General features: G+C 71.0%; 30 protein-coding genes and 1 pseudogene. 14 read left to right on the forward strand and 17 right to left on the reverse strand.

The window, feature by feature from the left end; all coding sequences use genetic code 11:
- Positions 1-310 precede the first annotated feature (310 nt).
- Positions 311-886 (forward strand): dCTP deaminase, encoded by a 576-nt coding sequence (dcd, locus tag G5C51_RS12005; RefSeq protein ID WP_165236288.1) that lies wholly within the window; start codon positions 311-313, stop codon positions 884-886.
- Positions 887-978: 92 nt separating this feature from the next.
- Here dcd and G5C51_RS12010 read toward each other — a convergent pair whose 3' ends face one another.
- The 12 genes and pseudogenes from G5C51_RS12010 to G5C51_RS12065 form a co-directional block, all read right to left on the reverse strand.
- A complete protein-coding gene (locus G5C51_RS12010) occupies positions 979-1,932 on the reverse strand; it encodes a Yip1 family protein (RefSeq protein ID WP_165236289.1) in 954 nt (317 codons plus the stop codon).
- A gap of 138 nt (positions 1,933-2,070) precedes the next feature.
- Positions 2,071-3,477, reverse strand: coding sequence for an FG-GAP-like repeat-containing protein (locus tag G5C51_RS12015; RefSeq protein WP_165236290.1), 1,407 nt, complete (start codon positions 3,475-3,477; stop codon positions 2,071-2,073).
- A 186-nt stretch (positions 3,478-3,663) separates the two neighbouring features.
- Entirely contained in the window at positions 3,664-6,459 is a 2,796-nt protein-coding gene (locus G5C51_RS42515) for a S8 family peptidase (RefSeq protein WP_240929580.1), read from the reverse strand.
- Positions 6,460-6,572: 113 nt separating this feature from the next.
- Positions 6,573-8,210, reverse strand: coding sequence for a phospholipase A2 (locus G5C51_RS12025; RefSeq protein WP_338118105.1), 1,638 nt, complete (start codon positions 8,208-8,210; stop codon positions 6,573-6,575).
- Between the two features lie 349 nt (positions 8,211-8,559).
- A complete protein-coding gene (locus G5C51_RS12030; protein ID WP_165236293.1) occupies positions 8,560-10,050 on the reverse strand; it encodes an FG-GAP and VCBS repeat-containing protein in 1,491 nt (496 codons plus the stop codon).
- Between the two features lie 240 nt (positions 10,051-10,290).
- Positions 10,291-11,718 (reverse strand): FG-GAP-like repeat-containing protein, encoded by a 1,428-nt coding sequence (locus G5C51_RS12035; protein ID WP_165236295.1) that lies wholly within the window; start codon positions 11,716-11,718, stop codon positions 10,291-10,293.
- A gap of 75 nt (positions 11,719-11,793) precedes the next feature.
- Positions 11,794-12,195 (reverse strand): hypothetical protein, encoded by a 402-nt coding sequence (locus tag G5C51_RS12040; protein ID WP_240929581.1) that lies wholly within the window; start codon positions 12,193-12,195, stop codon positions 11,794-11,796.
- 236 nt (positions 12,196-12,431) lie between these two features.
- Positions 12,432-12,818 (reverse strand): annotated as a pseudogene (locus tag G5C51_RS44265) (FG-GAP repeat domain-containing protein); the annotation flags it as partial.
- A gap of 4 nt (positions 12,819-12,822) precedes the next feature.
- Positions 12,823-14,277, reverse strand: coding sequence for an FG-GAP and VCBS repeat-containing protein (locus G5C51_RS12050; RefSeq protein ID WP_165236301.1), 1,455 nt, complete (start codon positions 14,275-14,277; stop codon positions 12,823-12,825).
- A gap of 58 nt (positions 14,278-14,335) precedes the next feature.
- Positions 14,336-15,781, reverse strand: coding sequence for an FG-GAP and VCBS repeat-containing protein (locus tag G5C51_RS12055; protein WP_165236303.1), 1,446 nt, complete (start codon positions 15,779-15,781; stop codon positions 14,336-14,338).
- Positions 15,782-15,974: 193 nt separating this feature from the next.
- Positions 15,975-17,408, reverse strand: coding sequence for an FG-GAP-like repeat-containing protein (locus G5C51_RS12060; protein ID WP_165236305.1), 1,434 nt, complete (start codon positions 17,406-17,408; stop codon positions 15,975-15,977).
- A gap of 159 nt (positions 17,409-17,567) precedes the next feature.
- Positions 17,568-19,856, reverse strand: a complete 2,289-nt coding sequence (locus tag G5C51_RS12065; protein ID WP_165236307.1) for a (Fe-S)-binding protein — start codon at positions 19,854-19,856, stop codon at positions 17,568-17,570.
- Between the two features lie 236 nt (positions 19,857-20,092).
- Between G5C51_RS12065 and G5C51_RS12070 the strand changes: the two genes are divergently transcribed.
- The 6 genes from G5C51_RS12070 (at position 20,093) to G5C51_RS12095 (ending at position 27,514) form a co-directional block, all read left to right on the forward strand.
- Positions 20,093-20,866 carry an ABC transporter ATP-binding protein gene (locus G5C51_RS12070; protein WP_165236309.1) on the forward strand — a complete coding sequence of 258 codons (774 nt, stop codon included), beginning with the start codon at positions 20,093-20,095 and terminating at the stop codon, positions 20,864-20,866.
- The gene (locus G5C51_RS12075; RefSeq protein ID WP_165236311.1) at positions 20,863-23,100 is read left to right on the forward strand and encodes an FtsX-like permease family protein; all 2,238 of its coding nucleotides are present in this window, start codon (positions 20,863-20,865) and stop codon (positions 23,098-23,100) included. The genes G5C51_RS12070 and G5C51_RS12075 overlap by 4 nt, the downstream gene beginning before the upstream one ends.
- Positions 23,101-23,193: 93 nt before the next feature.
- On the forward strand, positions 23,194-25,062 hold the full coding sequence (dnaK, locus tag G5C51_RS12080) for a molecular chaperone DnaK (protein WP_165236313.1): 1,869 nt from the start codon (positions 23,194-23,196) through the stop codon (positions 25,060-25,062).
- Positions 25,059-25,838, forward strand: coding sequence for a nucleotide exchange factor GrpE (gene grpE, locus G5C51_RS12085; protein WP_165236315.1), 780 nt, complete (start codon positions 25,059-25,061; stop codon positions 25,836-25,838). The genes dnaK and grpE overlap by 4 nt, the downstream gene beginning before the upstream one ends.
- Positions 25,839-25,865: 27 nt before the next feature.
- Positions 25,866-27,047: a molecular chaperone DnaJ gene (dnaJ, locus tag G5C51_RS12090; protein WP_165236317.1), complete on the forward strand. Its 1,182-nt coding sequence runs from the start codon at positions 25,866-25,868 to the stop codon at positions 27,045-27,047.
- A gap of 2 nt (positions 27,048-27,049) precedes the next feature.
- The gene (locus tag G5C51_RS12095) at positions 27,050-27,514 is read left to right on the forward strand and encodes a heat shock protein transcriptional repressor HspR (RefSeq protein WP_165236319.1); all 465 of its coding nucleotides are present in this window, start codon (positions 27,050-27,052) and stop codon (positions 27,512-27,514) included.
- Here G5C51_RS12095 and G5C51_RS12100 read toward each other — a convergent pair whose 3' ends face one another.
- The 3 genes from G5C51_RS12100 to G5C51_RS12110 form a co-directional block, all read right to left on the reverse strand.
- A complete protein-coding gene (locus tag G5C51_RS12100; RefSeq protein WP_165236321.1) occupies positions 27,515-30,661 on the reverse strand; it encodes an NACHT domain-containing protein in 3,147 nt (1,048 codons plus the stop codon). It abuts the gene before it with no gap.
- Between the two features lie 29 nt (positions 30,662-30,690).
- Positions 30,691-31,770 carry a PDDEXK nuclease domain-containing protein gene (locus G5C51_RS12105; protein ID WP_165236323.1) on the reverse strand — a complete coding sequence of 360 codons (1,080 nt, stop codon included), beginning with the start codon at positions 31,768-31,770 and terminating at the stop codon, positions 30,691-30,693.
- Positions 31,771-31,872: 102 nt separating this feature from the next.
- On the reverse strand, positions 31,873-32,274 hold the full coding sequence (locus tag G5C51_RS12110) for a pyridoxamine 5'-phosphate oxidase family protein (protein ID WP_165236325.1): 402 nt from the start codon (positions 32,272-32,274) through the stop codon (positions 31,873-31,875).
- Between the two features lie 197 nt (positions 32,275-32,471).
- Between G5C51_RS12110 and clpB the strand changes: the two genes are divergently transcribed.
- Together clpB and G5C51_RS12120 are read left to right on the forward strand one after the other, a co-directional pair.
- Complete coding sequence (gene clpB, locus G5C51_RS12115; RefSeq protein ID WP_165236327.1) at positions 32,472-35,078, forward strand: ATP-dependent chaperone ClpB; 2,607 nt, start codon at positions 32,472-32,474, stop codon at positions 35,076-35,078.
- Between the two features lie 90 nt (positions 35,079-35,168).
- Positions 35,169-35,708, forward strand: coding sequence for a YbjN domain-containing protein (locus G5C51_RS12120; protein WP_165236329.1), 540 nt, complete (start codon positions 35,169-35,171; stop codon positions 35,706-35,708).
- 67 nt (positions 35,709-35,775) lie between these two features.
- On the opposite strand, the gene G5C51_RS12125 is transcribed toward G5C51_RS12120, so the two are convergent.
- Positions 35,776-38,106, reverse strand: a complete 2,331-nt coding sequence (locus G5C51_RS12125) for a GH92 family glycosyl hydrolase (RefSeq protein WP_420824799.1) — start codon at positions 38,104-38,106, stop codon at positions 35,776-35,778.
- A gap of 226 nt (positions 38,107-38,332) precedes the next feature.
- On the opposite strand from G5C51_RS12125, the gene G5C51_RS12130 reads away from it, so the two are divergent.
- The 3 genes from G5C51_RS12130 to G5C51_RS12140 all read left to right on the forward strand — a co-directional run bounded on the left by G5C51_RS12130 (position 38,333) and on the right by G5C51_RS12140 (position 41,188).
- A complete protein-coding gene (locus G5C51_RS12130) occupies positions 38,333-39,256 on the forward strand; it encodes an NADP-dependent oxidoreductase (RefSeq protein WP_165236331.1) in 924 nt (307 codons plus the stop codon).
- An 86-nt stretch (positions 39,257-39,342) separates the two neighbouring features.
- Entirely contained in the window at positions 39,343-40,314 is a 972-nt protein-coding gene (locus tag G5C51_RS12135) for an AraC family transcriptional regulator (RefSeq protein ID WP_165236333.1), read from the forward strand.
- A gap of 85 nt (positions 40,315-40,399) precedes the next feature.
- Positions 40,400-41,188, forward strand: a complete 789-nt coding sequence (locus G5C51_RS12140) for an RICIN domain-containing protein (protein WP_165236335.1) — start codon at positions 40,400-40,402, stop codon at positions 41,186-41,188.
- A 7-nt stretch (positions 41,189-41,195) separates the two neighbouring features.
- On the opposite strand, the gene G5C51_RS12145 is transcribed toward G5C51_RS12140, so the two are convergent.
- Positions 41,196-42,377, reverse strand: a complete 1,182-nt coding sequence (locus G5C51_RS12145) for a pyridoxal phosphate-dependent aminotransferase (protein ID WP_165236337.1) — start codon at positions 42,375-42,377, stop codon at positions 41,196-41,198.
- A gap of 682 nt (positions 42,378-43,059) precedes the next feature.
- Here G5C51_RS12145 and G5C51_RS12150 point away from each other — a divergent pair.
- Together G5C51_RS12150 and G5C51_RS12155 are read left to right on the forward strand one after the other, a co-directional pair.
- Positions 43,060-43,578 (forward strand): DUF2617 family protein, encoded by a 519-nt coding sequence (locus G5C51_RS12150; protein ID WP_165236339.1) that lies wholly within the window; start codon positions 43,060-43,062, stop codon positions 43,576-43,578.
- A gap of 96 nt (positions 43,579-43,674) precedes the next feature.
- On the forward strand, positions 43,675-45,204 hold a 1,530-nt coding region (locus G5C51_RS12155), incomplete at its 3' end, for a spermine/spermidine synthase domain-containing protein (protein WP_420824800.1).

A 45,204-nucleotide genomic window follows, 5' to 3' on the forward strand; every position in this document is an offset into this window, starting at 1 on the left:
CGCCAATGTGTAAAAGAGACAGGTTGGGGCGTAGCGTACGTAGCGGAGTGCCGGTGGCATGTGTGTCGCGATCATCCCGTAATGTGGCTTTCGTCGCCTAGCTGCAACCACGGGGAAGGGACGCGATACGCGATGGAATCCACCGTCGTCCGCTGTGCCGAAGGGCATGTTTTTCGCACCAGCTCGCTGCCGATGCAGAGCGCCGCGAGGCTCGGGCCGTCGCGGCTGGTGAGATGTCCCAAGTGCGGGCGGTTGCGGCAGGCGGTTCCCGTGGCGCGGCCGGAGCGCTAGCTGCCGTATCCTCTTCGGCGTGCTGCTCTCTGACAAGGACATCCGTGCCGAGATCCACGCCGGGCGGGTGCGGATCGATCCGTATGACGACGCGATGGTTCAGCCGTCGAGCATCGACGTGCGGCTCGACCGGTATTTCCGGGTCTTCGAGAATCATCGGTATCCGCACATCGATCCCGCTGTCGAGCAGCCTGATCTGACGCGGCTGGTCGAGCCGGAGGGGGATGAGTGCTTCATCCTCCATCCCGGGGAGTTCGTGCTTGCGTCGACGTACGAGGTCGTGACGCTTGCCGATGATGTCGCGTCGCGGCTCGAAGGGAAGTCCAGCCTTGGGCGGCTTGGGCTGCTCACGCACTCCACCGCCGGGTTCATCGATCCCGGGTTCAGTGGGCATGTGACGCTTGAGCTGTCCAATGTCGCCACCCTGCCGATCAAGTTGTGGCCGGGGATGAAGATCGGGCAGTTGTGCATGTTCCGGCTCAGCTCGCCGGCCGAGCATCCGTACGGGTCGGCGAAGTACGGGTCGCGGTATCAGGGGCAGCGGGGGCCGACGCCGTCGCGGTCGTATATGAACTTTCACCGCACCAGCATCTGAGGCGCGGAGACTGACCAACGCCGAGGGGCGGCCACCCACGTGGGTGGCCGCCCCTCGGGCGTTTGCGGCTGTGGGGAGTTGCGGCTGCGCGGCTACACCGTCCCCAGCTTCATGATCGCCAGCATCGCGATCAGCTGGATCGAGGACGCGGCCAGCGCGCGCGGCCACGGCAGGTCGTGGGACTTGCTGACCATCGAGGTCAGCAGCGCGCCCGCGGCGATCCAGGTGGCCCAGCCGAGGGCCTGAGAGATCGTCGCCTGGCCGCCCGCGAACATCGCCACGATCAGCCGCGGCGCGTCCGTGATCGACATGATCAGCATGGACAGGCCTACGGTCGGCTCCCACGCCCCGTCGCCGCCGAGCTGGCGGGCCAGCGTGTGGGTGACGGCGCCCAGGACCAGGCCCGCGATCACGACGGCGATGCCGGTCGAGATCACCCACGGGACGGAGTTGGCGAGGGTGGAGTTGAGTACGTCCTCGCGGGCGGCGTCCAGGCCGAAGACGGCGAGCAGGCCGTAGAGGAAGGTGACGATGAGCGCGGGGCCCCACATCTTGTGGTCGCGCATCTGCCAGAAGGTGCGGTTCGGATGGAAGACGATGCCGCGCAGCAGCTCCTTCCAGTGCAGCTTCGGGCCTACGGGGGCGGGGGCGCTGCCGGCGCGGTACGTGTTCTCGCCGTACTGGCCGCCGTGTCCGCCGTGCCCGCCATCGTCGTAGCCGTAGCCGCCCTGGCCGTACGCGTCCGGGGCCTCGCCCACGCCATACGGGTGGGTGTGTCCGGCATTGTCCGGATAGTACGGATCCCGGCCCCGGCCGCCTCCGCCACCACCGCCGCCGAAGTACTCCGGCTCGCCGTGCGCCGGCGGCGGAAATCCGCCCTGACCGCCGTAGCCACCCGGAGCCGGACCCGGCCCCGGCCCATACCCGGGCGGAGGCGGGCCGCCGCGCTGGCCCTGCGCTCCGTACGGCTGCTGGCCGTACTGCTGCCCCTGCTGCTGTGCGCCGCGGGAGCGGTGTCCCCGGCCGATCCTGAATCCAGCCACCATTCGAACGTACCTGGTGTGCGGGACCCGCGTGACCGGCCGGGGACAACGGGACGGCCTTTGTGGCCGATCCGGTACAACCCGTAAGGGACGTTTCCTGCCCGTCCCCTACGGGATGCCTACGGGACGCAGCGCCCGTAGCTACGGGATGTACAGCCCCGTGCCCGCCTCATTCGCGAAGCTCTGCCCGAAGCGGGCGTCCTTCGCCGGGGTGCCGAGGTCCACCGGGTTGAAGGCGGTCGCCGGCAGCGACCACACCGCGCCGGTGGCGTTCTCCTGCGGGGCCGAGGCGGCGAGCTCCGCCTTGCCGTTGCCGTTGCCGTCGACGAGCTTCACCGCGCCGCCGAACCAGTCGTTCGTCTCCGCGACGCCCGGGACGCCCGCGGTGTCCTGGTGGGTGGCCGTGGCGCCGGTGCCCGTAAGGCCGCCGGAGCCGCCGCGCAGCTGCACGACCGCGCCCGCGCGGGCCTTGGTGCCGATGCCCTCGAAGGGGACGCCGACCGCGAGGTCGTCGTAGCCGTCGCCGTTCACATCGCCGGCGGAGAGCCGGGCGCCGAACTGGTCGCCCTTCTCGCTGGTGCCCGGGACGCCCGCGGTGTTCTGCGTGATCGTCTTCGTGCGGGTCGCGCCGGGGCCGTCCGCGCTGCCGTAGAGGATCTTGATCGTGCCGGGGTCGTACGGCAGGTCCTCGTTGATGCTGCCCGGGACGGTGCGGATCGCGAGGTCCCGCTTGCCGTCCTTGTCGAAGTCGCCGGTGGTGGCGGTGGCGGCAGAGGGGAGGGCGGTCGCGGCGGCCGTGGCGGAGAGGCCCTTGTCGGTGCCGCGCCAGAGGCGGCCGCCCTCGCTGTGGTTCTGGTACGCGTAGAAGGTCATGAGGTCGTCGATACCGTCGCCGGTGACGTCGCCCGCGGTGACCTGGTCGATATCGTTGTCAGTGGTGAACATGTCCACCTGCTGCTCGCTCGCCGGCTGACCGGAGCGGGTGAACGGGCCGTACAGGATCGCCCGCTCCTCCACGTTGTCGCTGTGCGTGGCGAACAGGTCGGTCTTGCCGTCGCCGTTGAAGTCGCCGGCGGTGAGCTTGTCGCCGTTCACGTCGCCCGACGTGCCGGCGGGACCGGAGAGGGTGGCGGCCTGCTCGCCGGTGAGGCCGCCCTTGCGGCCCCACAGGACGGTGACGCCGTCGCCGCTGTCGACCGCCGCGAGGTCGGTGATGCCGTCGGCGTCGAGGTCGCGGGCGGTGAGGCGGGTGCCGAACTGGTCGGAGTCCGCGGCGTCGCCGGGGACGCCCGCGGTGTTCTTGCTGATCACCGTCTTGGTGGCCGGGTTGAGGCCCTTGGCGGAGCCGTAGACGATGACGACGTATCCGGCCTTGGTCTTGCCGCCGAAGTTGGCGTGCGGGGCCGAGGTGGCGAGGTCGGCGTAGCCGTCCCCGTTGAAGTCCTCGCGCAGTTCGGTCGTGGGGGCGGCCTGCGACGTGGTGGCCAGCCCCGCGGCGAGCGCGCCGGCGATACAGGCGGCCGCGATTGCCGCGGTTTTCTTGCGCACGGGTGTCCTCCCTGGAAATTGCGTACTCAAGGTGAGACACGTGGTGCGGCCGGATGGTTGTGGGATGAAGGAAAAAGATCCCCGGGTGGCCTACGGGTGAAGCCGGTGAAGCCGGAGACGCGCGAGCCCACCGCCAGTGCAGCGGTGGGCTCGCGCCGGTCATCGGACCAGAGGATGCCTGCCTGCCTATCTGGATGCCCAGCCGAAGGCAGCGCCCGCGGCCGGAAGGCCTCCGGAGCCGGGCTTGTACAGGAAGTTGGCCGCTGCCGGAGGCTGGCATGTCACGCAGCCCGGAAACTCCTCATTTCCGGCGTTTCCGTAGAAGATCGCGGCCAGTGACCCGTAGCTACCGGGCCCGTCCGGCAGTCCGACATAGAGACGCATCGACGTCATCATCAGGTGATTGCCGATGTGCTGGTTCGCTCCCGCCGTGGCCGGCAGGCCCGACGTGCCGGCCTCGACCACCTTGTCGGCCGCGCCGGGGCGGCTCAGCAGTGGCAGGTAGCGGATGGAACCTGCATCCGTGACGGTCCCCACGTCTTCGCCCGGCATGCCGATGGCGAGCTTCAGGTTTCCGGTGTTGCTCACGGCGCCGGGATCGGTGTTCACCGCGGCGACCTTCTTACCGAACGCGTCGCCCCGCTCGTTGTCCCCGGCGACGTCCTCGGTGCTCTGGTCGATGTCGTAGAGCTGTGTGGCCTGACCCGCCGGATTGACCGTGAAGGTGGTCACGCGGCCCGCGTCCACGACCGTGCCGACGTCCTCACCCGGGGAGCCGGCGACGAGGACGGAATCCGTTCCGGTTGAAGCGGTGTCCGGACGGTACTGCACCATCGCGAGCGAGGCGCCGAAGTGGTCCCCTGGCTCCGCGCCGCCGGAGACGATGTCGCTGTCCTGATCGAATCCCCCGGCAGGGAGCGGCGCGCCGGTGCTGTTGTGCCGGAAGAGGGCGATGGTTCCCGCGCTGCTGTCGGTGGAGATGTCCTCGTAGGGCGTGCCGATCGCGAAGTGCTCAGGTGATGCGGCGACAGAGGTGCCGAAGTAGTCGTTCGCCTCGGGGTCGCCGGGAACGCCGGTGGTTCCCTGCGTAATGGCGACGCTGACAGAGCCGCGCAGGTAGAACACGCTGCCCGTATTGGCGAGGGAGCCCGCGTCTTCGCCCGGTACGCCGATGAGCAGGTAAGGGGAGCCGCTGATCGTGGTGCCGGCCGCGAGCGCATCCCCCATGCGGTCGCCGGACTTGTTCGAGGCCGCCAGGAGGGCGCCGGTGCCCTTGCCCTGTTCGAGGTTGAGGGCCGCCGCTCCGTCGGACAGCCCGCCGGACGATCCGTGGACGACGGTGACCATGCCCGCGTCGGTGGCGGTGCCCAGGTCCTCGCCGGGCACGCCGACGATGAGATCGCCGCACCCGTCGCGGTTGTAGTCGGTGTCGGCCAGCACCTCGCCGAAGCCGTCGCTGGTCTCGGGGTCGCCGGGGACGGTGGCGAGTGCCTGACTGAGCTCGAAGGTGCCCTTGCCGCCGCCGTAGACGATGCGGACCACCCCGGCGTTCGCGTGGCCGCCCACCGCCGCCTCGGGATCCGAGATGGCGATGTCCCGTACACCGTCGCAGTTGAAGTCGGCGATGTTCTTCTCCGCCTGGACGGTGCCGTTGAGCGCCTGGCCGAGGTCGATGCGAGGAGTGCTGCCACCTGTGTACGTGATGGATTTGCCGGAGTCCTTCAGCAGCGACTCGAGGTTGGCGATGCCCTGGTCCGGAAATGCCTGCTGGAGTACCGCGAGAGCTCCGGCCACATGGGGTGCGGCCATGGACGTGCCGTTCTTGGAGGCGTAGCCGCCGCCGGGAACGGAGGAGGTGATGCTGGTGCCAGGGGCGAAGAGGTCAAGCAGCGGTCCCCGGTTGGTGAAGGCGGACAGCTCGTCGTCGTCCGTGGTGGCGCCGACCGCTATGGCGGAGGAGACGCAGGCGGGTGAAGTCACCGCGTTGCCGTAGCCGTTGTTGCCGGCGGCGACCACGGTGGCGACACCGGTGGCGAGCAGGTTGTCGATCGCGGGCTTGTGCGGGGAATCGGCATCGCAGGAGGTGAAGTACTGCCCCGCCCCCAGGCTGAGGTTCGCGGCGATGACCGGTGTGCCGGACTGCCGCAGCTGCCATACCTTTTCCAGTCCCGCCAGTTGGGCGCTGGTGAAGCTGAGCACGCAGGGTGTGGCGCCGGCACCGCAGAAGTCTTCGGAGTCGAATTTGCTGAAGACCTGGATGGCGATGATGTCGGCGCCGGGGGCCACGCCGGCTGCCGGGGCTCCGCCGGCGTTCGCGCCGTCACCCGCGGCGACACCGGCGACATGGGTGCCGTGGTCGCACTCGGAGATGGCCGCGCAAGGACCCGTGTCCGTGTCGGCGCTCCCGGGGCCTTCCTGTGTCTCCGTGCCGTTGGGGCACAGGCTGGACGCCGAGTAATCGGGGTCGGCCGGAGAGAAACAGGCCTCGGCGACGACCCGGTCCTTGAGGAACGGGTGCTGGGTGGCGACGCCGGTGTCCAGGATGGCCACCGCGCTGCCCTTTCCTGTCTTGCCCGCTGCCCTGGCCTTGTCGCCGCCGACGAGGGGGACGCTCTGGTCGAGTGCGGGCCGTACGGGTATGTCCTCGGTGACGCTCACGACGCCGGGCTTGGCGGCCAGTTCGTCCAGGCCGCCGTCGTCGACCTTGAGCGTGACCACCGGCAGGGTGTCGAAGGACTGCAGCGTTTCACCGGCACTTGCCGCGCCGGCCAGGTCCGAGCGGTTCTCGGTGACCACGTTGACCCGGACCGTGCCGGCTTCGGCCGTCGCGTCGTACAGCTTCGGGCTGACCGGGCTGACCGGGCCGGCTGCCGCGGCGGTTGCCGCGGGGGTGCTGAGCGGCGCGGCGGCTTGAGCCGGCAGCGCGCTGAGGGCCAGCGTCGTCACCGCGGTGACGACGGCTGCCCATATGGGTCTGTTCAAGGGGGCTCCAGAAGATTGCGGACTGGGGATTGCGAGGGGCCGGACGGCGAAGCGCTCCGCCATCCGGCCCCGGCACACCTGGGACGTCAGCCTCGAAGAGGCCGCGTTCGCGGTCAGGTGGCGTTGGCGCCGTTCTTCGGGTTGCCCCGGGAGACACCCTTCCGGTAGATCCACGCGATGCCGCGGCAATAGCTCTTGAACCGGTAGGCCGAGCACGTACCGTCGCGGAGCACGGTGTAGAAGACGTCGTCGACGTTCGTCTTCTTGTAGCGGGAGAGGTAATACCGGTAGTTCTTGTAGGTGTTGCCGATCAGGCCGTATCCGTAGTCATGCATGTCGCATGCGGAACGGAAGTCGTAGCCCGAGGGCTTGTCGGGAGAGCTGGTGCAGTGGTCGTGGTTGATGCCGACCACCCACCACTTGCCGGGTGTCCTCTTCCAGTACGGCTTGTGCCAGCCGTAGTGCGCCGCCCACGCGGCGCAGCCTGACCGCCAGTAGTACAGCCAGTGCCTGGCCTTGTAGCAGTAACTCGGGTACGACTCCTGGCCGGAGACGTCATCACCGGTGAAGTCCGAGGCCGGCGGGCCGGCGACGTTCGGGTCGGTGATCCCGGACGCGCCCTGGAACTCCGACTCCGCGGCCGGGGGTGCGGGCCCGATGGGCTCGACGTTCGGGGCGGCCGAGCCCGCGGGGAAGGCCAGGTCCCATTCGCCGCTGCTCGGTGAAGTGACCTCGGATACGCGGTTGGTGGCGTCGTAGGCGTAGGCCGCGTCGGGCTCCGAGCTTTCCGAGGGGTTGGTCACCGTACGCAGCAGGCCCGCGGAGTCGTAGCCGTAGCGGGCCAGGGTCTGCGTCGTGCCGTCGGTGGTTACGGTGATCGACTTGGCCCGGCCGGCGACGTCGCCGAACGACGTTCCGGTGGCGGTCGTGGCGCTTGCGTAGCTGACCGTCAGCACCTGCTCCGGAGTCTCCCCGGCAGCGGGCTCCTTGACGGTCGCGACCCGGCCCTGGGCGTCGTAGCCGGCGGTGGTGGTGCCGTGGGCCTTGTTGCCCACCCCGGTGACCCGCCACTGGTCGCTGCCCGGGGCGGCCTGCTTCCAGGTCAAGGTGGGCTGGAGGTCCGTGGCGGGAAGCGGGTTGCCCGCGCCGTCGGTGAAGGCGTCGTCGCCCGGCTCCGTTGCCGCCAGGTCCGCGGCCAGCGTCTCGACGACGGTGGTGACCATGGCTCCGGCCGACGCGTCCCACTTGGTGGTCTCGGTGATCTTGGAGCCTTCGGCGCTCTGGTACTTGTTGACGCCGCCGCCGCCCGGGTAGGCGATGCTGCTGGTGAGGTTGTAGCGGAACGATTCGCTGGTGCCGAGGTCGGTGACCACGATCGCGCCCGACTGCTGCTGGAGCTTGCGGCTGAGCTGGCCGCCCAGGAACTCCGCCTCCCAGCCGGGGCCGAAGACGCCGAGGTCGGCCCGGGATGCGGGGGCGGACTCCGGTCTCGCGACGCCGTCGGACTGGACGACGATGCTGTGTCTTCGCCCCATGTCGGCGACGGGCACATCGCTCTCGGCGACCTCGAAGGTCTTGGTCGCGGTGAAGTACTGGCCCGGCCCTATCTGCTGGATCTCGCCCTCGGCCAGCGGTTGCTGGATTTCGTTCTCGGCCGCCTGTGGATCGGTGGGTGCTGCCGTCGCCGACTGCTGTGGAATCAGCAGTGCCGTGGAAACTGCGACAATGACGGATAATATAGCTTTGCGCACGAATTCCCCCCTCATAGATGTCGATTGATCGCAGCGGACCCTAAGGTGCCATTGATAACCCTGACAAGAGTTCGGATCAGGGGTAACAGGGGCCGCTTCCTTGCGGCAGCGAACGACGGGCAATGAAACGCCGATTGGGGCCATGGTCGGCCCATGCGTCATCGAGAGGTGGTTGGAAATGAAACGCTTCGGGGTGGCTCGTTCTCACCGGCAAAGCGGAGGGTTGGCCGCCGCGCTTGTGTGACGCAGGTCACATGGTTTCAAGATGTACAGCGGTTCAACTTCCGAGTGGTACGGAACCGGGGCCCGGCCCTGGGGGGAGGGCCGGACCCCGGGATCTGGGGTCGGCTCAGCCGGCGAAGTTGCCGCCGAACTGCGGGTAGCCGGTGGCGGAGACGCCCACCGACGAGGTGTAGACGGAGACCGCGCCGGTGTCGGAGATCTTGGTGCCGTCCGAGCGCAGGGCGTAGACCGCGCCGTTGCCGTTGTTCTCGCCGTAGGCGCCCACCGTCAGGTCGTCCTTGCCGTCGCCGTTGAGGTCGGCGATGTGCACGTCGGAGCCGAAGTAGTCGTACGCCTCGTTGCCGTTCGGCACGCCCGGGGTGTCCTGGCTGAAGAACTGGGCGCCCGTGCCCGTAATGCCGGAACCGTCCGCCGCGCCGTAGAGGACCGTCACCGCGCCGGTGTCGGTGACGCCGGCGAGGTTCTCCTCGGAGGCCGCGACGACGAGGTCGAGGTGGCCGTCGCCGTTGATGTCGCCGAGGTGCAGCTCGGAGCCGAAGGCGTCGCCCTTCTCGGAGGAGCCGGGGACGCCGGTGGTGTCCTGCGAATACGTGTCGGAGCCGCCGTTCGGGCCGGCCGCCGAGCCGTATGTGACGTTGACGTGGCCGCCGTCGGTGGAGCTGGGCGGTGCTGTCGCGACGTGGTCCCATTCCTGACCGGTGACGATGTCGCCGTAGCCGTCGCTGTTGAGGTCGCCGATGTCGGTGATGACGCCCGGCTTGAGCTTCACCTGGCCGGTGGTGGTGAGGCCGGAACCGGAGCCGGGGAGGTAGTAGTTGGCGTTGTAGCCCGCCTGGCTGTCGGTCTCGAAGCCGTCCACCACCAGGTCGGCCCTGCCGTCGCCGTTCACATCGCCGGAGTGCAGGTTGAAGGCGCCGCGCTGCTCGGTGCCGCCGCTGTAGATCGGCGGCCTGACCGTGTAGTGGCCGCCCGTGGTCCCGGACGTGGCGATGCCGCCCTTGAACACGTCCAGCGTGGCGCCGGACGCGCCCACGACGAGGTCGTCCTTGCCGTCGCCGTCGTAGTCCGCGGCGTCCATGCTCCGGCCGAACCAGTCGTGCCCTGAGGGGCGCGGGTCCGTCACGGTGGTGCCGCCGGCGAGGCCGTTCGCCGAGCCCCAGAGGATCTGGACGGTGCCGCCTTCCTTGTCGGTGCCGACGTCCTCGCCGGGGGCGCCGGCGGCCAGGTCGGTGAACCCGTCGCCGTTGAAGTCGGCGGCGGTGGTGTCGCTGCCCCAGAAGTCGCCCGCCTCGGCGGTGCCGGGCACGCCGGTCGAGTTCTGGCTCAGCACGGTGCGGCGGGCGGCGGAGACGCCGGCCTGCGAGCCGTCGTTCTTCGCCCCGTACAGGACGACGATCTGCCCGGCGTCCGCCTTGCCGCCCACGTAGGCGCCCGAGGCGGAGGTGGCGAGGTCGCGGACCCCGTCGCCGTTGAAGTCGGCCATCGGCCGGAGCTCTTCGGCGGCCGAGGCGGCCGGGCTCCCGGTGAGGGCGAGCAGCCCGCCGGTGACGGCGGCGGCCGCGGCGGTGGCCAGCGTTATACGGAAACGCTTGTGCATGCGGGATTCTCCTGGGCATGCGGGATGCGCGTCGGCGCGCATCACGTCCGATGGAAGCCGAACCCCGCCTTCACCCGGATGTCGCCCGGGCTTCGCGTGAGGTTGGCGAACAGGAGACCTCTGGTGGGGCGCATGGGTTGTACGGATACGGGGAAATATCTGCGTGAGTTGCCGGACAAGACGTGACCCCGGTCCGCTCCCTGGGGAGAGAGCGGGCCGGGGCCTTGATGCGTCCGGGGGTCAGCGGCCGAAGGAGGAGCCGAAGCGCAGGCCGGCCGGTGAAGTGAAGCCGACGTCCGACGGGTTGAAGGACGTGATGCCCGAGGTCGTCAGGCCGGTGGAGGCGCCGCGGATCACCCAGACCGCGCCGGCGTCCGCCGTGGTCTTGATGTCCTCGCCGGGGGCGCCGACGAAAAGGTCGGACTTGCCGCCGCCGTTGATGTCCTTCAGCTGCACCGCCCCGCCGAAGCGGTCGCCCGCCTCGCCGACGCCCGGCACGCCGGCCGAGTCCTGGTCCAGGGCCTTGGCGCCGGTGGTGGTGATGCCGGTCGCCGAGCCCTTGAGGAGCACGACCGCGCCCGCGTCCGCCACCGTGCCGACGTCCTCGCCGGGGACGCCCGCCACCACGTCCAGGTTGCCGTCGCCGGTGACGTCCGAGACCGACACCGCGCCGCCGAAAGCGTCGCCGGACTCGCCCGCGCCCGGGACGCCGGCCGTGTTCTGGTCGTAGGTCGTCTGCTTCCAGGCGTACTGGCCCGCGCCGGTCGACTGGTTCTCCCACACCGTCACCGAGCCGTGCCCGTTCGTGCCCGGCTGGCCGGTGACCACGTCGGCGTCGCCGTCCTTGTCGAGGTCCCCGGCCGCGACCGAGCGCGGCGGGCCCTGGTCGGACATGACGTCGTGCCAGTAGCCGATGTCGCCGGCGCCGCCGGGGACGTAGGCGAGGAAGTCGCCCTCGCGGTGCTGGCCGGAGAGGAAGAAGGCGCCGTAGGAGCCGCGTCCGTTCTGGATGCCCACGAGGTCGTCCAGCTGGGCGTCGTCGGGGATGAAGTCGGCCTCCTCGCCGCTGACCCAGTCGGTGCCGTCGCCCTTCAGCGCCCCGTCGGAGTACCACCAGAAGTGCCGCCCGCTGACCACCTCGAGCTGCCGCGACCCCTCGTCGCCGTCGAGGTCGACGAAGGCGACGCCCTGGCCGAAGTTGCGGTCGTCCTGCGTCGGCGAGTTGAGGACGATGCCACCGTGCTTGGTCAGGCCGTTCGGGCCGCCGTAGACGATGGTGACGGAGCCGTCGGGCTTGCCGTCCACCTTTTCGTACGGGGAGCCCACGATCAGGTCCGCGTAGCCGTCCTTGTTGGCGTCCCCGGTGGTGACGCTCTCGCCGAACTGATCGCCCGCCTCGGCCGCCCCCGGCACGCCGGGCGAGGCCTGGGTGACCTTGATGGAACGGGCCGGGGAGACGCCGCTCGCGGACCCGTATGTGACGACCACGGCGCCGGTGTCCCCGTTCGCATTGGGCACGCCGATAGCCATGTCCCGGTAGCCGTCGCCGTTCAGGTCGTCGCGCAGCTTGGACTGCGCGCCGATCGCGTTGCCGGGCACGGTGAGGCTCAGCCCGGCGGCGGCCAGCGTCGCCGCCGTGATGGCGGCGGCGAGAGTGCGGGTGCGCATGTGCATCGACTCCAGAGAACGGGGACAGGTGCGTACGGGTGTGACAGCTGTGGCGGCCAAAGGGTTGTGCGGAGGCTACGGGCGGGTGAACGGCTCGTCCGTAAAGGCGGTTTCGTCCCGGCCGCGGTCGGTGACCCACACGTGCGTGGGGTTCCCGTCGAACTCCACCCACCAGCGCAGCACGACCTCGGCCCGCCCGTCCCCGTCGTAGTCCCGGACCGCCGCGCCCCGGACCGGCTCGCGGCGTATGTGCGGCTTCAGCTTCTTGCCGTGCAGCCGGGCGGGCCCGGTCCTGACGACGGTCCGGGCCGCGTCCTCGCCGAGCCGGACCTGCTGGGTACGGGCCGAGCCGCCGAAGTACACCGTGGCGGTGCGGTGGACGCCGGCTTCCTCACTCTCGTAGCCCGGCTCGTTGTTGCGCGAGCCGTTGTCGCCGATGACGACGTCGCCGCTGCCGTCGCCGGTGGCGCGGGCCACCAGGTCGGTGGCCCGGTCGAGCGCGGGGTGCCGGAGCGGGTGAAGGGGCCGTATTCGATCCGGTACGGGGGCGTCTCGCCGATCTTGTCGTGGGGGAGGACGGCGAGCTCCGTACGGCCGTCGCCGTTGTAGTCGCCGGGGGTGGTGTAGGCCTGTGGCCACCGGGTGGGTTCGGCGCGGCGGCCGGGGCCCGCGGGGCCGCCCCAGACGACCTTGCCGTCGATCATGATGTCGGCGTAGCGGTCGCCGTCGAGGTCGGCGGTGGTGGCGGGCGACGCGGAGGTCTCGAGGGCTGCGGGGGTACCCGGCAGCGCCACCCAACGCGTCGCCGGGTCAATGCCGTTCGCGGACCCGTAGACGATCGCGAGATAGCCCTGGGCGCCCTGTCCCGACGGCACCGAGCCCACGTACACGAGGTCCGGGTGCCCGTCGCCGTTGACGTCGTCGGGGAGCGCGCTGCCCTTGCCGCGCGGCACGGGGGCGGTGGCGGTCGGGGTGGGCACGGCGCTCTGCCGGCCCGTGGCGCGGTCCCCGCCCTCACCGCCCTCACCGCCCGCGTCGCCGCAGGCGGTGAGGAGCAGGAGGGCGGCCGTGCCGCAGCCGATGGCCGCACGGTGGCGCATGTGATCAGCGGCCGAGGAAGACGCCCAGGCGGTAGTCCGCGGACTGCGCGGGCAGGCCGAGGGCGGTCGGGGTGAGGTTCTTCGACCCCGTGGCGGTGGTGCCCGACGCGCTGCCCGGCAGGGTGACGATGCGGCCGTCGCCGGAGTCCTCGCCGGTGACGCCGGCCGCGATGTCCGCCTTGCCGTCCTTGTTCAGGTCGCGCACCACCAGCCCGCCGGCGAAGTGGTCGCCCGCCTCGTCGGCGCCGGAGACGCCCGCGGTGCCCTGCGAGAAGGCCGCGGCGCCGCGCTGGGCGCCGTACAGCACCGTGGCCGAGCCGGCGTCCTCGAGCGTGCCGATGTCCTCGAACGGGGTGCCGGCGACGAGGTCGTCGTGGCCGTCACCGTTGAGGTCGCCGGCGGCCAGCGCGGAGCCGAAGGAGTCGCCGGCCTCGGACTCGCCGGCGCCGCTACCGGGGACCCCGGCCGACTCCTGGCTGATGTCCTGCGGCGCCCGGGTCCCGGCCGGGCCCTCGGCGCCGCCGAAGGCGATGCGCACGATGCCGCCGTTGCCGGGGGTGATCGGGTACGGCGGGTTCTCGGCCTCGCTGCTGTTCATGGCGTCGCCGAACGCCAGGTCGTCGACGCCGTCGTGGTCGAAGTCGCCGGCGGCGATGGACTCGCCCGTAAAGCCGCGGGACCACGCGTCGACCGGCTTCAGGCCGTCGGCGGTGCCGCGCAGGAACACCGTGCCGTAACCGTCGGAGCCGCCGTATGTCAGCGCCGCGTCGGGGCGGCCGTCGTCGTCGAAGTCGCCGGTGGCGAAGCTGGTGATGCGCGCGAAGTGCAGCAGGCCGTCGTCCGGGACGGGCTTGAGTTCGGACGGCGTGCTGCCGGGCGCGAACGGCCCGGTGGAGTACGAGAGGCTGCCGCCTTCCTCGCCCGGATTCCCGGCGAGGATGTCGGCCTTGCCGTCGCCGGTGACGTCGGTGATGGCGAGGGCGGAGCCGCCGTAGCCGACGATGCCACCGCCCGGGCCCTTGACGGACGTACCGCCGGAGAGGCCCTTCGCCGAGCCCCAGAGGATGGTGAGGCGGCCGGTCCCCGCGTCCTCGTTGGAGGCGGAGACGACGAGGTCTGCGTAGCCGTCGGCGTTGAGGTCGGCGCTGGTCGACCGGGTGCCGAAGCGGTCGTTGGCCTCGGAGGAGCCGGGGACGCCGGCGCTGGACTGGCTGATCCGGTAGGCGGCGCCCGCGTTGGCGCCGCTCGCCGAGCCGGGGGTGACGGAGACGTAGCCCGCGGCGGCGTAGCCGTTCGCGGTGCCGCTGGGCACGCCGGCGACGAGGTCGCGGTAGCCGTCGCCGTTGAAGTCGAACGGCTTGGCGGGCTCGGCGCCCTGGGCGGAGCCCGGCAGGACGGTGAGGCCGGCGGCCACGAGGGCGGCGCCGGTGACGGCCGCCGCCATGGTGCGTTTACGCATGAAATCTCCCGTATGAGCGGCAATGACGCAGTGTGTGATGGGCAGTTGGGGTCGGTCGTCAGCCGAGCAGGCGGCCGAAGTAGTAGGGGATGGTGTCCGCCGGCAGGCCGAGGCCCGCGGGCGTGAAGTTCTTGGAGCCGGTGGCGGTCAGTCCGTCGGCGGTGGCCGGAAGCAGCGCCGCCCGGCCGGTGTTGCCGTTCTCGCCGGGGACGCCGGCGGCGAGGTCCGCGCGGCCGTCGCCGATGTGGTCGCGCACCGCGAGGCCGTCACCGAAGCGGTCCTTGGCCTCGTTGTTGCCCGCGATCCCGGGGCTGCCCTGGTTGAAGGACTGCGCGCCGCCGTCGCCGTAGAGCAGGGTGACCGCGCCCGCGTCGGTGGCGGCGCCGATGTCCTCGCCCGGGGTGCCGATGGCGAGGTCGGCGCGGCCGTCGCCGTCGATGTCGCCCACGGCGAGCCGGTCGCCGAAGCCGTCCTGCCGCTCGGTGTCACCCGTGCCGGAGCCGGGCACGCCCGGGGTCTCCTGCGTGATGTCCTGCGGCGCCCGGGTCCCGGCCGGGCCCGCCTGGCTGCCGTAAACGACGCGCACGGTGCCGCCGTTGCCGGGCGTGACCGGGTACTCGTCCGGCTGCTCGGCCTCGGGAGTGCCGGCGGCCGCGTGGCCGTAGACGAGGTCGGCGTAGCCGTCCTTGTCGACGTCACCGGCGGCCAGCGAGCTGCCCCACGACCCGTCGTACCAGCCGCGGTCGACCACGAGTCCGGTCGCGGTGCCGCGCAGCAGCCGGCTGCCGGTGTCCTCGATGCCGGCGTAGGTGACGGCGAGGTCGGTGCGGCCGTCGCCGTTGAAGTCGCCGGCGGCGAAGTCGCGGAGGTGGGTGAAGTGCGGCATGTCGTCGTCGATGCGGGTCAGCCCGGCCGGGGTGGTGCCGCGGGTGAAGGGCCCCTTGGCATACGACAGCGAGCCCACCTCTTCGCCGTCGTTGCCGCTGACGATGTCGGCGGTGCCGTCGCCGGTGACGTCGGCGATCACCACGCCCACGCCGCCGTAGCCGTTGAAGCCGCCGCCGCTCGGGATCGTCGCGCCGCCGCTGAGGCCGGACTTGGCGCCCCAGAGGATGGTGAGCCGGCCCGCGTCGTCGTCCTCGCCGGCCGCGGAGACGACGAGATCGGCGTAACCGTCGGCGTTGAGGTCGGCGCTCTCGAAGGCGGCGCCGAAGCGGTCGTACTGCTCCGAGGAGCCGGGCACGCCCGTGCTGGACTGGCTGACCCGGTAGGCCTTCCCGGCGACCGGGCCGCTCGCGCTGCCCGGCACCACGCTGACGTAGCCGGCGTATGTCGCGCCGCCGACCGTGCCCCCGGATACCCCGGCGACGAGGTCGCGGTGGCCGTCCCCGTTGAAGTCGTACGCCTTGGCCGGCTCGGCCCCCTGGGCGGAGCCCGGCAGCGTCGAGAGGCCGGCGGCCGCGAGCGCGGCGCCGGCGAGAGCGGCGATCGTGCGTCTTCGCATGAGAGCTCCTGCGGGGGATCCGTATGAGGCCGTACGTGCCGGGAGCGGCGAGGAAAGTCTTGTGTGACGCGGGAGGCAAAACTCAGGCGTCGTGGACATGACTCACGAGTGACGTCTTTGGTTGTACGGGCCCCGCGGGCCCGCGCTCAGTGCTCCAGGACCGAGCCGAAACGGATCGCGCCGTGCGGCGGGGTCAGCCCGCCAGGTGGTAACCGAAGGACACAACGTCCCAGTTGTGACCGACATCGTCGCCGCTGATGGCGATCGAGCCGGAGCCGGACAGGCCCGAGCCGGTGCCCTGGAGCCGCCAGACGGCGCCGCCCCCTTCCGGATGCGACTCGCCCGGCGGGATCTCGCCGATCGCGCTCGCGGCCAGGTCGGCGTCGCCGTCCCGGTCGACATCCGAGAGCAGCACCCTGGAACCGAACTTGTCGCCCTTCTCGGCTGCTCCCGGCAGGCCCGAGCTGTCCTGGGTGAAATTCCGCGCGCTCGATGTGGTGACGCCGTTCGCGGAGCCGTGGAGCACGGTGAGGGCGCCGGCGTCGACGGTGGCGCCCAGGTTCTCCTTCGGGGTGCCGATGGTGAGATCGCCGTATCCGTCGCGGTTCACGTCCCCGATCGCCACCGCCGTACCGAAGGCGTCGCCCGCTTCCGCGGTGCCCGGGACGCCCGTGGTGGCCTGGCTGAACACCTGGCCGGTGCCGCTGAGTCCGGACGCGGCGCCGTAGCGGATGGTGACCCGTCCGCCGTTGGCGGCGGTGTTGTGCCGGTCGCCGAGGGCGATGTCCCCGTAGCCGTCCTTGTTCAGGTCACCGATGGCGGCACTGGAGCTGTCGGGGAGGGCCACCGGCGCGGCGAGTCCGTCCGTGCCGCCGGAGTAGAGCCAGGCGTGCGAGGAGCCCGCGGGGCCGTCCGTCTGGGCGATGAGGTCGGCCACCCCGTCGCCGCCTGCCTTGCCGGCGGTCAGATTGCGGAGGAAGTAGCCCTCGTCGGCCGGGAGCCGGCCGTTCCGGAACCCTCCGTTGCCGCCGTCGGCGGTGAAGGGTCCGCGGGCGATGACGATGGTGCCGGGGGCCTTGTTGATGGCCAGGTCGGTGCTGCCGTCGCCGTCGAAGTCGCCGGTGGCGAGGTAGGCACCGAGTACGGTCTCGTCGTGCTCGGCCGGGACGGGGACGGTCGTACCGGTGCGCAGTCCGGCTGAGCTGCCCCACACGATGGTGACGAGGCCCTGGCTGTTGTTGGGGCCGACGCCCTCGTAGGGAGCGCCGACGACGAGGTCCTCGTAACCGTCCTTGTTGAGGTCGGCGTTGACGAGCTCCTTGCCGAACTGGTCGCTGCCCTCCGGGAATCCGGGCATGGCGTCGCCGGCCTGGCTCACGGTCTGGTGCTTCGCCGGGTTCAGTCCGGAGGACGTGCCGTACACGACGGATACGAATCCGGCCTCGCTCGACCCCACCGTGCCCTCGGGCACGCCGATCGCGAGATCCCGGTAGCCGTCGCCGTTGAAGTCCCCGCGCACACCCGATCCGGCCGCGGCTGCGGTGTCGTTGAGCGTGGCGGGCAGGGTGAGGGCGGCGGCCACGAGGGCGGCCGCGCCGGCGGCTGCCGTGAGCGTGCGTCTGAGCATGGGGGTCTCCTTGTCCTGACGGTGGACGTGCGGAGAGCGGCAAAGACAAGACCGCCGACGGGGCGTAAGGGTTGTGCGGGGCCGTTGAGATGGCGGAAAACGCCGGCGGCCGCCTCCGCTGTGCTGCGGGGGCGGCCGTTCGGCGGGCGGGGCCGGGAGTTACTTCGCCGGCTCGGGCTCCGGCTCGTTCTCGTTTGCCGGGGTGCCGCCCTCGCCGGGGTCACCGCCGTCGCTCTCCACCGGGGTCTTCACCGAGTCGAGGAGCAGCTGCGCCACATCCACGACCTGCAGTTCTTCCTTCGCCTTGCCGTCGTTCTTCTTGCCGTTGACCGAGTCGGTCAGCATGACGAGGCAGAACGGGCACGCCGTGGACACGATGTCGGGGTTCAGCGACAGCGCCTCGTCCACCCGCTCGTGGTTGATGCGCTTGCCGATGCGCTCTTCCATCCACATCCGGGCGCCGCCCGCGCCGCAGCAGAAGCCGCGCTCCTTGTGGCGGTGCATCTCCTCGTTGCGGAGGCCGGGCACCTTCGCGATGATCTCGCGCGGCGGGGTGTAGATCTTGTTGTGCCGGCCCAGGTAGCAGGGGTCGTGGTACGTGATGAGCCCCTCCACCGGCGTTACGGGGATGAGCTTGCCCTCGTCCACCAGGTGCTGCAGCAGCTGGGTGTGGTGGATGACCTCGTAGTCGCCGCCGAGCTGCGGGTATTCATTGCCGAGGGTGTTGAGGCAGTGCGGGCAGGTCGCGACGATCTTCTTCGCGGACTTCGGCTTCTTCGTCGCCTCGTCCTCGTCGTCCTCCCCGAACGCGGCGTTCAGCGTCGCCACGTTCTCCATGCCGAGCTCCTGGAACAGCGGCTCATTGCCCAGCCGCCGCGCCGAGTCACCGGTGCACTTCTCGTCGCCGCCCATGATCGCGAACTTGACGCCCGCCATGTGCAGCAGCTCCGCGAAGGCCTTGGTGGTCTTCTTCGCCCGGTCCTCCAGCGCGCCCGCGCAGCCGACCCAGTACAGGTACTCGACCTCGGTCAGGTCCTCGATGTCCTTGCCGACGACCGGGACCTCGAAGTCGACCTCCTTGGTCCACTCAAGACGCTGCTTCTTGGCCAGACCCCAGGGGTTGCCCTTCTTCTCCAGGTTCTTGAGCATCGTGCCCGCCTCGCTCGGGAAGCTGGACTCGATCATCACCTGGTAGCGGCGCATGTCGACGATGTGGTCGACGTGCTCGATGTCCACCGGGCACTGCTCGACGCAGGCGCCGCAGGTGGTGCAGGACCACAGCACGTCCGGGTCGATGACGCCGTTCTCCTCGAGCGTCCCGATCAGCGGCCGCTCGGCCTCGGCCAGCGCGGCAGCCGGGACCTGGGCGAGCTGCTCCTCGGACGCCTTCTCCTCGCCCTCCATCGTCTTGCCGCCGCCGGCCAGCAGATACGGGGCCTTCGCCGCGGCGTGCTCGCGCAGCGACATGATCAGCAGCTTCGGCGACAGCGGCTTGCCGGTGTTCCAGGCCGGGCACTGCGACTGGCAGCGGCCGCACTCCGTACAGGTGGAGAAGTCCAGCAGACCCTTCCAGGAGAACTGCTCGACCTGGCTGACGCCGAAGGTGTCGTCCTCGCCCGGGTCCTCGAAGTCGATGGTCTTGCCGCCGGACGTCATCGGCTGCAGCGCGCCCAGCGCCACCGCGCCGTCGGCGTTCCGCTTGAACCAGATGTTCGGGAAGGCCAGGAAGCGGTGCCAGGCGACGCCCATCGTGGTGTTGAGGCCGATCACGGTCGCCCAGATGAAGGAGACCGAGATCTTGATCATCGCGACCAGGTAGACCACGTTCTGCAGGGTGCCGACACTCAGCCCCTTGAAGGCGGCCACCAGCGGATACGAGATGAAGTACGCCGGGTCGTAGCCCTCGACGTGGTGCATCGCGCCCTCGAGGCCGCGCAGCACCATGATGCAGAGGCCGATGGTGAGGATGACCGCCTCGACGAAGTACGCCTGCCAGGTCACCGACCCGGCGAAGCGCGACTTGCGCCCGGCCTTCGACGGCTTGCTCAGCTGCCGGATGGCGATCAGCACGGCGATGCCGACGACCGTCATCAGGCCGATGAACTCCACGTACATCTCGTACGGGAGGAAGGTGCCGAGGATCGGCAGCACCCAGTCGGCCTGGAAGAGCTGGCCCATGGCGTTGACGATGGTCAGCACCAGGGTGAGGAAGCCGACGGCGACGAACCAGTGCGCGACACCGACGATGCCCCAGCGGTTCATCCGCGTATGGCCGAGGAACTCCTTGGCCAGGGTCACGGTGCGCGCGACCGGATCGTCGGTTCTGGTGCCGGCGGGGACCGGCTGGCCGAGGCGGACGAAGCGGTAGATCTGCGCCGCGGCGCGACCGATGAGCGCTACGCCGACGGCAGTGATCACCAGCGATACGACGATGGCGGCGAGCTGCATGAGGGGCTCCTCGGGTCTGGCTTTGGAGCGGCTTCCGTACGTACTACTAAGCGGTAACTTAATGCTTCTCGGCAAGAGGTTACCCGGGTTTCCGCGCGACTCGGTAGCGACCCGACCGGTGATCTGCGTCGCCCGCCGGGCCCCACCCCGGCGCCCGTGTCCACCGGTCGGTGGACCCCCGGGTTCCACCGGTCGAGCCTGTCGGCGCCCCCGCCCCGACGGCCAGGCTTTTCTCCATGACCACTACAAGCAGCGGAATCCAGGACGTCGTGCGCTTCGACGCCGTGCGCAAGGTCTACGGCAGCGCCGCCCGTACCGCCGTCACCGCCTTGGACGACGTGACCGTGGGCCTGCGCCAGGGCAGCTTCACCGCCGTGATGGGCCCCTCAGGGTCCGGCAAGAGCACCTTCCTGCAGTGCGCGGCGGGCCTCGACACCCCGACCTCCGGCTCCGTGCGGCTCGACGGGGTGGAGCTGTCGACCCTGCGCGAGCGCGCGCTGACCCGGCTGCGCCGGGAGCGGATCGGCTTCATCTTCCAGGCGTTCAATCTGATGCCGTCGCTGAGCGTCGTCGACAACATCAAGCTCCCGCTGCGCCTCGCGGGCCGCCGCCCCGACCGGGCCGTGGTGGACGAGATGATCGAACGGGTCGGCCTGGCCGACCGCCGCCGCAACCGCCCCGGCGAGCTGTCCGGCGGCCAGCAGCAGCGCGTCGCCATCGCCCGCGCCCTGGTCACCCGCCCGGTGGTGCTCTTTGCCGACGAGCCGACCGGCGCCCTCGACTCCCGTACCGCCCGCGAGGTGCTGACGCTGCTGCGGGAAGCGGTGCGGCTGCAGGGCCAGACGATCGTGATGGTCACCCACGACCCGGTGGCCGCGGCGCACGCGGACCGGGTGCTGTTCCTCTCCGACGGCCGTATCGCCGGCGCGCTGGACCGCCCGAGCGCCGAGCGGATCGCCGAGTCCTTCACCCGTCTCGACACGATCGCCGCCGGGGGTGGCGTCCGATGATCCGCCTCGCACTGAGCACGCTGCGCTTCCACAAGGGCGGCTTCCTCGCCTCGTTCCTCGCCGTGTTCCTGGGCGCCGCGATCGTCATGGGCGCCGGCGGCCTGCTGGAGACCGGCATCCACGCCGCGGTGCAGCCGGAGCGGCACACGGCCCCGATCGTGGTCACCGGTGACCAGCGCTATCACGGCACGGCTAGCGACGAGGTCTTCCCGGAGCGGGTCCGCCTGGACGGCGGGCTCGCCGATGAGCTGGCGGCGCAGCCCGGGGTGGCTCGGGCGGTGCCGGACGGGACCGCTGGCCGGGTCGACGCGATCGGCGTGCACCCCGAGCCGGGCGCCGACCCGGGCACGGTCGAGAAGGCCGTGGAGCGGCTGGTCGACGGCCGCCAGGTCGCCGTCCTGACCGGCGACGAGCGCGGCCGCGCGGAGCACCCCGACGTGGTCGGCGACGCCGACGACCTGGTGGCGCTGGCCGCCGCGTTCGGCGGGCTCTCGGCCATGGTGACCGTCTTCGTCGTCGCCGCCACCCTGGGCCTTTCGGTACGGCACCGGCACCGCGAGCTCGCCCTGTTGCGGGCCACCGGCGCCACCCCCGGCCAGCTGCGCCGGCTGGTGCTGGGCGAGACGACGCTGCTGGCGGCGGCCGCCATCGCGCTGGCCTGGCCGGTGGGCGGGCGGGCAGGCCGGTGGCTGCTCGACGCCTTCGCCGGCTTCGGCGTGGTCCCGGACGCGCTGGCCTACCGGGCCGGCACCGTCCCGCTGATCACCGGCGCGGCCGCCGCCCTGCTGACCGCCGTGGCGGCCGCCTTCATCGCCGCCGCCACGGCCGTACGGACCAAGCCCGTCGAGGCACTGGCGGAGGCGGCCACCGAGCGCCGCCGCTTCAGCCGGTTCCGTATCGGCCTGGGCATCGCCTTCCTCGCCGGGGGCGTCGCGCTCGCCATCGGTACCGCGGGCGCGGACGGCCCGGACGCCGCCGGGGTGGCGACCCCGGCCGCCATGGTGTGGACGGCCGGATTCGCGCTGCTCGGGCCGCTGCTCGCCAAGGGCATCACGCGCCTGCTCGGCCCGGTGCTGCGGGCGGTGGGCGGCAACGCGGGACGGCTCGCCGAGGCGGAGGCCCGGGCGCGTACGGCCCGGCTGGCCGGTGCGGTGCTGCCGGTCATGCTGGCCACCGGGCTGGCGCTGTCGCTGACGTACATGCAGACCACGCAGGCGGACGCCGCCGACGCGGCGTACGACAAGTCGCTGCGGGCGGACCTGGTGGTCAGCGCCGACGGCAAGGGCGGCCTGCCGCAGGGGCTGGTGGACGACGCCGCGGCTCTGCCCGGCGTCGCGGCGGCCTCGGCCCGGGTGGACAGCCAGGGCTTCATCGAGCCCGCGGAGCTGGCCGGCCGCGTGGTGAAGGAGGACGCGGGCGAGAGCGCCCCGGACGCTCCCGCCATGGCGCTGCTCGGGGTCACGGCGGCGGGAGTGGAGCGGACGACCGCCTTCCGGGCCGCCACCGGCGACCTCGGGAAGCTGCGCGGCGATACGGTCGCCCTCCCCACCCGCTACGCCGCGGGCTACGACCTCGGCGACACCGTCCCCATGCGGCTGGGCGACGGCACCCGGGCCGGCCTGCGGCTGGTGGCCACGGTGGACGCGGAGCGCGGTTACGAGACCGCGCTGCTGCCCGCCGCGCTGCTCGCTGCCCACACGGACGCGGGCGTCGTACCGCAGCTGCTGGTGACGGCCGAGCCGGGGGCGGACCGGGCGGAGCTCGCCGCGTCGCTGGCCGACCGGCACCCGGGCCTCAAGGTCACCGACCGGGAGGCGCTGCTCCTCGCCCGCGCGGACCAGGACGACACCCAGGCCGGCATGGCCTACCTCGTCCTGGCGGTGGTCGTCGGTTACGCCGCCATCGCCCTGGTGAACTCGCAGATTCTGGCGGCGCTGGCACGGCGGCGTGAGTTCTCGGTGCTGCGGCTGATCGGCGCCGGACGGCGCCAGGTGCTCGGGATGACCGTGGCGGAGGGCGCCCTCGTGGCCACGGCGGGGCTGCTGCTGGGCACGCTGGTGGCGGCTGCCACGTTGGTTCCCTTGAGCGTGAGTGTGCAGGGGGCGCTGCTGCCCAGCGGTCCGTGGTGGATCGCCGCTGCGGTGATCGCGACGGCCCAGGCCCTCGTCATCGGGACGGCCTCCCTCTCGACGCTCTCCATCCTGCGCCGACCTGCGAAAACGCAGCAAACCTGAGCCAGATCCACTCACATCGTTTGCCTCTGCCGGGAGGGCATGGCACTCTTGAGCCAACCAAGCTCAAGTTAGACGCATCCGGAGGATAGCGACATGGCACGTGCGGTCGGCATCGACCTGGGCACGACGAACTCGGTCGTCAGTGTTCTCGAAGGCGGTGAGCCCACCGTCATCACCAACGCCGAGGGCGCCAGGACCACGCCGTCCGTCGTCGCCTTCGCCAAGAACGGCGAGGTGCTCGTCGGCGAGGTGGCCAAGCGCCAGGCGGTTACCAACGTGGACCGGACCATCCGTTCCGTGAAGCGTCACATGGGCACGGACTGGAAGCAGGCGATCGACGGCAAGGACTTCACGCCGCAGCAGATCTCCGCCTTCATCCTGCAGAAGCTGAAGCGCGACGCCGAGTCGTACCTGGGCGAGAAGGTGACCGACGCGGTCGTCACCGTCCCGGCGTACTTCAACGACTCGGAGCGCCAGGCCACCAAGGAAGCCGGTGAGATCGCGGGTCTGAACGTCCTGCGTATTGTCAACGAGCCGACTGCCGCCGCCCTCGCCTACGGGCTGGAGAAGGACGACCAGACCATTCTGGTCTTCGACCTCGGCGGCGGCACCTTCGACGTCTCGCTGCTCGAGATCGGCGACGGCGTGGTGGAGGTCAAGGCCACCAACGGTGACAACCACCTCGGTGGTGACGACTGGGACCAGCGCGTCGTCGACTACCTGGTCAAGCAGTTCCAGAACGGCCACGGCGTCGACCTGTCCAAGGACAAGATGGCGCTGCAGCGGCTCCGCGAGGCCGCCGAGAAGGCGAAGATCGAGCTCTCCAGCTCCACCGAGACCACGATCAACCTGCCGTACATCACCGCCTCCGCCGAGGGCCCCCTGCACCTCGACGAGAAGCTCACCCGCTCGCAGTTCCAGCAGCTCACCGCTGACCTGCTCGAGCGCTGCAAGACCCCGTTCCACAACGTCATCAAGGACGCCGGCATCCAGCTGTCCGAGATCGACCACGTGGTGCTCGTGGGCGGCTCGACCCGTATGCCGGCCGTCGCCGAGGTCGTCAAGGAGCTGACCGGCGGCAAGGACGCCAACAAGGGCGTCAACCCGGACGAGGTCGTCGCCATCGGCGCGGCCCTCCAGGGCGGCGTGCTCAAGGGCGAGGTCAAGGACGTCCTGCTGCTGGACGTCACCCCGCTGTCGCTTGGCATTGAGACCAAGGGCGGCATCATGACCAAGCTGATCGAGCGCAACACCACGATCCCGACCAAGCGGTCCGAGACCTTCACGACTGCCGAGGACAACCAGCCCTCCGTGCAGATCCAGGTCTTCCAGGGCGAGCGCGAGATCGCGGCGTACAACAAGAAGCTCGGCATGTTCGAGCTCACCGGCCTGCCGCCGGCGCCGCGCAATGTGCCGCAGATCGAGGTCACCTTCGACATCGACGCCAACGGCATCATGCACGTGGCCGCGAAGGACCTCGGCACCGGCAAGGAGCAGAAGATGACCGTCACCGGCGGCTCCGCGCTGCCGAAGGACGACATCGACCGCATGATGCGCGAGGCCGAGCAGTACGCGGAGGAGGACCACCAGCGCCGCGAGGCCGCCGAGACCCGTAACCAGGCCGAGCAGCTCGTCTACACCACCGAGAAGTTCCTCAAGGACAACGAGGAGAAGGTCCCCGGTGACGTGAAGACCGAGGTCGAGGAGGCCATCTCCGACCTCAAGGAGAAGCTGAAGGGCGAGGACATCTCGGCCATCCGCGAGGCCACCGAGAAGGTCGCCTCCACCAGCCAGAAGCTGGGCCAGGCGCTCTACGCCGACGCCCAGGGCGCGCAGGCGGCGGGCGGCCCCGAGGATGCCACCGCGGACGCCGGTGACGGTGCTCAGGCCGGCGCCGACGACGACGTGGTGGACGCCGAGATCGTCGACGACGAGAACCAGAAGAAGGACGGTGCCGCGTGACGGAGGAGACTCCGGGCCGCGAGGAGCAGCCCGACGTCCCCGCCGACAACGGCACGCCGGACCAGGCCGGCTCTCCGGAGCAGGCAACCGCCGGGTCCGCCCCTGAGGGGGCGGCCCCGGCCGGCCCGGACGGGGACGCAGCACAGGAGCAGGACGAGCAGGGGGAGCAAGGAGAAAGCACCCCCGTGGACGTCGCGCTCACCGCGCAGCTCGACCAGGTCCGTACGGCCCTCGACGAGCGCACCAAGGACCTGCAGCGCCTGCAGGCGGAGTACCAGAACTACCGCCGCCGGGTGGACCGGGACCGGATCGCGGTCAAGGAGGTCGCGATCGCGAACCTGCTGACCGAGCTGCTGCCGGTGCTCGACGACGTCGGCCGCGCGCGCGATCACGGCGAGCTGGTCGGCGGCTTCAAGTCGGTGGCCGAGTCGCTGGAGACGGTCGTCGCCAAGATGGGTCTGATGCAGTTCGGCAAGGAGGGCGAGCCCTTCGACCCGCTGATCCACGAGGCGCTGATGCACTCGTATTCGCCGGATGTCACCGAGACCACGTGCGTGCAGATTCTGCAGCCCGGGTACCGGATCGGCGAGCGTACGATCCGCCCCGCGCGGGTCGCGGTCGCCGAACCGCAGCCCGGAGCGGCCGGCGCCGCGAACGACGAGGCGGCGGGGGCATCGGGTTCGGGAGCATCGGGGGCGTCGGAGGCCAAGCAGGCCGACGGCGGCACCGGCGGCGACGAAGCGGACAAGGAGAACGGTGGCCCGGACGAGGGCTGACGCGGCTCGGGAGGAGGGACGCCGGGGATGAGCACCAAGGACTTCATCGAGAAGGACTATTACAAGGTCCTCGGCGTCCCGAAGGACGCCACCGAGGCCGAGATCAAGAAGGCGTACCGCAAGCTCGCCCGCGAGTTCCACCCGGACGCCAACAAGGGCGACGCCAAGGCCGAGGAGCGCTTCAAAGAGGTCTCCGAGGCCAATGACGTGCTCGGCGACCCCAAGCGCCGCAAGGAGTACGACGAGGCTCGCACGCTGTTCGGCAACGGCGGCCTGCGCACCGGCCCCGGCGGCCCCGGCGGCAACTTCAACTTCGACCTCGGCGACCTCTTCGGCGGCACCCCGCCGGGCGGCGGCACCGGCTCCGGCGGCGGCTTCGGCGGCGGGCTCGGCGACGTCTTCGGCGGCCTGTTCAACCGCACCGGCACGGGCACCCGCACCCAGCCGCGGCGCGGCCAGGACATCGAGTCCGAGGTGACGCTGAGCTTCACGGAGGCGGTGGACGGCGCGACGGTCCCGTTGCGCATGTCATCTTCCGCCCCCTGCAAGGCCTGTTCGGGTACGGGCGACAAGAACGGCACGCCGCGGGTGTGCCCGACGTGCGTCGGTACCGGCCAGGTGTCGCGGGGCGGAGGCGGCGGCTTCTCGCTGACCGACCCCTGCGTGGACTGCAAGGGCCGCGGCCTGATCGCGGAGAACCCGTGCGAGATCTGCAAGGGCAGCGGCCGCGCGAAGTCGTCCCGCACCATGCAGGTCCGGATCCCGGCGGGCGTCTCCGACGGCCAGCGGATCCGGCTGCGCGGCAAGGGCAGCCCCGGTGAACGGGGCGGCCCGGCAGGCGACTTGTACGTGGTCGTGCACGTCGACGCCCATCCGGTCTTCGGCCGCAAGGGCGACAACCTCACGGTGACGGTCCCGGTGACCTTCCCGGAAGCGGCCCTCGGCGGCGAGGTCTCGGTACCGACCCTGGGTGGCCCTCCCGTAAAGCTGAAGCTGCCCCCGGGCACCCCCAACGGCCGCACCATGCGCGCCCGCGGCAAGGGCGCGGTTCGCAAGGACGGCACGCGGGGAGACCTTCTCGTGACGGTGGAAGTCGCCGTCCCGAAGGATCTGGACGAGACGGCGACCGAGTCGCTCGAGGCGTATCGCGACGCCACGGAGGGTGAGGACCCCCGGGCGGAGCTGTTCAAGGCCGCGAAGGGAGCATGAGGATGAACGGCGGTCGAGGCGGTCGCGGAGGCCGCAACCCCTACGAGCTGACCGAAGAGACCCCGGTCTACGTCATCTCGGTAGCAGCCCAGCTCTCCGGCCTGCACCCGCAGACCCTCCGCCAGTACGACCGCCTCGGCCTGGTCTCCCCCGACCGCACGGCGGGGCGGGGCCGCCGCTACTCCGCCCGCGACATCGACCTGCTCCGCACGGTCCAGCAGCTCTCGCAGGACGAGGGCATCAACCTGGCGGGCATCAAGCGCATCATCGAGCTGGAGAACCAGGTCGCGGCGCTGCAGGCGCGGTGCGCCGAGCTGCAGGACGCCGTGGACGGCGCGGCAGCGGCGATGCAGCAGCGAGAGGCAGCGGTGCACGCGTCGTACCGGCGGGACTTGGTGCCTTATCAGCAGGTGCAGCAGACGAGCGCGCTGGTGGTGTGGAAGCCGAAGCGGGGGCGGGGGCAGTAGTCAGCGGACGACTACCTCGATTCCGCTGGGAAGCGAGTCCCTGCGGAAGTCGCTGCTGTACGAAGGCGCGTCGAGCGTGAGGCGGGTCATGCCCGGGAAGAGCCCGGCCAGCCGGGACAGACCCTGGGTGCCGAGCTGATCGCGGTCGACGATGGTGAGATCGTTCACGTTCGGCAGCGCCACCCCTTCGGGCGCATCGATCAGGGCGTTCGGCGTCAGCCGGAGCTTCCGCAGCTCCGGCAGCTCGCCGAGCACCGCCCAGTCCGCGCGGTCGCCCGGGCTGCTTCGCCAGCCCAGGAAGAGCGACGACAGGCCCAGGAATCTGCGCAACGCCCGCAGATCCGCCACGGTGGCCGTCATCAGGTTGAGACTCACCAGCTCTGGCATGGGCGGCAGTTGCCCCAGCTCCAGTGGGACGTCCCGCGAGGGGGACAGTGAGAGAAGCCGCAGTTGCCCCAGGGTGGCCAGTAGCCCGGGCAGATCTGCCAGCCGCGGGACCTCGTCCAGCACCAGCCCGGTTAGCGGCAGTTCGGCGATACCGGTGAGGTCGCGGAGGCGGGGGCAGTTGGAAAACCGGACGTACGTCAGCGTGGACTCATCAGCTAGGAACGCCGGATCCTCGAGATGCTGGTGATCCTGCATGACGAGATTCGTGAGCCGGGCTGTCGCCACGTAGCTCTGCAGCTCCGTCAGGTCGATGGTTCCCCGGGTTTCGAGCATGGAGCGGGTGCCCAGCGCCTTCAGCACACGCAGTTCGGCATCGGAGGTGACGGTGAAGTACAGCTGGAGGGGGTCGAGTCGGGAGATGACCTCCGCCGCGTAGTCCTCGCTGTCGAAGCGGTGCCACGCCCACACGAGCTGACGCCGTACGTTCAGCGAGGGGTGTTTGGCGTACTGGGAGAGGAAACCGATGGCTCGGTCCGACTCGACGTGCGACGCCGCGACGATGACCGGATGAGCCGTGCCGGCCTCGGCCTCCTCGGGGGCCGGGAGCAGATCGAGAACGATGGGGCCGGCCGCGGCGAGTGACCGTGCCTCCTCCAGAGTGGAGGGCGGGATGAGCCGTTCCACCTGCTGCTCCACGGCCTCCCGGACCATGGGATCCAGTTCCGCGGAGTGCTCCAGGCAGGCCATGGCCAGCAGACGGACCCGCATGGCGAGCACGGCCGCCGTTTCCCCGGGCCTTTCAGCGTGCCAGTCGGCCTCTCTCAGCAGTTCCCGGAGAATCTGATCCCGTTCTCGGGGCCGGGCCTGGGCCACCGCCATGCGGATGACGTCTTCCCACTGGTCGTCCGAGGCGTGGGTGGCCAGCAGGCCGATGTCGCCCTCCTGCACGGCCGCGCGGGCGCCGAGGTAGTCCTGGAACGTGCGATGCACGAAGTCCACGGCGTCAGGGCCCGGCTCGCGCAGCAGGCCGCTGCGGTCCCGGAAGTGCTCGAGGACGGCGGAATCCTCGCCCAGCGCGGCCAGTTCGGGGACGGACGGCAGGGCGCCATGAATGATGAGCAGCGCCCGGTCGCGGGTCATCTCGGTGCGGCCGTTGCGGATCAGCCAGTACGCCAGCCGTTGCAGCACCTGCAGCTGCGGCTCCTCCCGCGGGTCGGGGCCCGTCATGTCGCGCTCACGGTCGCGGCGGGCGAGCAGCATCGACAGGGCTGCCTCATACAGCTCCTTGCGGCCGCGAGGGAGGTAGCCGCGGCGGTCGCGGTTCAGCGCGCACATCAGGCCGCACATCAGCGGGTTGGTGGCCAGCCGGCCGAGATCGGGCTTGGCGCGTACGGCGGCGCGAAGCTGGTTCTCGTACACCGGCAGCCGGGCATCCTCGTCGCCGCCAGTGCGTACGGCGGTGTGCCAGCGGTGAATGAAGTCGGCGACCGCCGTGGCGCCCATGGGCGCGAGGGTGAGTTCTGTGAAGCCTTCCGCGGCCAGCCAGTCCTCGTCGACCGCGGACGGCCGGGAGGTGACCAGCCAGCGATTGCCGGGATAGGCGTCGATGAGGTCCGTCAACCAGCGCTGGACGCGGGGCCGCTCACCCTTGGGTACTTCGTCGATGCCGTCCACCAACAGGAGTCCGCGGCCGGCGGTCAGCACCCGGTACTCCCAGCTGCGTGGCTGCGAGCCCGCCAGCGGGCAGTCGGTCTTCGCGAGGAAGTCCGTGGGCGCGGGCAGCCGTTCGTCCTTCCGGGTCAGGGTCCGCAGTGGCAGCACGAAGGGCACGAGGCCGCGCAGGTACGCCATGTGCTCGCCCGGGGCACGGGCCGTGGAGACGGCGAGCCACTGCACGAGGGTGGTCTTTCCGGAGCCGGCGGCGCCACGCAGCAGCACCCGATCGTGCTGGGCCAGCACTTGGTCGGCGGGAACGATGACCGGGCCGCTCGGCTCGAACTGCTCCGGGAAGGATTCATCCTGGGCGGACCGCTGTGCGGCCGGCGCGGGCGCCGTCGCCTCCAGCCGCATATACGCCGCGTCGAGCGGCCACTTCGCCGGTGAGTGGGCCAGGTCGACGCCGTAAATCGTGAGCTTGCCGTGCCGCCGTGTCACATATCCGAGATAGTCCCGTTCGAAGGCGGCATCCTGCGCGTCCGGCCGTGGCGTACGGGCTATGAGCTCATCCGTCTTCGCGATCAGCTCCGCCTGTCGGCGGGTCTGGGCGACGAGCGTGGTCGCGACGAAGGTGGAGCGCTGGGTGAAGAAGTGCAGGATGTGCAGGCAGGCGAGATCGAGCAGGCGGTCGTGGAGGTGGGCGGCGTCTGCGGACAGGTGCCGCTCGGGGTGTCCGCCGGTGGCGCGCAGCTGGTGCGCGAGCTTCTCGGGGCCGAGCTCGACCGCCTCGACGTCGGTGAGGGTGAGGTCGCCGAGGCCACGCAATGACGCGGCGAGCGCGTCGGCGACGGCGGTCTCCTCGTCCGGCGGTACGGGCCGCTCCCCGCTCCGTAACGCCTGCTCGACCAGCTTCTGCGCAAGCTTGCGCAGCTCACGGTCGCCGAGCGCACGCTTCTCGCCTTTGAAGGACACCAGCCCGGACAGCCGCACCGGCTGGCCGGGGACAGCGACCTCGGCACCTGGTCCGTCCTTCACGAACAGCCGCGCCACCAACGGTCCAATAACGCCGGACGCGACCTTTAGTCCGACCGTGCTCGGCTCCATCCGCCCCCCTTGTCATGCTGCCGTCCAGCCTAGGCCGGAGACTCGTCTCCTGCCTCTGCGTCGAGCACGTCCTGCACCACGCGTGACAAGTCTTCCTCGGAAGGGAGCAGCGCCTTGGCGCTCGGCGGCAGCGTCGTGTACGTGGAGACGGCCAGGGGCCGGTTGTTGGCATCGAGGGCCATCTGCACGGCCGCCCGGTTGCGTTTCGATCCGACGAGGATGCCGATGGTGCTGTCGTCCCGGTCCGGGTCGCGGACGAGGCGGTCGACCACCTCGACGTAGAAGCCGAGCTTGCCGACGTGCTCGGGCCTGGCCTCCTTGGTCTTGAGCTCGATGACGACGTAGCGGTGCAGCTTGAGGTGATAGAAGAGCAGGTCGATGCGGAACTCATCGCCGCCGATCAGAACGGGGTACTGCCTGCCGACGAAGGCGAAGCCGACGCCCAGCTCGGTGAGGAAGCGGACGATGTTCGCGACGATGGCGTCCTCGAGCTCGCGCTCCCCGAAGTTCTTGTCCAGGGAGAGGAAGTCCAGTCGGTACGGGTCCTTGATCAGGTCCTTGCTGAGGCCGGAGTCGTCGGGGAGGGCGGCCGGGAAGTTGTTGTCCGCGGCGCCCTGGGTGCGGTGCAGCTCCTGGGCGATGCAGTGCTCCAGCCAACCGCGGGACCAGCCGTGCCGGGCGGCCTCGGTGGCGTAGAAGTGCATGGCGGCAGGGGTCTTCACGCGGCTGACGAGGACGGTGATGTGGCCCCAGGGCAATTGTGCAACGGGCTGTTGCACAATTGGCTCCGGCCAGGTGCGGGCCATCTGCTGCATGTACATCAGGTTGCGGCGAGAGAAGCCGCGCTGGTTCGGGAAGGCCGTCTTCAGGTCCGTTGAGAGCCTGTCGACTACCTTCGCCCCCCAGCCCTCCTCGGCCTGCCGCTTGAGGATCAGGTGTCCGATCTCCCAGTACATCTGCACCAGTTCGGTGTTGACCGCCCGCTGGGCGCGCAGGCGGGCGCGGGAGACGGTGTTCTTCACGTCGCCGAGGAGGTCGCCGTACCAGGCCGGCAGGGTGGTGCCCTGCTGCGCGGGTACGGTGGGCTTGTTGCTGACGTTCTCGTTCATGACGGCGAGAATCGCTCAACTCACCGCAGTACATAGGTGCATTGGTGGCTATAGCACCTGATCAGGCGACTTTCGAACGCACTGTTGACGGGTGGCGGCCGTTCAGACCCGCCCCATCGCCCGCCTCAGCTCGATCTCGATGCAGACCCGGTCCGGGTTCGGGGATGGGGTGCGGCCGTAGCGTTCCGTGTAGCGGCGTATGGCTTCCTCGATGGACGCCGTGTCGGTGCGTACGTGGGCGATGCCCTCCAGGGTGGCCCAGCGGCGGCCCGCTACCTGGCAGAGGGCGACCGGGGCGCCGGCCGGGGCGGCGAGGACGTTGGCGACCTTGCGGCTTGCCTTGTTCGCGATCACTCGGGCCAGGCGCCCCTCCGGGTCGTACGTCGCGCCGACCGGGACTACGTGCGGTGTGCCGTCGGGGCGTGGCGTGGTGAGGGTCGGAAGGTGGTACTCCTGCCAGAAGGCCAGGAAGTCCGGGGCGGGGGCGTGCAGGGCGATCGTCACGGGCGGAAAGCGTACGCCGCGCGCGGGGTGCGGCCGCGGGCGCGGGGGCGGAACCTGGAGGGGTGTGAGGCGTGCCACAGCGTCGCCGGTGGCGGGACCGGGCTCGTGACTGGCTCGCGCAAGGTTGAGTGGAATAGACTCAACTTAATTCAGGTTGGCCTGGGCAGGCAGCAGAACAGCAGGAGGAGCACACAGCAGTGGATGCGGAGCTGACCAACAAGAGCCAGGAAGCGATCAGCGGAGCCAATAGCCGGGCCGTCGAGGGCGGGCACCCGGACATCACGCCCGCGCACCTCCTGCTCGCCCTGCTCGAGGGGCAGGACAACGAGAATCTGCAGGATCTGCTCGCCGCCGTCGGTGCCGATCAGTCCGCGCTGCGGTCGGGGGCGGAAGCCGCTCTCGCCGGCATCCCGCGCGTGCAGGGGTCGACCGTCTCGCCGCCGCAGGCCAGCCGCGAGCTGCTCGCCGTCATCTCCGACGCCGCGCAGCGGGCGAAGGAGCTCGGGGACCAGTACGTGTCCACCGAGCATCTGCTGATCGGGATCGCCGCCAAGGGCGGGGCCACCGGCGACCTGCTCGACAAGCAGGGCGCCTCCGCGAAGAAGCTGCTCACCACCTTCGAGGACCAGCGCGGCGGCAAGCGCGTCACCAGCAAGGATCCCGAGGGGACCTATAAGGCCCTGGAGAAGTTCGGGACCGACTTCACCACCGCCGCCCGCGAAGGCAAGCTCGACCCCGTCATCGGACGGGACCACGAGATCCGGCGCGTGGTGCAGGTGCTGTCGCGCCGTACCAAGAACAACCCCGTCCTCATCGGCGAGCCGGGCGTCGGCAAGACTGCCGTCGTCGAGGGCCTCGCCCAGCGCATCGTGAAGGGGGACGTTCCCGAGTCCCTCAAGAACAAGCGCCTCGTCGCCCTCGACCTCGGCGCCATGGTCGCCGGCGCGAAGTACCGCGGGGAATTCGAGGAGCGGCTGAAGACCGTCCTCGCCGAGATCAAGGAGAGCGACGGGCAGGTCATCACCTTCATCGACGAGCTGCACACCGTCGTGGGCGCCGGCGCCGGCGGCGACTCCGCCATGGACGCGGGCAACATGCTCAAGCCCATGCTCGCCCGCGGCGAGCTGCGCATGGTCGGCGCCACCACCCTCGACGAGTACCGCGAGCGGATCGAGAAGGACCCGGCCCTGGAGCGGCGCTTCCAGCAGGTGCTGGTGGCGGAGCCGAGCGTCGAGGACTCCATCGCCATCCTGCGCGGGCTCAAGGGGCGCTACGAGGCGCACCACAAGGTCGCCATCTCCGACTCCGCCCTCGTGGCCGCCGCCACCCTCTCCGACCGGTACATCACCTCCCGCTTCCTCCCCGACAAGGCCATCGACCTGGTCGACGAGGCGGCCTCCCGGCTCCGTATGGAGATCGACTCCTCCCCGATGGAGATCGACGAGCTGCAGCGCGCCGTCGACCGCCTGAAGATGGAGGAGCTCGCGCTCGAGAGGGAGACCGACCCCGCCTCCCGCGACCGGCTGGCCAGGCTGCAGAAGGACCTCGCCGACAAGGAGGAGGAGCTGCGCGGCCTCACCGCCCGCTGGGAGAAGGAGAAGCAGGGGCTGAACCGCGTCGGCGAGCTCAAGGAGAAGCTCGACGAGCTGCGCGGCACCGCCGAGCGCGCCCAGCGCGACGGCGACTTCGACACCGCCTCCAAGCTGCTCTACGGCGAGATCCCGACCCTGGAGCGCGAGCTCGAGGAGGCCAGCGAGGCCGAGGCGGAGGCCGCCAAGGACACCATGGTCAAGGACGAGGTCGGCTCCGACGACATCGCCGACGTCGTCGCCTCCTGGACCGGCATCCCCGCCGGGCGGCTGCTCGAGGGCGAGACGCAGAAGCTGCTGCGCATGGAGGACGAGCTCGGCAAGCGGCTGATCGGGCAGGCCGAGGCGGTACGGGCCGTGTCCGACGCCGTCCGCCGCTCCCGCGCCGGGATCTCCGACCCCGACCGCCCCACCGGCTCCTTCCTCTTCCTCGGCCCGACCGGCGTCGGCAAGACCGAGCTGGCGAAGTCGCTCGCCGACTTCCTCTTCGACGACGAGCGGGCGATGGTCCGCATCGACATGAGTGAGTACGGCGAGAAGCACAGCGTCGCGCGCCTGGTCGGGGCGCCGCCCGGCTATGTCGGGTACGAGGAGGGCGGCCAGCTCACCGAGGCCGTGCGCCGGCGCCCGTACAGCGTCGTGCTCCTCGATGAGGTGGAGAAGGCGCACCACGAGGTCTTCGACATCCTGCTCCAGGTCCTCGACGACGGCCGGCTCACCGACGGCCAGGGCCGGACGGTCGACTTCCGCAACACCATCCTGATCCTCACCTCCAACCTCGGCTCGAACTATCTCGTCGACCCGCTGCTGAAGGAGGACGAGAAGAAGGAGAAGGTTCTGGAGACGGTCCGGGCATCCTTCCGCCCCGAGTTCCTGAACCGGCTCGACGACGTGGTCGTCTTCCACCCTCTGGGCGGCGAGCAGCTCGGCCGGATCGCCCGGATCCAGCTCGCCCACCTCCAGCGCCGCCTCGCAGAGCGTCGCCTGACGCTGCAGGTCAGCGACGAGGCGCTGGCCTGGCTCGCCCGCCTCGGCGTGCCCGAGGGCGAGACATCCGCGGACATCTCGTACGGCGCCCGCCCCCTCCGCCGCCTCGTCCAGACGGCGATCGGCGACCAGCTGGCCCGCGAGATCCTCGCCGGCGAGGTCAAGGACGGCGACACGGTCCGGGTGGACGTCGCGGGCGACGGACTGCTGGTGGGACCGGCGGCCTGACCTCCGCCCCCACGCCCTGACCTCCGGGGTTGCCACACGGGGTCCGGGATGGGAGAGGATGGCGGTTACGCGTATGAAGGGAAATCCACGGTGAGCATCGACCCGTCCTCGATTCCGAATTTCGGCGGGGGCCAGCCAGAACCGGAGTCCGGTCCGCCCGCCGGGCCGATCATCCCCGACCAGGATCTGGTCAAGCAGCTCCTGGACCAGATGGAGCTGAAGCACGTCGTCGACGACGAGGGTGACCTCGCCGCGCCGTGGGAGCAGTTCCGCACGTACTTCATGTTCCGCGGTGAGGACGAGCAGCAGATCTTCTCGGTCCGCACCTTCTACGACCGCGAGCACTCCATCGACGACAAGCCGCGCCTGCTCGAGGTCATCGACGAGTGGAACGCCCGCACGCTGTGGCCGAAGGTCTACTCCCACACCCACGACGACGGCGGCGTCCGCCTGATCGGCGAGGCGCAGATGCTGATCGGCACCGGCGTCTCGCTGGAGCACTTCGTGTCGTCCACGGTGAGCTGGGTGCAGGCGTCGGTCCAGTTCGACAAGTGGCTGATCGAGCAGCTGGGCCTCGCGGCCGAGGTCGACGGCGACGGCGACGAGAAGCCGGGCGACGACGAGGCCTGAGCGGCGTCGCAGCAGCGTAAACGGGGTCCGGGGCGGCAATGCCCCGGACCCCGTTCCCGTTCTCGCTCTAGCGCTGCGTCGACGGCGGCGCGTCGTCCGCCCCCGTCCCCCACTCCGACGGCTCGGCGCCGACCTCGAAGGACAGCTCGCCGGCCCGCCGCAGCTCATCCGTCGACAGCCACGTGTGCGACTGCGCCGCGCCGTCCACCGCCACCGACTGGATGTAGCGGTCGGTGTCCGACGCGCCCTCCGCGCTGATCCGCAGGTGCCCGCGCGGGTAGTAGTCGCGGTCCAGCGTCAGATCCACGCGGTCGAAGACCGGCGTCGACAGGCCCCAGGTGTCCGTCCCCGGGAAGACCGGGAAGACGCCCATCGACGACAGCACCATCCACGACGACATCGTGCCGAGGTCGTCGTTCCCGGTGACCCCGTTCGGCGCGTCGGTGAAGAGCGTCAGCGCGGCGTGCACCACGTCCGTCGTCTTGTACGGGCTGCCGGTCGAGAGATACGTGTACGGCGCGATCAGGTCCGGTTCGTTCTGCGGGTTGTACTTGTCGGCGTTGTAGTAGTCGTACGCGCCGTTCACCCACACCTCGCGGGCCGTCTTCTCCGGGTCCTTCAGCAGCTCTTCGTACGCGAAGAAGGAGTCGAGCCGCTGCTCGGTGGCGGCGCGGCCGCCGATGACATCCATCAGGCCCGGGATGTCCTGCGGCACCAGCCAGGTGTACTGCCAGGACGTCCCCTCGTGGAAGCCCTCGCCCTTCGCCGGGTCCGGATCGCTGGTGAAGGCGCCGGAAGCGTCCCGCGCCCGGAAGAACTTCGTCTCCGGGTCCACCAGTTCGCGATAGTTCTGCGACCGCTCGGCATAGCGCTTCGCGTCCGCCTCATGGCCGAGCTTACGGGCCATCTCCGACAGCGCGGCGTCCGCCAGCGCGTATTCGAGCGTGGCCGACGCGCCGTGCTGGAAGTCGTTGTCGCCCGGCTTGTGCGGGTGCTCGGGATCCAGCGGGACGAAGCCGTCGCGGAGGTATTCGGCGTTCCCCGCCCGGCCCGCGTACTGCGAGTCGGCGGGCGGCACCCCGTCCGCGTTCTTCTTCAGCGCTGCGTACGCCCTCTCCTCGTGGCCCTTCAGCAGCCCCTGCCGGTAGGCGTTGGTGAGGAAGGGGGTGACCGGGTCGCCGGTCATGATGTTCGTCTCGACCGTGCCGTAACCCCACTTGGGCAGCCAGCCGCCCTGCTCGTCGACCTTCAGCAGCGACAGCGCCATGTCCCGGGACTCGTCCGGCGCGAGCAGCGAGAGCAGCTGCGCCTGGGTGCGGTACGTGTCCCAGAGCGACCAGTTCTGGTAGTACGTGAAGCCGCGCTCGGCCCGGTGGATCTTCTGGTCCCAGCCGGTGTAGCGGCCGTCCACGTCGGTGCCCGTGTTGGGGTGCAGGAGCGCGCGGTAGAGCGCGGAGTAGAAGGTGCGCCGGCGCTCGTCGCTGCCGCCCTCGACCTTGACCTGCTGCAGGCGGCTTTCCCAGGTGGCCTGGGCCTTGTCCTTCGTACGGTCGAAGGAACTGCCGCCCTCGGCCGTGAGGTTACGGGCCGCGCCGCGCGCGTCCACGTACGAGATCGCGGTGACCGCGCCGACGCTGCGGTCGCCCTTGGACGTATCGAAGCGGGCATACGCGCCACGCTTGCCGCCGCCCTCCGAGGCCTTGCTCCCCGCGGTGACCTCGTCGCCCGCCCAGGTCCCGTACGAGGCGAAGGGCCGGTCGAACTTGGTGATCGCGTAAAGCTTGTAGCCCTTGGTGTCCTGGCAGAAGCCGCTGCCGTCGATCTCGGTGGCGATGGTGCGGTCGTCGAGGACCTCGACCGTGCTGGACGAGATCTTGTGCAGCGACTGGCCGGAGTTGAGCAGGACGTTGGCCTTGTCCGTCTCCGGGAAGGTGTAGCGCTGGTAGCCGGTGTGCTCGGTGGCCGACAGCTCGGCGGTGATGCCGGTGTCGAGGGCGACCTTGTACGAGCCGGGGGACGCGGTCTCGTTGGCGTGGCTGAACGGGGCGGCGTAGTCGGCGTTGTCCGTCTTGGTGATGTCGCCGGTGGTCGGCATCACGGGCAGATCGCCGCCGAGGCCGCAGCCGACGCCCGCGAGGTGCACGGAGGAGAAGCCGCGGATGGACTTCTCGTCGTAGTCGTAACCGGTGTTGTGGCCGGTGTCGGGGGAGAGCTGCACCATGCCGAACGGGACGGCGGCACCGGGGAAGTTGTTGCCCTCGTTCTGGGTGCCGATGAAGGGATTCACGTAGTCCGTCAGCCGCGCGTCGTCGTCCGCTCCGGCGGCGACGGCGGGGGCCGCGCCCACCGTTCCCGCGAGCAGGGCCGCGACGGCGGCCAGGGGTATCAGGCGTTTCAAGGCGTCTCCGTACGTCCGCTTAGACAACGTTGTCGGGACATGCGCCTGACAGGTTCTCCCGGTGTCTGTGACCTGTCAATGCCGCCTGCACGTAAAGCGGTTCGAGCCGAAGCGCGCGCGAGGCGAGACGATCGGACATGTTCTGAAGACAGAAAGCCATTCATCGGCTCGCCCGGCGTCCCTAACGTGGAGGGCACAGCAGGAAACCAACCCACAGGAGTACCCGATGCGTTCCGTGATCCAGAAGTCCTTCGGCGGCCCCGACGTCCTCGAGGTCACCGAGACCGAGCGCCCGCACCTGTACGCCGGAAACGTCCTCGTCCGCGTGCACGCCGCCGGGGTCAACCCCGTTGACGCCGCGGTCCGTTCGGGCACGCTGCCGCTGCTCGGCGAGCCGCCGTACGGCGTCGGCTGGGATATCTCCGGCGTCGTGGAGGAGGCCGCGCCCGGCGCCCGGTTCGCGGTCGGCGACGAGGTCTTCGGTCTGGTCAGCTTCCCGCGTGCCGCGACGGGATACGCCGAATACGTCGCCGCCTCCTCCCGGGAGCTGGCGCGCAAGCCGGCCGCGCTCGACCACGTCCACGCCGCCGCCCTGCCGCTCTCCGGGCTCACCGCCTGGCACGGGCTGGTGGACGCCGCGGACGTGAAGGCCGGACAGCGCGTCCTGATCACCCGCGCCGCGGGCGGCGTCGGCCATCTCGCCGTACAGCTCGCGAAGGCGCGCGGCGCGCATGTGACCGCGCTGGCGAGCGCGCCCCGGCACGACTTCGTCCGCGCGCTCGGCGCGGACGAGGTGATCGACTACCGGACCACCGACTTCACCGAGATGGTGCGGGACGCGGACGTGGTCCTCGACTCCCTGGCGCAGGCGGACCGTTCGGCGTCGGTGCTGCGGCCCGGGGGCGTGCTGATCAGCATCCTGCAGCATTACGACCGCGAGGTCGCGGCCGAGGTCGCGGCGGCCGGCCGGGTCTTCGCGGGCGTGGAGGTGCGGCCGGACGCCGCGGGCCTCGAGAGCCTCGCCGCCCTGGTCGCCGAGGGACGGCTGCGGCCGCACGTATCGGAGACCTTCCCGCTGGCCGAGGCCGCGAAGGCGCACGAGCTGATCGAGTCCGGGCAGGTGCAGGGGAAGATCGCGCTGACCGTATGAGCGGGCGACGGCACGGGCCGTCCCGGTGCGCCGGGCGGCCCGTATCGTGCGTACGGGGAAGGCATGGGCACAAGGGGGACCGAGCGATGGACATCCTCACCGAGGCGCTGGCCTCGATGCGCACCGCCGGCCCGTCGTCCGTACGCACCGAAGGCCGCGCGCCCTGGGCGCTGCGGCTGCCGCCGGTCATGGGCGCGGGCTTCCACGTGGTGCTGTACGGCTCCTGCTGGCTGGTCCCGCTCGAGGACGTGCCGCCGATCCCGCTGACCGCGGGCGACGTGATCTTCGTACGGGACGGGCGCGGGCACATCCTCGCCGACCAGCCGGGGACGCCGCCGGAGGAGCCGCGTGCCGCGCGGTTCAGCGCGGACTCGCCGATCGGCGCCGTCTCGATGGGCGGCGAAGGCCCGCGCACCAGCCTGCTGTGCGGCAACTACCACCTGGACCAGGACCGCCCGCACCCGCTGGTCAGCAAGCTGCCCGAGTTCGTCCACCTGCCCACGCGGCACGGCCGGCACCCCGAACTCAGCGCCGCCGTCCAGCTTCTCGGCACCGAACTGGACAATCCGCGGATCGGCTCCGACGGCATCGTCCCCGCGCTGATCGACTCGCTGCTGCTCTACATCCTGCGCGCCTGGCTCGACGACCAGCCGGCCGGCGCCGCCCGCGGCTGGGCGGCCGCGCTGCAGGACGCCGCCGTGGCGCCGGCGCTGACGGCGATCCACGCGGCGCCGGAGACCACGTGGACGGTCGAGTCGCTGGCCGCCCGCTCTGGCCTGTCCAGGGCGGCGTTCGCGCGCCGCTTCAACGCCCTGGTCGGCGAGCCGCCGATGGCGTACCTCACCCGCTGGCGGATGACGACGGCCGCGAAGCTGCTGCGCGAGTCCGACGCCCCGCTGACGGCGGTGGCGGCGCGGGCCGGATACGGCTCCGAGTTCGCCTTCGCCAAGGCCTTCAAGCGCGAATTCGGGGTGGCACCCGGCGGCTACCGGCGGGGACGTGAGAGGCACATCGCAACCGGGGAGCCGCCTCTGGCCACCGGCACCCCCCGGGCATAGGATCCTGCCGCCGCCGCGAACGGACCCCAGAGCTCCACTCAGGGTCGCGGCGGCAGACCAGCTGGTACGGAAACGAGGGATCCCCATGTCACAGGGCCACGCCCGCCCCCGGCGCTCCCGCCGCGGGCCCGTCGCCGCCGTCGTGGCGGTGGCCGTGCTGGCCGGCGCGGCCGGCTGGGCGTTCACCAGCGGGCCGCTGGCCGGTGACGACGGGGCTGCGAAGAAGCCGGCCGCCGCGGAGAAGGTCCGTACAAAGGACGGCAAATCCGGCGCGAAGAAGACCACGAAGAAGGCGAAGGCCAAGGACAAGGGCGCCCCCAAGCCGCCCCTCATGACCACCGCCCCGCGCACCGGCACCCACAAGGCCGCCCGCGCCGCCGCCGACGACTGGCCCGGCAGCTACGGGCCCGCCACCCAGCTCAAGTCGGGCTACAGCTGGCTCTGCCTCGACGGCGGCTACGACCGCAACGACGAGACGTGGGCGCAGGGCAATCCGGGCGACGTGGTCTACCAGTTCCCGTGCGCGAAGCGGCAGGGCGCCCCCGACCAGAACTGGCGCCTGAAGACCGTCAAGCCCGGCCTCTACCAGCTCCGCAACAGCTACTCCGGCAACTGCATCGCCGCCACCTCGGTCACCCCCGACGGCTGGGGCGCCGCGGAACTGGCCACCTGCGCCCGCAAGAAGAACCAGCTCTGGCGCTTCACCACGGTCGAGCAAACAGGCGAGGGCCCCCGCGGCTACTTCTCCAGCTACGCCCACCCGGACTCGGCCCTCAACCTCGAGGGCAAAGCCAAGGTCCCCGGCGGCAAGATCAGCCTCTGGCAACACGACGGCCCACCCCAGGAGTGGATCGTGAACACCGCGGCGCTGTAGGCGAGTTTCAGCCTGCCCGCAGCCCCTTCAGCCGGGAGGCGGCCTCGCGCAGCACGTCGTCCTGTTTGCAGAAGGCGAAGCGGACGATGGAGCGGCCCGCGTCCTTGTCGTCGTAGAAGACGGCGGTCGGGACCGCGACCACGCCGCAGCGTTCCGGCAGGCCGAGGCAGAAGGCGATGCCGTCGTCCTCGCCGAGGGGGCGGATGTCGGTGGTGATGAAGTACGTGCCCGCGGGGCGGTAGACCCGGAAGCCCGCCTCCTCCAGGCCCGCCGCCAGCAGGTCGCGCTTGCCGCGCAGGTCGGCGCGCAGCGACCGGAAGTACGAGTCGTCGAGCGACAGCGCCTCGGCCACCGCGTACTGGAAGGGCCCGGCCGATACGTAGGTCAGGAACTGCTTCGCCGTCCGCACCGCCGTGATCAGCTCCGGCGCCGCCGTCACCCAGCCGACCTTCCAGCCCGTGAAGGAGAAGGTCTTCCCGGCCGAGGAGATCGAGACCGTGCGGCCGCGCATGCCGGGGAAGCCGGCCAGCGGGTGGTGTTCGCCGTCGAAGACCAGGTGCTCGTAGACCTCGTCCGTGACCACCAACAGGTCGCGTTCGACGGCGAGTTCGGCGATGGCCGCCAGCTCGGCGCGGGTGAGGACCGTGCCGGTCGGGTTGTGCGGGGTGTTGAGGAGGATCAGGCGGGTGCGGCCGGTGACCGCGGCGCGCAGCTCATCGAGGTCGAGGACGTAGCCGTCGCCGTTCGGGCGCAGGGTGACCGGGACCCGGGTGCCGCCGGCCATGGCGATGCAGGCGGCGTACGAGTCGTAGTACGGCTCCAGCGCGATCACCTCGTCGCCGGGCTCGACGAGCGCGAGCAGCGATGCCGCGATCGCCTCGGTGGCGCCCGCGGTGACCAGCACCTCGCGGTCCGGGTCGTACTCGAGCTCGTAGAACCGCCGCTGGTGCGCGGCGACCGCGCGGCGCAGCTCGGGGATGCCGGGGCCGGGCGGGTACTGATTGCCGTGGCCCTCGCGCAGCGCGCGCACCGCGGCCTCGCGGACCTCGGCGGGGCCGTCGGTGTCGGGGAAGCCCTGGCCGAGGTTGATCGCGCCGGTGCGGACCGCCAGGGCGGACATTTCGGCGAAAATCGTGGTACCGAAGCCTTCGAGGCGGCGGTTGAGCAGCGGTCGTCCCATGCGGGACATGCTCGCATGCCCCCGCGAGATCCGGCCCGGCGGAGGATTCCGGCCACAGTCGGGCATACGGGTGGGTGAAGCTCTGGTGTTCCTCAAATCAGTTTTGCGGTTCGGCGGGGTCGGGCACGACCCGTTCTACCGGGTCGAACGGGCCCGGCAGAAAGGGGGATTGGCCATGGGGTTCGGGATTGTTCTGATGGTCCTCGGGGTGGTGGCCGTCGTGACGCTGGTAGTCAAGGCCGTGAGCTCGGGCGGCTCCGGGGGGAGCTCCTCCGGTCACCACGGGGGCGGCGGCTGGTTCGGGGGCGGAGGTGACGGCGGCTCGTCGTGCGGCGGCGGCTCGTCCTGTGGCGGCGGTGGAGGCGGCGGCTGCGGCGGAGGCGGCGGCGGCTCCTGATAACTGACCGGATCACACCCAATTGCTTTCGGCCCGGCGACCGTAGTTGGTCGCCGGGCCCGACTTTTGTTGAACATGTGAACAGTGCAGTCCCCTGGGGGATGTAAACCCGGTGAAGATGGGTAAAAACGCTGTGGGGATCGGTCGGTTCATGATTCCGTGTGAGTCGGAACCGGCTGGCCTGAAATGTTCCGAAGGTCCTCCCGCAAGGGGGTACCCCCTTGCTCGCAGCATCGCCGGAGAGCTTGGGGGAGGGCCGGCCCATCCATCACTGCGTGTTTGCGGAGCCGACCCATGCTCACCACCCTCAAGACGTCCTACACCGATACCCGAGCGGCTGACCTGGCCTGGCGCCTGGGCATGGAGCCGCTGCCCGCGCTGGCCGTACTCGACCTTGAACTGGACGCCAAAGCCATGCAGTTGCGCCTGCTCGGCGCCTCGCATCAGGTGATCCTGCTGGACGAGACGGGCAGCTGCTCAGAGACCGTCGCCTGCCTGCCGGGCAGCTCCACACCGCTGCCACTGGGCGTGGCCAAGCAGGTCGGCGAGTGGGAGTACGAGTTCAGCGCCCGGGTCGAGACCCTGTCGCCAGGGGCCTTCGAGGCCAGAGCGCAGGAGCTGCTGGAGCTGGTCGCCGAGCACCCGCACGGCCTGGCCGGCACCTTCCCCGGCAGCCCGCACGCCTTCACCGCGCTGCTGGTGCACCGGCAGGGCGGCCAGGTCGGATGGCGCACCTGGCACTCGTATCCGCAGGAGGGCCGGCTCGTCACCACCCGAACGAGGGTGGGCGTGAAGGTTGCGGAGCCGGTCTGAGCCCGCGCCGCACACCACAACTGGCTTATGCGCACGGCATATCGAACCCGTGTGGGTGACAAGGGGCGCCACCGCCGCAAACGTATCGTTCAAACCGTGATCGATCCGCACGAGCCCGCCGTACAAGCAGCCGGTGGCGGTGCGCCCCCCAGCCCCGTGATGCGGCTGCCCGTGCAGCCGGCCACGGGCCGCTTCCTCGTGCTCGTCACCGTCTTCATCTGCGCCGCCTGCGGCCTGATTTACGAGCTGGAGCTGGTCGCCCTCGCCTCGTATCTGGTCGGCGACTCCGTCACCCAGGCCTCCCTGGTGCTGTCGATCATGGTCTTCGCCATGGGCCTCGGCGCGCTCGCCGCCAAGCGGCTGCGGATCCGCGCCGCGGTCGGCTTCGGCGCGGTGGAGGCGGTGCTCGGCATGGTCGGCGGGCTCTCGGCCATGGCGTTGTACGCGTGCTTCGCCTGGCTCGGGCAGCCGCGGGTGGCGCTGGTCGGCTTCTCGCTCGCCATCGGGGTGCTGATCGGCGCCGAGGTGCCGCTGCTGATGACGCTCATCCAGCGGATCCGGCGGCAGGACCCGGGCGGCGCGGTCGCGGACCTCTTCGCCGCGGATTACGTGGGGGCGCTGATCGGCGGCCTCGCCTTCCCGTTCGTGCTGCTGCCCTGGCTGGGCGAGCTGACCTCGGCGCTGCTGACCGGCGCGGTGAACGCGGCCGTCGGCGGCGCCCTGGTGCTCTGGCTGTTCCGCTACGACCTCAGCCCGCGCGCCCGCTGGGGCCTGTTCGCGGGCAATGCGGCGGTGCTCGCGCTGCTCGCCGCCGCCACCATCCTGACCGCGCCCTTCGAGCGCGCGGCGCGCACCGCGGTATACGGGGACGACGTGCGGGTCGCGGTCAGGGCCGGCGGCTCGGAGACGGTGATCACCGGCGGGATCGGCGAGGCGAAGACCGAGCGCGACGGCCCGCTGTCCTTATATGCCGACGGCAGGTTGAGGGCGAGCTCCAGCCCCGCGGACGCGTACCAGCCGGGCCTGGTCGGCCCGGCGCTCGCCGGCACCGCGCACCCCGCCGCGCGCGTGCTGGTGCTCGGCGGCGGCGACGGGCTCGTGGCGCGCGAGCTGCTGCGCGCGCCGGGGGTGCGCTCGGTGACGCTGGTCGAGCCCAGCGCCGAGGTGCTGCGCCTGGCCCGTACGAACGCCGGGCTGAAGGAACTCAACGACCGCGTGCACGGCGACCCCCGGGTGCGCGCGGTGCGCGCCGAGCCCTTCGACTGGCTGCGGCACGAGGCCAGGCCCGGCCGCTACGACGTCGTCCTGTCCGACCTCCCCGACCCCGGCGGCGAGGAGACCGCGAAGGACTATTCGCAGGAGTTCTACGGCCTCGCCGCCCGCGCGCTGGCGCCCGGCGGCCGCCTCGGGGTCCGGGTCGGGGCGCTGGCCGAGCGGGGCCGGGCGGAGCGGCACGACTACTGGACGGTGGTGGCGTCGGTGCGCTCCACCGGGCTCGACGTGGTGCCTTACCAGTACCGGGCGGACAAGCAGTGGTGGGGCCTGGTCCTGGCGGGCCGCGGCGGCGCCATCGACTTCCCGCGCACGGACACCCCGCGGGACCGGCTCCGCCCCCTGGCCCAGCAC

It is taken from the genome of Streptomyces coryli (assembly GCF_011044975.1).
Taxonomy (GTDB): Bacteria; Actinomycetota; Actinomycetes; order Streptomycetales; family Streptomycetaceae; genus Streptomyces; species Streptomyces coryli.

Bases quoted from the DNA above. Each gene is read 5' to 3' on its own strand.
- G5C51_RS12010 (WP_165236289.1), bottom strand. From the start codon at position 1,932: ATGGTGGCTGGATTCAGGATCGGCCGGGGACACCGCTCCCGCGGCGCA.
- G5C51_RS12030 (WP_165236293.1), bottom strand. From the start codon at position 10,050: ATGCACAAGCGTTTCCGTATAACGCTGGCCACCGCCGCGGCCGCCGCC.
- G5C51_RS12035 (WP_165236295.1), bottom strand. From the start codon at position 11,718: ATGCGCACCCGCACTCTCGCCGCCGCCATCACGGCGGCGACGCTGGCC.
- G5C51_RS12050 (WP_165236301.1), bottom strand. From the start codon at position 14,277: ATGCGTAAACGCACCATGGCGGCGGCCGTCACCGGCGCCGCCCTCGTG.
- G5C51_RS12055 (WP_165236303.1), bottom strand. From the start codon at position 15,781: ATGCGAAGACGCACGATCGCCGCTCTCGCCGGCGCCGCGCTCGCGGCC.
- G5C51_RS12060 (WP_165236305.1), bottom strand. From the start codon at position 17,408: ATGCTCAGACGCACGCTCACGGCAGCCGCCGGCGCGGCCGCCCTCGTG.
- G5C51_RS12065 (WP_165236307.1), bottom strand. From the start codon at position 19,856: ATGCAGCTCGCCGCCATCGTCGTATCGCTGGTGATCACTGCCGTCGGC.
- G5C51_RS12070 (WP_165236309.1), top strand. From the start codon at position 20,093: ATGACCACTACAAGCAGCGGAATCCAGGACGTCGTGCGCTTCGACGCC.
- G5C51_RS12075 (WP_165236311.1), top strand. From the start codon at position 20,863: ATGATCCGCCTCGCACTGAGCACGCTGCGCTTCCACAAGGGCGGCTTC.
- dnaK (WP_165236313.1), top strand. From the start codon at position 23,194: ATGGCACGTGCGGTCGGCATCGACCTGGGCACGACGAACTCGGTCGTC.
- dnaJ (WP_165236317.1), top strand. From the start codon at position 25,866: ATGAGCACCAAGGACTTCATCGAGAAGGACTATTACAAGGTCCTCGGC.
- G5C51_RS12095 (WP_165236319.1), top strand. From the start codon at position 27,050: ATGAACGGCGGTCGAGGCGGTCGCGGAGGCCGCAACCCCTACGAGCTG.
- G5C51_RS12100 (WP_165236321.1), bottom strand. From the start codon at position 30,661: ATGGAGCCGAGCACGGTCGGACTAAAGGTCGCGTCCGGCGTTATTGGA.
- G5C51_RS12105 (WP_165236323.1), bottom strand. From the start codon at position 31,770: ATGAACGAGAACGTCAGCAACAAGCCCACCGTACCCGCGCAGCAGGGC.
- G5C51_RS12130 (WP_165236331.1), top strand. From the start codon at position 38,333: ATGCGTTCCGTGATCCAGAAGTCCTTCGGCGGCCCCGACGTCCTCGAG.
- G5C51_RS12135 (WP_165236333.1), top strand. From the start codon at position 39,343: ATGGACATCCTCACCGAGGCGCTGGCCTCGATGCGCACCGCCGGCCCG.
- G5C51_RS12140 (WP_165236335.1), top strand. From the start codon at position 40,400: ATGTCACAGGGCCACGCCCGCCCCCGGCGCTCCCGCCGCGGGCCCGTC.
- G5C51_RS12145 (WP_165236337.1), bottom strand. From the start codon at position 42,377: ATGTCCCGCATGGGACGACCGCTGCTCAACCGCCGCCTCGAAGGCTTC.
- G5C51_RS12150 (WP_165236339.1), top strand. From the start codon at position 43,060: ATGCTCACCACCCTCAAGACGTCCTACACCGATACCCGAGCGGCTGAC.